This window comes from Paenibacillus sp. MER TA 81-3 (assembly GCF_023713585.1).
Taxonomy (GTDB): Bacteria; Bacillota; Bacilli; order Paenibacillales; family Paenibacillaceae; genus Paenibacillus_B; species Paenibacillus_B profundus.
On sequence record NZ_JAMAWB010000013.1, the window covers coordinates 1 to 57,671 of the forward strand.

Below are 57,671 nucleotides of genomic sequence, written 5' to 3' on the forward strand. Positions count from 1 at the left end.
CCTACACCCACGTTTCAGACGGCGACCGTGGATCGAGGCAAAGAGTTTGCTTGTCATCGAAACCTTGAGTCCTCGCACAAGATTAAGGTCTATTTCGCTGATCCCTATTCGTCATGGCAAAGAGGAAACAATGAGAATGCCAATGGGCTCCTCAGAGAGTTCTTTCCCAAGGGATATGACTTTGCTAGGGTCACAGAGGAAGAACTTTTACATGCAATAGAATTGATTAATAATCGACCAAGAAAATGTCTTGGGTGGAAAACGGCGTACGAATCATTCGTGAGTGAACTGTCGCACTTGGCTTGGCAATCCGTCTTTTGCATTTATGTTGCTGCCGGTAACATCTACGCATCAGTTTGGGCGTTGCAACTATGACAAGTATAAAATCTGGGACAAAATGATGGTGCTGGAATAATTAAATGAAAATCAGAGTGGTAACCACTACGTTACATTAGAATCCTTATTCTATAAGCCTTGTCTACTTTGATTAAATTTGTGATTATCTTAGGTACTGTAATTGTGGTGATACGATTATTTAAATTTTCAACCACTATATTGTCCAGTGAACTAATAATAGGTGCATTAAAAGTCTTGTTTTCAAGGCTTTCTTTGTTGTGCAACCAGTTTATGTTCACAAATTGATTGAACTTAAACTGGTTGCATAACTTACAGTTAATAGTATTTATATCCTTGATTATAGGAAGAATAGGGGTAACTCAATTTTGTTTATAGTATAATGGTTACTACTATCATTGCAACTGGCGGTATTTACTCCACAGCTGAAGATATCGTTAAATCCTCTCAGATTTTCACGGGAGAAGTCGATGGTATTCTTTCTAGTCAGTCGGTAACGGCCATGGAACAAGCAGAGTATAAAAAGGGTATGTGGTCACCGGATGCCGATACGTCTTTGTCATACGGGTTAGGTTGGGATAGTGTGAACTTGTTTCCATACAACCAATATGGCATCAAGGCACTTACTAAAGGTGGAGATACGATGGCCTATCATTCATCGTTAGTCGTGCTTCCGGAATACAACATGGCAGCGGCTGTTCTCTCATCAGGTGGCTCTAGCGCAACAGATCAATTGATAGCAAATGAACTGCTGCTTAGCGCACTGCAAGAGAAAGGTGTTATTAAAGAACGGAAGCCGGAGAAGTCGCATGGCGTGCCAATAAAGGCGGATATGCCGCAGGAATTATCCCAACATGCAGGTATTTATGGTGGTGGTTCAGGTAAGTTAATGAAGATAGAAATTAATACTGTGGGTGAATTGTCTATATCCGTGATTAACGCTCCGAACAATCCTGTCCAAAATATACGTATACGGCAGATGGTTCATTTGTAAACGAGGATGGCACGGAAAAGTACAAATTCGTTGTTGACTGGTTATTTGGTAAATAATAAGATCATTGATGCAAACAAAGTAGCCAACAAACTGCAAATCCCTACTATCGCTGGTCGAGATTCTATGGAAATCTACTTCTTTAAAAAGAATGGAGTAAAGTATTTTACGCTAGCAGGCGGCTTGTACGCTGTTGAGGAACTTGTAAAACCGCTCTATTCGGGTACACAATCTTCGACAACGATCCAAGCGGAGGGCCATGCCATATGGTATTCAGTGCCTGCGACTGCCAAAGGAAAGGTCATAACGGTTAAGATGCCTTCGAATGGCTCCTTTGCTGTATATGCTCAAGCAGGTATTTGTATGAACCACACCGTGGTCAGCGGTAAGAATCAGGCCTTATTACCGGAGAACGGTAGGATCGTATTTGCAGGCGATGTCGGTTCCAAGTTTGTCATTTCATTGAAAAAGTAAATACGAGCTAGTCTACGAGGCTGTCCTATAATGTCATTACTGACCGTATAGGACAGTATTTTTTTGTGCGGCCATAGAGGGGGCTTCAGAGCGAATGAGTGGTTTGAGACAATTTAAGGTGTCGGGTGACACTGTCGAACATCATATTACAATCCGTCTTGTAAAAAACAATAATGTTAAGTAAGATTTATAGGTAGGAGGATTAGTGAAATGAATAAGAGATTAAAGAAAATAAAAAACATTGCCGTTTGACATAGTTCCTAAATATTTTTATTGTCAATAAAAATTTATTTAGGAATGAGGTATATCACTCATGAAAAACAATCCATTTAAACATTGGACAGAGATTCATTTTCTAAAAGACCGAATCAACAACCCACTTATCGAAGTTGGAGAGTGTTCTTATTATTCTGGTTACTACGCAGGGGGAGAATTTGAAGACATCTGTGTTCGATATATTTGGGGAGATCAAGAATCTCAACACATGTACAATCCATTTGAAGATTATGGTTGGACTGTTGACAAAATAATAATTGGTAAATATTGTTGTTTTGCAAGTGGCGTGATATTCATGATGGGAGGGAATCATAATCATAACTCTGAATGGATTACAGTGTATCCGTTTAAAGAGAAGATTATTGAATCCTATAAATCGAAGGGTAATACAATTGTAGGTAATGATGTATGGATTGGCTCTGAAGCGATGATTATGCCTGGAATCAAAATAGGTGACGGTGCAATTATTGCATCAAGAGCAGTCGTTACAAAAGATGTCGAACCATATACAATGATAGGTGGAAATCCTGCTAAAGTTATAAAAAAACGATTCACTGATACGGATATTCAAATTTTATTAGAATTAAAATGGTGGGATTGGAAAGAACAAGATATTCAAAATGCTATAGAGTTATTATCTAGTTCTAACATTGACGGATTATATAAATTTTACAAACAAAAATATAAAAATTAACAACTTAAAAAAAAGAACTCAAATTATTTTGGGTTCTTTTTTTTATTCTCGAAAGTAAACTTTTAGTGCATCATAAATGAAGGTCGAAGGTAAAAAGAGTGGAAAAGCCGTTTACACGAAAAAGTTTGATTGGAAAGAGGTGGGAGACATCCGTCTTGAGTATACGAACGGGGAAGACACGCTGATCTTAAATCAGTACACGGCGGATGCAGAATTTGCCAAGCTGAAAGGCTTCAGTTACGAAACGCCGCCTACCGTTGAAAGATATGTGTTTTGGTATGTTCTGAAAAATGGTTGGTTCCATGAATTTTGCTGTAGAGGCAACGCCAAGTAAGCCTGTAAGCAGTACATTGAAAACGGAAGCTCAAAAAAAAGAAAGCGCTATACGAAAATAAACTTCTACAGGGGAAGATACCGGTTATTTACTTTTTCTATAAAACAATTTATCAAAGAGCAAGGAAGAAATATAGATTGTATCACAATGCATAGATGTAAGCGTGGATCTAATCAATTCGGCTTGTTTCCGACTATACTGTTTCACAAAACCCGTATTTTGTACATATGTATAAAAGTATATTCAAACCCTTGTCCCGCCTATCTTTCTATAAGTGTTAATTGACACAAAACTACCCCTAATAATGACACAAAAGTGCCCTCTTTAAGTTTAGTGACACAAAGTTACCCTTTTTATTAAGCCCACATTACATTAATGAGGGTACTTTTGTGTCATTTTGTGAGAGATCTTTTAATCTCATCAATGATAAGGACTCTCCTCCAAGCAAAATGGTACTTTTGTGTCACTATACTCCAATGAAAGCTACTTCTTCCAAGTAAAAGGGTGCTTTTGTGTCACTGTTGCTCCAATGAAAGCTACTTCTTCCAAGTAAAAGGGTGCTTTTGTGTCACTGTTGCTCCAATGAAAGCTACTTCTTCCAAGTAAAAGGGTGCTTTTGTGTCACTGTTGCTCCAATGAAGGCAACTTCCTCCAAGCAAAATGGTACTTTTGTGTCATTATTAATTAATTGTCCATTCTGTTTATTGCTTCTTTCATTTCATCGTTTGTCAGATGAGTATAAATCATTGTTGTTTGAATTGAAGAATGGCCCAATTGATTTCTTAGTTTGGGAACATCATTGTTCTCTTTATGATATCGAGTTGCAAAAGAATGTCTTAACGTATGCACTGATAAAGTTGGTTTTCCATATGATTTAGCATATTTCTCAACGATTTTTTCTATTGATCTTTGAGTAAATCTGCGGCTTTTTCCCTTCCGTCCTACATCAGCAGGTAAAAATAAAAATGTTTCAGATTTCCCTGGTTTGTACCTTGCTTCTCTAATTTTTATATACTCCATTATATCAATAAATGCCTGATCGCTAAAATAAACAAATTGTTCTTTATTCCCTTTTCTAGTGACTCGTATCAAGTTGTTTTTTAAATCTAGATCCTCTAGATTACAACCTGCGACTTCTGATAAACGGAGTCCTGATCCTAATATTAGTGAAATAATCGCAGTATCACGTTCCCGATTGTGTTGATGGAATCTGTGCATCCTTTTATTATCTTTATATTTTTGACCATAACCATGCGATACAAATTCACGAAAGGAATCAAAGTCATCATCTCTTAATAGGGTTCCGCCTATTCTGTTTGCAACTGTTTCTTGGCTTTCTTTAATTGAATTTAGTTCTACCTTAGCCATGACATTGCGCAGTAGATATGGCTTTAAATCGGTGGTTTCAGCTTTATTTTGTAAGTAATCAAACAGCGATTTGAGGGCTGAAATTTTTCGATTAATGGTGATTCTGCTGTTTCCTGTTTGATATTCAAGATAAGTGAGAAAGTTTTCAATGTCCCGGACTGTTAATTTTTCTAAAGCGTCAAGTGATACATTTTTTCGGTGGTCAGCTACAAAACAGTCCATTACCATCCAATCAAAAAAGATAATAAAATCATGGGTATAGTTAAGGAGAGTGGTGTGTGACAGTTTCCTCTTACGGCTATCTATGTATTCTGTAACATACCAAGGTAAGTCAGAAAGCTTCTCATCAATCCGTTTCATATAATGGAACTTTGTTTGCTTATCCATGTCATGTTACCTCCACAACCGGTTATCTTATAATAAATTTCGTCAAATTTGTATTTTACGTAAATATTAGTTGATACCTAGGTTTGTAGATATTCGTTAGATAAATGATGTTGTAAAGGGGAAACTAAGTGCCATTCCTCCCCTTACAACAAAAAATTCCCGCATGAATTACCGTCATTTTTGTTCTACTGTAAATTTTTCAACGAAGTCATCAAGAATAGCTCGATTGTTGTCTGATACTCGATAAATACATAAAGGAATATGTAGCATATTCGAAATTTCTTGCGCGAAAATTAATTCTTCTTGCTGTAGTTTCCTTATCATATCAATATCAATAAATGCAATCGAGTCTCTCTTAACTAGTCTGGAGTGGATATGTGCTTCGTCGTCAGTCAATAAAATGATGCCTCTTGGTAAGAGATCTGAGAACGTTTGAATGGGCAGTCTCACTATATTACTAAACTCATTTATTACACAAAAATGGCCATCTAATAATAAAGTGGTATCAAGCAGTTCAAGTTCATTAATGGCTTCGATTAAATAGTCTTGATTTTCAGTGATGTGACTTACTCTCTTACTATTATCAAAGTGTTTTTGTTTTTTAGATGCGATTAGTTGACTTGCAGTATGGTGAATTAGTTGATAATCATTAGTCAGTTCACGACAAAATTGTGTTTTCCCTACCCCATGTACACCAGAAATGAATATGATGTTCTTCATCTATAAATCACTCTACTTTTCAATTGATATAACAAAAAGATTGAGGTGCATGAAAAGACTTGTATTCTGATTTGGGATCAATTGGTTTATCGTAAAGCACAGGATCTGAAATTTTAATTGCGTAACCTTCTACTCTGTTTTCAAAGTACTTTTCAAAATATAGATTGCTTATGCCTGAAGCATCTTTCGTCTTTTCCCATAATATATCGGGACGGTTAGCGATTATGGCTTCTATTTTGAATTCACCTACTATTTTCCCTTCAGGCATCGTAGAGTACACTACAACTGTATCAATATTCTCTTTCTTGAAAATTGATTTTCGATACTCATATTTCTTTTCACCGCTAAATATTTTTTCAACGAATTCGGGTTTAATCGATAACAAGACTTTCATATACATCACCTTTTATTAAAATCTGTTCAAATTCTTGATCATTAAGAGTGAAGTATCCCCAATAGTTATCTTTAGATAGGCCTACTTCCTCCACCAATCTCTGTTGATTTAATCTTCTTCTTAACGCTATATTATAAGTCATTTTTAAAATGTATACGTTACCAGGTTTATTCCAATAATACTGTAAATCCTGAGTTGAAAATACAGAGTAATCTTTACAATACTTAAGAAACTCCTGTATATTTGCAAAATCTCTTCGATGCTTCATCTCCTCTACAACGCAGATAGAAGTTGCTACCGAGGTATACCATGCTTTTGTGTTTTCTGTTTTTGTTCTATATATTACAATCAAGTCACCTGGTTTTACAGTTGCAAGTCCAGGCATTGAAGCAATATAAACCTTATGAATACTGTTAGTATGAGATACATCTTTAATTATATCAAAGCTCTCATTACGAAGAATAGAATCCGGAAACAACTTCGTATGATATACGGGCTTTACTGCTAATAAGTGCTTTCGCTTCCCTTTTGAGCAGACTAAAGGATAATCTTGTAGAATATGACCTACAGTGCTCTCAAGCGTCTTAGTCAATACTAATTCTTGGCCTGCAGTTGATTGCTTAACTGAATTATTAATAAAACCGTACTTAAAAAAGAGACTGACAAGTGATTGGTGTTTTGGGAATACTGTAACATAGATATTCTCTATTCCACCTACAACTGCAAAGTCCAATATTTTTTTAATAAATCTTTCACCGAGACGTGTTCCGTGAGGATTTACCTTCATTGTTCCTACTTTTAACCACGTTCCTTCTTTTAGTGCTGGGTGAACATCCGTAACCGGCCCTATTTCCTTTTTCATATAAAGAAAGGCTTCCAATAATCCCGATTCATTATATAAAACTTGAGCCTTATCATCTTTTTTCTTATGAAACCAATCAACAAATCCAGGGTAGTCTTCCTTTAAACTATTAAAGAATTGATCATTTAAGTCTATTTCTTTAAATGTTTTTATTTCAATAATTCCATCCATAATAACACCTCTTATCATGTAATTATGAAATAATGATACCAAAAGGATCATGTCGAAATCTGTCTAAGTAGGTCGGTGGTGGTGGTTCTATTAAGTATTTTCACTCCAAACCAATTACCTATGTTTTTAGTAAACTTCAGATGTTGAAATGCTTCTGATCGACCACTCAAAGAAGAAGGAGTTGTTTGGCCGAGAAACCAGCAAATAACGAACAATAAAAAAACAAAGCAGCCCTGGACAATATGTCAGGGCTGCTTGACCGATGCTTTCGGATTTTGCTTACAGTATATTCGAAATCATGGGACGTCTTCTATACTTTCAGTACGGTTAGATTCCTTTTATTACAGCTGAAATGATTTAATCCTCCACCTTCAATCGAGGAACCCAATTTTTAGTAAAGGCCATGGATTCCCCCTTTAGGCTCGATGACCACATCCTTAGCATTAGCATTGTTTAGAATGTCGGATTAGTACGTGTGGTATCAGCTCGGCCGGTACCACCTATCAAGTTCTAATAGCAAGTATATGAAAACACTTAGACGCCAATTCAAGCTCTAAGGTCGAAAATGGATGCCGATCCTAATACAAATTTGCATTTTACAACAAATAAACTCAGGAACTTTTCTTTTTATTTCTGCTATAATAAGAAATAACCGATCCAGCTATAAGCAGATCGGCTATTCGTAATTAATCTTCCACTTCCCCAAACAGCAAGTCGAGAATTTTCTCATCCGCTTTACGGTTCTTCCCTTTGTATGGATAGCAGTGGATATGAATGGCTGGGTTAAAGTTGATCTCAATAATACTGTAATTGGAATCGGATGCCTCAGATGTAATATCATCAATCATCATATCCACCCCACAGAAAGTTGCACCTGCAGCTTTTGCTGATTCAATGGCTAATTTCTTATAGCTCTCAGGAATCTCATCGGTAAAGTCAAGACTGTCTCCACCTGTACTGATGTTGGAGTTTTCCCGTAAATAGACGATTTGATCTAAGGAAGGGATCTCACTCCATTGGTGGTTATTATTCTTTAAAAACATGGTTTCTGCTTCACCTAGCTGGATTTTCTCTAAAGGCGTCTTATAACCGCGACCCCGAAGCGGATCTTTATTCTTTTCATGGACGAGCTGCTCAATCGTGTGAATTCCATCCCCCACGACATTCGCTGGTACGCGATGCAGTACCCCTACAACCTCATCGCCCATAACCAGGAATCGATATTCTTTACCTGTCATGAATTCTTCAAGAAGAACAGTCTGATCGTGCCTAAACGCCATCTCAAATGCTTTTTGATAGTCCTCTTTCGGGAATTCACGATTAAAGATGGTGATACCTAACCCAAAGTTGGTGGACTTCGGTTTAATGACGATAGCTTTGTCATGGTACGTCTCATAGGCAGCCAATGCCTCTTCCTGACTACGGAAGGCATCCCCATTCGGTACTCGTATACCACGCTCTTTAAGAACTTCTTTCGTCACAATTTTATTCTCCATGATCAACACCGTACTGTAGGAATCAAGCGAAGTCTTCGTCGCCTGCTTTACATATTCCTTATGATCTCCTTTGGTAAGCATCACAAAGTTCTCATCTCGGTCAATCAGTTTGAACTTAATACCTCGTTTCACTGCTGCTTTAAGAAGCAATTGAGTCGATAATTCAAGGTCCTCATATCCGACAAAGCGATACCCACTTTTTACGCTCTCTTCGGCATACGCTTTGGCTTTAGCCAGATGATATTTCATGTAAGTGGATTTCTGAATATCCGACTTAATCCTGTAGGCAAAGCACAACTCGGGATAAAGGATTTTTTGCATCCCCCCATCAAGGATTTGGATCAACTCTTTCCCGTGAGGATCCAAGAGTTGCACCATTTCTTTCATCTCACGGATACAAGCAAGTGCCATCTCCTTCATCGTACCAAGGGAGCTCTTAGAATCATGTAGGATCCCTTCCATGCCTCCCGTGATCACCTGATCATGATTGAAGTCCGCCATCTTCTCGTCTTCCGTACCGAAAGGCTCATCTTCTTTGAGCAGCATAAAGAGAATGAATAGATGGATAAAATACATCGTATCTTTACTGATCCCAATCTTATGCAGTGGATTGAGATCAATCAAGCGCAGCTCTAAGTAAGCTACACCGTCTTCCACAAGTTCTTGCAAGGGATTCAACCCTTTGGCTGTTTTCAAGCGAACGGGGCTGTAGAATTCCTTTGCATTTAGCAATTCGCCCTGCTGAATTAACGAGTTCAAATGCTGTACGTAATCATGTGTTGAATCAAAGGATACATAGAACGGTTTTTCATTCCGATAGCCACATACACTATTCCGCAGTGAATTCATATTCGGGAAGTAGTAGCTCTTGTTATCATCTGAATGGCCTAATGACACACACTTGTCAATATAGGTCTTATCAAAGACTGGACTTGCCCCTGTTAAATAGATGAGCAACCAACGGTACCGAAGCAGGTTGCGTGCGATCTTAAAGTAAATTGCATCCTTGAAGTCCTTGTAGGCTTCACCTTGCCCTAGCGTTTCATGCAACTTTCGTAAGAACCGTTCATCAAACGAGAAATTATAATGGATTCCACTTAGCAGTTGTCTTTTGCGACCATACTTATCTGCTAATCCATGTCGGTACTCATTCGCAACAGGATCATTCATTTTAGCAATAGGAATCTCTTTTTCATCAGGTAAGATTGGCGGATTACTGCTTGGCCACAAGTACTCCCCATCAAGCTCTAATGACACAATATCCTGAAGGGCTTCCATGAACCGATATGTCTCTTCAATCGAGTCGAAGGATGGAGTAATCATCTCGATCTGACTCTCCGAAAAGTCGGTTTGGATATAGGGATTCTCCGTCTTACTCCCAAACGCCTTAGGATGTGGGGTCAGCGCCAATTTACCCTCATGATCTACCCTAACATTCTCTTTCTCTAAGCCAAATTGACCTCGAAACAAATCCTTATTTAACGAATTGTCGATTATGTGTTGTATGATTTCACGATTTAACAAGTTCACATGCTGGACCTTCCTTCTTACTTATGTTAAACCACGGTTTGTGGAACTTTCATTTGACGTAGCGTTCTCCTAAACCAGAAGACCAAAACGATTCCCTTGAACACACTGCTTAATGCAATAGACATCCACACCCCATTCAAGCCGAATGGTTCGGATAGAATCAGAGCTAGTGGTATTCGTAATGCTGTAAAGGTAATACTGAAAATCGGTGGGATATGGGTTTTCCCGATTCCGTTAAAGGCACCTACCGTCATGAGCTCCATGCACATAAACAGTTGGGAATAACCAATGATTCGCATATAATCCGTCCCTAACGCTAAACTCACCTCATCAGATAAAAATACAGAGAAGATCTGCTCGGGGAAGAGAATAAAGATAAGCGATATAAAGATACCGAATCCCGACGTCAGTAGCAAAGCTTGACGGTATCCCTCCTGGATACGATTTAATCGACGAGCTCCGTAATTTTGTCCAAAGAAAGCAGCGATAGCGCCTTGTAGCCCACCTATGGTCATGTAGGAGATTGATTCAATCTGAATACCGACTTTTTGAACCGCAATTGCATCCGAGCCAAAGCGCACAATGATCTTCGCTATGATGATCGAAATCAACGTGAAGGTCACCCGTTGAATGGTGATCGGTAGTCCCATGCGGATGACTTCTTTCATAAGGCTGCTATTCCATGCGGATGACTTGGTAATCAACTCGGAATGTCTTGTTTGAATGATAAATAATACCGTCACAAGAAGGTTTGCCATCAAAGTCGCAATAGCTGCCCCTACAACGCCCAACCCTTCAAATGGTCCTACGCCAAAAATCAGAAAAGGATCGAGAATGATATTAAGAATAAGACCAACCGTGAAGATATGAAACGGCTGCTTGCTGTTTCCCATCGCATTCAATATGGTCGCGAATAATATATTTACGACGGAAAAGACAGTACCCAAGATGGAGATCAATAAGAACTGCTTCGCCATCAACTCAACTTCACCACTACCTAAATCAAAGAACCCGATAAGCTGATCCTTTGTCAAAAAGACGAATGCCATATAAAGAAGACCTAGCAAGACAGACATGATGAATCCATTTTTGATATAGGTCTTAGCTTTATCACCCTCGCCTGCTCCCATACAATGGGACACCTTTATCCCCGTTCCGATCGTAATCATCGTGGCCAAAGCGATCGCTAGATTAATAAAGAAGCTCGCCGTCCCAATTGCTGCAACAGGACCACTTCCGAGCCGGCCAACCCACATCATATCGACAAGTCCATAAGTCGTGGAGATGAAGTTGGTTGCTACGATCGGAAGCGATAGTTTCATCAAAGTCGGCATAATCTTACCTTTGGTTAAATCAGTTGTGCCTTTCATGCTGTACTCCTTCATGCCCTAAGTAAAAACCGACCACAAGGGTCGGTTCAAAGCGTTGATTATTTTCCTTCTGCTAGAAAATACTCGATTCTAGCTCTTACTTATTTAGTGCAGACTCGAAATACTTCCGCTTGATCCAAAGCGATACATTTACAAGCCCAATCAATACGGGTACTTCAACGAGTGGTCCAATTACCGCGGCGAATGCAACTCCTGAATCCAGACCGAACACACCAATCGCTACGGCTATCGCTAGTTCAAAGTTATTGCTTGCTGCCGTGAAAGATAAGGATGAAGCCACTGGATAGGAGGTTCCCGACTTTTTCGATAAGAAGAATGATACCAGGAACATCACGACAAAGTAGATGATCATCGGAATCGCAATACGCACTACATCAAGCGGTAACTCGACAATCAATTCTGCTTTAAGTGTGAACATCAAAACGATCGTAAATAATAGTGCAATAAGGGCAAGTGGACTAATCTTCGGAATCAACACTTGCTCGTACCACTGTTGACCCTTCAGCCTGATCCCAATCACGCGTGTCAGTAACCCTGCTGCAAACGGAATTCCTAAATAGATCAGCACGCTCTCTGCAATCTGTCCCATAGAGACATCAACAACAGCGCCTTCAACACCAAACCAGCCTGGTAGCACCGTAATAAACACATACGTAAAAACGGAATAAAACAGGATCTGAAAGATCGAGTTAAATGCAACAAGACCTGCTGTGTATTCCGGATCTCCCTTAGCTAGATCGCTCCACACCAAGACCATCGCAATACATCTTGCAAGCCCAATCATGATTAGTCCGATCATATATTCAGGCATATCACTTAGAAACAAAATAGCTAACAAGAACATCAGAATCGGACCGATAATCCAGTTCTGCACTAAGGACAGAAGGAGTACCTTCCAATCCTTAAACACCCGTCCAAGCTTTTCATACTTCACTTTTGCAAGCGGCGGATACATCATCACAATCAGACCTATAGCAAGCGGTACCGAAGTCGTTCCAATTTGCATGCTAGAAAGTACTTCGGAGAAATTAGGCACCATATACCCTAACCCTAATCCAATGGCCATTGCCCCAAAGATCCAAAAGGTGAGATAGCGATCCAGAAAAGAGAGTCTCTTGGTGTTACTTTGACTCATGACACCCACACTCCTTATTCACACATCATCGCGTTGATTTTTCCCTGCTCTTCTTCCCCTACCTTCGGCAAATATTCAATTGCATCTTTTAAATGAGGTTTATCTTCAATTGAAAGAGAGTAATAAATCCACTGTCCTCTTCGTTCTTCTACCACTAAACCGGCGTCCTTTAATTTACGAAGATGCTGGCTAATATTCGGTTGAGTCGATTGCAGTAGCTCAACTAAATGACAAACGCACATTTGTTGTTGAGATAAAAGTGAAACAATTTTAAGTCGAGTTTTATCACCTAACAACTTAAACTGTTCCGCCATTTCCTCTATTGAGATCATCATGTGTCGGTACACCTCCTTGATTTCATGCTTATTATATAATCAGATGCTTATATAATCAACTGATTATTTATCGTGATGAAAACCGTTGAAAATATAAGTACATAATTATATAATTACTCAATGGAAGCAGAACGCCTTCAGAAGGATCTACAACGTGCAGAGATCGAGCCCGATTGGTGGGTTGTCAATCAAAGCTGGCAAGATATAAAGACTACAGAACCTGTCTTACAAAACCGTGCTCTTGCAGAAAATAAATGGATTCAAAAAGTCACGGTGTTATCCAAAGACACCGCTCTCGTCCCTTGGAAAGCAAACGAACCAACAGGATGGAGACAGCTAGAAATACTCACTCAACATTAAAGGAGCCTGAAATGAACGAAAAACCTTACCACGCGTTGATACCAAATCTCTATATGTGTGGAGCAAAAGATGTAAATCAACTGATCCAAGAGCAAGGCATTGATGTGGTTGTTGATCTACGAGCAGAGGTAGACCCTGCCGAGCTTACACCACTCAACATAACAAGAATTCATGCCCCATTAGAGGATCATGCGGAGGATACAGAAGAATCGCAAATGAAAGAAGCAATTCAGGCTGTTGTTACCCATCACCAAGCAGGCAAAAAGGTCGCTTTCCACTGCGGAGCTGGTCGAGGACGTACGGGAGCTGTTGCCGTTGGAACGCTAATGGAATTAAAATTGGCATCCGACATTGATGAAGCTTTATCTAAAGCTAGAGAAGCACGTTCCATTCTGAAGATGAATGAGGCTCAACGTGCAACTTTAATGCGTATTTACCCATAGGTTAAGTTGAAAAGAATAAGAGACACCCAAATAATTCGGGTGTCTCTTATTCATTAATTATCATGCTGAAACGATATAATCCTCCACCTTCGACCCAGGAACCCAATCTTTAATACACGCCCTGGATTCCTCTTTCGACTCGACCACCACATCTTGAAATCCGCTTTGCGTTAGCGTCGTTTTCAGTCGTCAACAGACGAGGCCTCGGATATGCACCCCGAATATAAAACATCCAAGTCGTTTTTGATTTCCGCCGGAAGCTCTGCCGTCATCACGACATCGGAAACAGCCAGACGACCACCGGGGCGCAGAACGCGGATTGCTTCATGAAACACTTGCTGTATATCTGGAGAAAGATTGATAACACAGTTAGAGATGATGACGTCTACTGTTTGATCCGGAACAGGCAAATGCTAGATTGCGGTTTGGGTTTCGGATTGCAGTTCGTAGCCCCTCCACATTCTGCATGTCCACTTGGGTCAATATATTTCAGCGGATTATTCTGCACATACGTATACCGATTCAAACTCAGCGGGTTCGTCAGTTCCCCTTCATACGTATCCTCCGATATAACCCGTTTTTCCTCCGGAGAGTAGAAATTAGAATGTTACGCTTGTTCTGCCCAGTTAGCCGGATATGTTACATAGATAAATCGTGCATATTCTGGCACAGAAAATTGAATCTTACTTCCTTTTGGAATCAGGATCACTTCTCCTGGACCAGCTGACACCTTTGTACCATCAATGATAACATCCAGATGTCCCTCAATCACATAATCAATTTCATCATAGTTAAGTGTCCAGTCAAAGGTTGTTTCTTTCATCTCCATGATACCGCAGCCAAGTCTTGGACTTTCCTTTAGCGAAAAAAGATCTTTACAATAAACGATATCATTAGGGTTGCCTGTATCGAGACGATCCTCTTCTGTTACTTTCATATTTGGCACTTTAACAGAAGTAATCCCTCCAGGACCTCTATGAACGTTCTGTTCAATAGCATCAGCCCCTACTTGTTCCATGATGATTTTACGAACCATCTCTTCAATCATCTTTTTATCGATACTCATGGGTACCCTCCTCTACTTCTTAGGTGCAGTTTTTTGGACATTTTCCTTGCAATGAGCATAGCAACCATTACAGCTGTGATACACTTTTGAACATCGATTCTTTCTCGGCTAAAAGAGGTGTGAAACAAATTTCACTACGCTATATGACTTCTTTCTCCGTAATCACAATACGCGGAACGGAAAACGAATACGCCATATTCTGGATATAAAGTTTGGATAGGACAAGTTGTGTTGTTGATGTTCCCATATCTATTCCTACACTTAACAATTCTTCTGCCATTTCCTCATCCCCCATACCAGAGAATAAACACAAAGAGGCCTAAAGTTATACCGTTTCCTATCAAGTAGGAATGCTATAACCTTAAGCCTCTTTGCTTTAGTAAGACTACGCCTTTGTAGTCCTCTATTACATTTTAAGCGTGAATGAAACTGTTGTTCCACACGCTGTAGATTCAAATTGCATGCTCCCTTTTAGTTTATCCTCTAAACTAGCTATTTACAATAGATAAACCTAAACTTTTTTGTGAACATTCTTCAACGTTGAATCCTTTGCCATCATCTATTACTCCAATCGTGCAAAAGCCGTTGCTGGAACTCATAGAAATAACGATGTGTCCATGCTCACAATCTTCCCTCGTTATCGTATTCAAAATATTGATTAATTACTACGAATAGCTCACAAGAATTGATTACAATAAAAGGGGATTACTCGACTTTATCTCCTATTGAACCTATGGGTAATAGAGTAAATAGAAGTTTTAGCGACAGTCAGGGAGGTCGCCGAGCCCTTCGAGATAAGCGCACCTGCGATCTCCCAGCACCTCAAAGTGCTGGAGCGAGCAGGGCTGATCGAACGCACAGTGGCGAACCCTGACGATGCGCACCGAGCCTCTCGATGAGGTGTCGGCCTGGGTCGAGAAGCACCGCCGCGAGTGGAACCAGCGCTTCGACGCTCTGGAAGAACACATCAATACCATGACCATAAAGGAGGAACAATGAACATGCCTGCATCCGTACCGGAGTTCACCATTACCCGCACCCTAAATGCCCGCCGCGAGCTCGTGTGGCGCGCCTGGACCGAGGAGAAAGAACTCGCCGCCTGGTTGCCTTCGACGCCCCTGGAGACCATCTCCTTCGACGTTCGCGAAGGCGGACGCTACCGTTACACAATGGTTAACATCGAGACCGGCGAGTAGTATCCCACCGGAGGTACGTTCCTCGACGTCGTACCTTTCGAACGGCTCGTCTTCACCTGGGGTTACCCCGATGCTCCCATCGAGAACTCCCCTGTCGTGACCCTAACCCTCACCGCACATGGCGACCGCACCGAGATGATCTTCCACCTGCGCGGATTCGCCGGTCACCCCGGCGATCAGTTCGTGTACGACGGCTGGACCAATACGCTCGACGATCTGATGACGCACCTGCACAACCAGAAGCAGTAGATGGCGATCAAGAACAGAGAAGGAGCCTTCATGATCCCCTCCTCGTCGCAAAGAACACGCTGAATATGGCGTGTTCTTTGCATTTGGTGACATAGGTGGCATCGAACCCATGTCCTCGTTGCTAGTCTCAAAGTCCATTTCCTACATTTTGAGCAATCTCCGAATTATTATTGGGATAACGCGCAAGTCGGGATATACGTGTAGGCTCATATTATTTATACTTGGGGAGGGCTTTGACATGGACAAGAATTCTGTGTATAAAACAAACAGCTTCTATTGGGATACAAAAGGAAGTGACTTCTTAGGAGCAACCGTACTTCCTTTTTATGGAGCATTTGTCTCAGAAGAAAAATGCCAGCTTTTTGGCGACGTATCAGGGGAAAAGATGCTGGAGATAGGCTGTGGATATATCAGAAAAACAAATCGAAAAGGCTAAGCAGCACTTGACGTCATGCGACTTTTCAGCAAAATTTATTTGATCGCCCATGAAAGAAGAATGTGGCATAACAATGGATTACTTCGACTTTTAAAAAATGTTATTTCGATGAATCTTGGTATTCGGTATCTCTTGATGAAGGTGCGCTAACATTATCGGATCGCTCAATCATTTGCTCAATTACAAATCCCGCTTTTGCCAACGCATTCACGTTGTTGCTATTGCTCCCGTTAGTGAATGACTCAAGGTCAACTTCTGATAGCTTCGTGGTGACCCCATTCCATGTATTCGGGTTATTTATGTCCTGAAAAATCATCTTGGATCTTTTTTAATCTTTCAAGGTGTGGTTTCAACTGCCGCAGCATCGCCGCTTTATTAAGCTCCGCTTGCTCTTAGAAAAACATGTGATGTGCTTCATCCTTAAACAACATAATCGTCTTGTTTAACTCATGGAGCTCCGTCGCAAGTGAGCGCAAGGTTTTTCTAGTCTTGGCGTCTAGTTTTAGGATTAGATTTCCAATACGAATAGCTTGTATCGTATAACGGCCACCATATCCTCGCCTCACGAGCAAGAATAAACATGTCCAGCTGCTCATCCGTTGTCATTGCAGTATTATTAACAAAATGCTTAGGAACAGCATTGTTTGTGTAGATATCACTAAATACAATGAATGTTAATAGTTGCTCATCGATTTCTTCCGCTTGTATCTTCGCCTTATCGATCAATTGCCGAATCTTAGCAGGTTCTTCATTTTCCTTCGACTCACTGATTGCCATCAAAGTGTCAGCAAGCGGAATCGTTTCAGAAGCGTTCTTTACTAAATAGGCAAATGCCGAGTCGTTCTTCATCTGATACAGTGAATAGAGGCTGTTGTATTTTTCAGATGATTGGTTTTCCAAATATCTGTATACCGCAGCGTTTATTAATATGAAAATGATAAGTATTAGTGCGTAGATCTTTACGTGCTTGGGCAAAATGTACTTCCTTTCTGAAAATTTAATTATTAGCTCTATTGAAATATGTCAGTTCATACTCCACGAAGTCTTTTTTCGCACTAATAAACGTTTTGTGTCAATCTCCAAGCAATAAGGGTAACTTTGTGTCGTTAAACAGTTAATTTCAATGTCAATGACATAAATAGAGGGTGCAGAGTTTCCTCTGCACCCTGATTTTCCTCACTAAAAATGAAGCTATTCCTGTTTATCCTGTTCAGTTCCGTTATTACTATCAACTTGATCGCCTGCCTTGTTGCCCAACGATGCGCCTACGATACCACCTACAACGGTTCCAACAGGCCCCAAAGCGGAACCAACTACAGCGCCTACGGCACCACCACTCACTGTTCCTACAGCCTCTCCAGTTCCCAAACCAGCCGTGTTGTTTTTAGAATCATCGTTTCGGTTACGGTCGTTGTTTTTAGCCATCTCTTTCACTCCTCATTTTGTGATGGGAAACGCTGCTTTTGCCTGCGTATCATTCCAAAACATAGCTTTCCCTGACCTTTCTAAATCGATTCACCGAGCGGGAGACGCACAACTTATAAACAAAAATATTAATGAATCAGAGGTTCTACCTCTTTCATCCGTAGCGTCAATATCAGCGCCATCCGCCAGAAGTTTCGCAATGGCTTCTTTGTTTCCCTAATATTTTGCTGTTCTCCGCTTGATAACAAAAGATGTACCCGCTTCTTGGCCTTTGTAAGGTATACGGCGGCATATTATTCAAGGTCAGTCCGCCGTTACATGCAGGTAGCGTAAAGTTCACATCATGGATTGAATACAATCTAAGTTACGATTACGGGGAATGCATAATACAGGGACAGAAAAACAATGATAACTGTGATTGAATACCATTTATGAAAAGGAGAGCGTTTACCATGCATTCAGATTTCGAAAACTCATTTACACGAATTCACCTGTTGTATCATGCGAATCAACATGCAATTACACCTGAGGAGATCCAACCTGAAATGATGAACTTCGAAGTGTTCAGCAGCATCTGGAGACATTATATCAAGAAGTCGCAAAGAATAAATGATAGGCAGCTTCTTCTATACACCAAATTCAATCTTCAATTCGGTTTGTAAAAATCACTAAGGATAGATGATCGATATTGCACAATAAACAAGCAGCAAGGCCATGATGATATTAAACGGCTTCCTGTGCTTTGATATAAAGGATTGAAAAAGGGAACCAAACAAGCTCCAGCTAAAGGTGCTCAGGAAACCAACAAAGCCTAAAGCCACGGCGAACATGAAATAGCTAAAATAAGTGCTGTAATAAGGAAGGATATACGTTGCCACTACTGCAATACTATACAAAATGCCTTTGGGATTAATAAATTGCATTAAGGCCCCAATCCAAAACAGGTTCTTGTGTACTGCCGCCTGATCGCGGCTCTGGCTATTACTAGTTAATATTTTGTAAGCTAAGTAGAGCATATAGGCTGCGCCGAATATCATTAGCGGTGTTTCAATAACAGGCAGAAGATTGGTGAGCAGCAGATTAAATACGGTACACAATAATGTAATAACGAAAAATCCTCCGCCTACCCCGGCACAAAAAATCAAAGAGCGTTTCAATGCTATTTGGTTAGCAAACGCCATCGCCATGATATTGTTCGGGCCAGGAGTAAAGCTGCTAACGACGACAAACAATAAGAATGATAGAAACGGCATTTTAGAACCTCCTCTAGGGTATGTTATAATGTTCAAAACGTACATTATAGTGAATATTCTATATATTGTACATAATGATCGTTATAACGTAAATAGCGTGAGGTGAACGGAATGGAAGACATTCAGTATATTCTTGCTAAAAATTTGAAGGCGACTCGCGAGAAAGAAAAGCTAAGCTTGGAAAAGGTAGCAGAGTTGAGTGGTGTAAGCAAAACGATGATCAGTCAAATTGAGAGAGGTGAATCTAGCCCTACCATAACTACCATTTGGAAGATTGCCAATGGGCTAAAGATTTCTTTCTCTTCGTTGATTAACGAACCTGATCAAGAAGCAAAAGTGGTGCTGCGTAATGAAATGAAAGTTCTAACGGAAGATAGCGGAAAATATCGAGTCTACCCCTCATTTCTCTATCAGGAGGATAGACGCTTTGAAATATACAGTGTAGAAATTGAAGCACATGGGGAACTGAGCTCAGATTCCCATAAAGATGGTACAGAGGAGTATATCACCGTGTTTGAAGGACAATTGATCATTCAAGTAAATGATCATGAACATCACCTAAATAGCGGAGACTCTATTCGTTTCAAAGCCGATCGGCCCCACCTGTATTCCAATCCTGGCGATACGTTGACCCGCTTAAGCATGACTATTTATTATCCTATGAAATAGGATGAAAAAAGAAAGCAGATCAGGCTTCATGCCATCTGCTTTCTTGTAAATAATATTTATCGAGATTCCGATCTCTACGAATGATTTCAGCAGTATTCATAAGGGTTTATAGCTTGCATGTAGACAAGTATTTATAGAGGCAAGATATGATATGAATGCTGAATAATACGGTATCTTATCTGCTTCGAGAATGACCCTTGTTTATCAGCATACCAACTCGCTGCCTACTTGTTTGCCTCTATACGGCCGCAGTGTCGGATTGTCGCGATTATCCACGCCTTAAGCACCATGAAAATATTTAAAAAATAGGAAAATAGTAATATTTATCTTCTATTTCTATTAATGGTAATATAAAGGCACTTGGAAGATAATTACACTCAACGGACTTAAGGTATTGAAAAAATTGAAAAGGAAGTGTGCCAAACAATGAAAAAAATGTTTGCAACCGTGCTTACAACCGCTCTCTTACTTACTTCCGCTGTTCCAGCTTTTGCCCAAGAGAGCACTCAAGCTTCTGCACCAACAGCCGCAAGTGTTGTCAATTCTGAGTCGATTTCTGCACAGTCTTATTTCTTCGCTAATATTTCTTGGAGAAATGTTTCTGGCGCATCTCACTATGAGTTTTTCGTGTATAAAAACGGAAATCTGCATGAGTGGGGAAGTCAGAGTTCCACAAACAGAGATGTCGGGATGGAGACGGGCAGCGCCTATAGAGTAGAAATTAGAGCGGTTGGTCCAAACGGCAATCAGCTTGCTTGGGGCGCAACGAATACCTTTTTGGCAGGTCCCACTTCCATTTACGTATCTCTGTAATCTAATGTAGTCTGTCGGAAAGACAAGCTGGTCGGAAGATCCATGTAAGAATCTCAAAGGATTATATGGATCAAAAACCTTAGCTGTATATTTATAGGAAATAATGATACCTCAAACATAACTCAAATAGGCTACTATTGGCAGCTTATTTGAGTTATTACAGATTTTTATAGAATTCACGACGTTCTATTTTCATCGTAGCTACTTATTCTTTTTTTTCAAAGATGATTTCAAAACATGGAGTAAACGCTCCATGATATGGTGGAATCACTTGAACTAAGCGCCAGCCTTCCTTAGCATGCTCGTGGATGATCTCTTGCACCTTAGTTTCTGCGTTCTTTTGCGATATCCCAATCTTAACTTTCTCAAAATGATACGTATACATGTATGTATCCTCCTCGTGAGTCTACTACTTTATATACTCAGTCTAACACTTTATTTTTCAGTCTAGTACTTTCATTTTTTACATCACTGCCGAAAAACCGCGGTGTACGCGGCTCCTACTATCATGATGTTCTAGTCAATCGGCCATCTCTATCAACAAGCCCATTTCGAAAAAGGTTCGTAACTAACGAGAATCCAGTCCATTCCTTACTTCCACCATTGGTCGAATGGTGTTACAGGCAGTTCCCGTTTGTGTTGTGTCACCGCGTAGCGGTTTTCAATAATCACCTTCGCTTCTGGAGCAACTTCGTTGCCGACAAGATATTCATCAAGCACGGCATATTCCAAACCAAGCTCAGCTTCATCAGCTTGTTGCGGCTTGTTGTCGAGAAGATCTGCTGTTGGCGTCTTCAGATATAGACGTTCTTGTGCATGCAGCTCTATTAAGAGTTCACACCCTTGACCTTTCGTCAGTCCAGCTAGCGGGAGAATATCGGCTCCGCCATCACCAAACTTGGTGTAGAAGCCAGTGATTGCTTCTGCGGCATGATCGGTTCCAACAACAAGGCACTGATGCTCGCCTGCCACAGCATACTGTGCAATCATACGCATTCTTGCCTTCACGTTCCCTTTGTGGTAATCCGTAAGAGCTTTTCCGTCAGCACCCTCATAAGCTTCTGCAAAAACATGTACAGGAGCCTCAATATTGAACGTAAGCGTATTGTCAGGGTTAATGAATTGCAAAGCAAGCTGGGCATCGTCCTCATCTTGTTGTGTCCCGTAAGGCAGACGGATCGCAATAAACTTGGCTTCATAGCCTTCTGTACGAAGCTCTTCAACCGCCAATTGGGATAATCGTCCTGCAAGTGTCGAATCCTGCCCCCCACTGATTCCCAAGACAAATCCTTTCGCTCGAGTTTTGCGGCAATATTCTTTAAGGAAATTCACCCGAATACGAAGTTCTTCCGCAGGTACAATCGTGCGTTTTACATGCAGTGCGTTGATGATTTCGGTTTGCTTATTCATATCCCGCATCCCCTTTCATTACTTGTATAGGTGATTGATTTGAATGTAGTCGTAAACCTGATCAGAAACCAAGTAGCGTGGCTCTCCGCCCATTTTGAATTCGTCTCTGATATAACTAGAGCTAATCTCCATTGCCAGCCCCTTGTCGATCAAATGAAACGTATGACCATCATCTGCATTCCGTAGAATTGGAGATTTGCTGATGGCAGACAGCATATTGATGCCGTCTCTTGCCATGACAATGAACTTATTTTCACGAATTAACTCTTCTGCACGTTTCCATTTCCCTTCCCCGATATCTACGAGCAGATCAGCACCCATGATGAAATACACTTCGTCATTCGGATATTTCGCTCGAAAATGCTTCATTGTTTGGTACGTGGCGATTTCCCAACCAGGTTGATTCATTTCAAAATCGTCAACTTCAAACTTGTCGTTGCCCTCAATCGCAATCCGAACCATGTTGATGCGATGTTCATCCGAAACATGCAACTGTTTATCTTGCCGCTTACTGGAACAAGGCAAGAAAATCACCTTGTCCAGCTTGCAACGATGTGCTACGGTGCTTGCTGTCCAAAGATGGACATTCGTGATCGGATCAAAGGATGATCCGTAAATCCCGATTTTCGCCATCGTATACAACCTCCTTCTAAGCTTCGAGAGCTGCTTGCACTTTATTTCGAACTTCTTCAATCAATTGCATCTTGTTATTCCAGCATGCTTGACTGAGGTTAACAGGGTATTCGGCTGGATTGAGGGTGCGTTTATATTCATCCCACAATACATCGAGATTTTCTGTTACAAACTCCCTAATTTCTTTAAGCGTAGGTAAATCGTATACCAAGTTCCCATTTTCAAAGATGGTATGATGAAGTTCTCTCGCTTCAAATCCCGTTATAAATTTTGCGATATACGTGTGAACGGGATGAAACATGTGTAACCGTTGTTCAACCTGCGGTTCTTCATGTTCCAGTGCAATGTAGTCGCCCTCCGATTTCCCATTCGCCTTGTTGACGATGCGGAATACACGTTTGCGTCCAGGGGTCGTAATCTTTTCAGGATTCGAGCTGATTTTGATCGTATCGACCATATCGCCGTTTTCGTCTTCAATTGAGATCAGCTTGTATACAGCACCCAAAGCAGGTTGATCATACGCTGTAATCAGCTTGGTGCCAATGCCCCACACGTCAATTTTAGCTCCCTGTGTTTTCAGGTTCATGATGGTTTGTTCATCGAGATCGTTGGATGCATAGATTTTGGCATTCGGGAAGCCTGCTTCATCAAGCATTTTACGAGCTTCTTTCGATAAGTACGCTAAGTCTCCGCTATCAAGTCGGATACCCTTAAAGTTGATACGATCACCGAACTCTTTCGCCACTTTGATTGCCGTTGGGACACCAGATCTCAGTGTGTCATAGGTATCAACAAGGAATACGCAGTCTTTGTACGTTTCAGCATAGGCTTTAAATGCCTTGTATTCATCACGATAGGCTTGAACCATTGCATGGGCGTGTGTGCCTGAGACTGGGATGCCAAATAACTTCCCTGCCCTTACATTCGACGTTGCTTCGAACCCTGCAAGGTATGCAGCTCTCGTACCCCAAATCGCGGCATCCATTTCTTGTGCTCTCCGAGTTCCGAACTCCATGCAATTATCCTCAACCGCAACTTGCTTAATACGAGATGCCTTTGTAGCAATAAGGGTTTGATAATTAACGATATTAAGTATCGCAGTTTCAATTAGCTGTGCTTCGGCCTTGGAAGCTTGCGGAAGTACACTTCAAAAACTGCCTTTCGGTTATGCATGCCATTTTGCCAGTAGACTTGCGCCATATTAATTTGATATTTATCGGTATGCAGCGCGAAACTGTCATCACAATGATTGAATACCGGAAGCTCAATCTTATTCATCTTCGTTTTCCTCCTTTTTGACTACTGCAGCTCCAAGCGAACCTTTGAAATGTCTTAGTGCCCATACATGACCTTCGGCATCAAAGCTTGCAACGGCATCCTCGTGAACGACAAGTTCGAAGCCTTTATTGTAAGCATCTACTGCGGTGTGGAGTATGCAAATGTCCGTACAAACGCCTACATGATGAAGTTCATTTATTCCTCTTGCTCGAAGTTGAAGTTCTAAGTCCGTTCCTGCAAATGCACTGTATCTTGTTTTGTCCATCCAATAGACATTATTTGCGTCTTTATTTGCTTGATACAGATCCTCCAATTGGCCGAAAAGCTTCCGACCATCTGTTCCCTCAATGTTGTGCGGCGGGAACAGCTTCGTTTCCGGATGGAATGCATCATTCTCCTTATGAATGTCGATTGCGAATACAACGAAATCCCCGCTTTGAATAAACTCTTTCGTAATTTCAGTAATTCGTCCGTCAATCGCTTGTCCTGGTGCTCCACAAGTCAATGCCCCATCCGCAGCAACGAAGTCCTTTGTATAATCAATATTAATAAGCGCTTTTTTCTTTTTCATTTGGCACTCCTCCTTTAATTTAACTATTGCATAATTGTTAATTGTTAATTGTAAAAAGAGTAGTGACAATAAAGTTAGAATAGCACTTCAACCATCTCACATCGACTTCGGAGTGCTATTTACTTTAGTCACCATCTTATTTTAAGCATCTATCATCAATCACATTCTGGTATGGTAAATGGATTTGTTTAGTTCCATATCGATGAATCGGTACAACTGTGTCGGTCGTTTAGATGTTCGGGTTGTCTTCTTCCCTACAACCTCTTGGATAAATGGCAAAGATTTGACCTTTCTTGCAAATGCCGATTCCAATGCAATTGCGGAATCATCAGTGACCGTAAGGAGAACGGCTTGCAGCTCCGAGTAAGTGAATTCTTCAGGTAGGAACTCCTTTGCGACAGTCGTTTCGAGAAGTTTCTGGCGAATCACATGAATCGCATCTGCAATGATTTGTGCATGATCAAAAGCAAGCTCAAGATTCATGACCTCTTTTACCGAGAACAGTTGAACATCTGCGGCATCATCGTTTGCCTGTCTTTGGGACAACTTGTGTTCTGGAACAATCGCAAAGTGTGCATTTGTAATCATCCAGCCCCGCGGATCACGTCCTGGTCTATCATATACACCGTAATGTTCAAGATGAATGTTCTCTACACCTGTTTCTTCTTGTAGCTCACGTTTTGCACTTTCATATGCAGTCTCATTTGGATTTACGAAGCCACCAGGCAATGCCCACTTCCCTGCTTCGATATTTGGCGTTCCTTCGCTGTTAAGCTTACTCCGCTGAATGAGCATAATCTTGAGATCCATCTCGGGCGGTTTGAATTCTTTGATTGTAACAGGCAATATCGTAAATACAGCAATATCTGATGTATAGCCATCTGGCGTTCGATATTTTTTTACATCATATTGTGCTAAGGCATCTTTGTTTGACATTTATAAGCACAACCCTTTCTCTCTTTTAACAATTACCAATGTGTTAATTGTATATTAAGGGTAACTCAACCTTTTGTCAACCTATATCTTCACTCTGTGAGAGGAATGACTGCCTCATTCGAATTGTCAAATATAAGGCAGTATTTGATGTTCACTCCCTCGGGACAATATGCATGAAAAGCGAGTTAACCATGTCCATGAGGACTACATACAATATAGTATTATAAAATTTTGAGGGGGGAATCAAATATGGAGGCTTGCTTAGAAGATCGCATCCCTGGCGTCCACTGTCCACTGTCATCATATTGCCGCTGCTCTTGATTCGGAAGCTATTGTATAACCGTCTAGGCCCCCGAATTTTTCATGCTGTGGATTCTTGTGTTGATCAAGCTGCTTGTTCCGATAGCTCCACAAAGTCCTGTCAGCTCTTTTTAATTTCGTACCGCACGACATAAATTGGCCTAAATAGTCTGCAGAGCAGCCTATATCTTCAGAAAACAAAATGGAACCGTCGCTGACAATAAAGAATAGCGAAACAACAACAAATGTAAATCCTGCGCCTATACTAATGCAGACGGAAGGGCCAAGTTCAATCGTGAATCCGCCCCTTCAAACTTATACATATAAAGAACAGGATAACCGCCAAAAGATGCTCACGATCGGTTCGATTGTATGGATTGTAGGAATTCTATCCTTGAGTACGTATTATCTGTTTGTTGTCCTAAGATTCAAAAAAAAGAGTTGGAGTTTCATGCAAATTAGAGAATTACGAGGTGCTCTCTATTCTGGAGGCGTGCAAGAAGAAACTGGGCATCACGAAAACGATTCCTATCTATGAGACCACTCGCCTCCACAGCCCATGCATCTATGGATTGACGAAGCCGAGAATTTATTTGCCGGCGGATATCGTAACGATTGCCGATTCCCGTCAGCTTATGCACATTATTTTGCACGAACTGACCCATTATAAACGAACTGACTTATGGTTCAATTTCTTGTGGACACTGACTGCTGTGCTCCACTGGTTCAATCCATTTGTATGGCTTTCCTTGAAAAAAATAAAAGCCGACCGGGAAGTCGCATGCGACGCGGGTGTACTTGAGATGCTGGATGAGCATGAATCCTCATCGTACGGAATGACACTCCTTATGCTGTCACGGTTATTTACCCGAACCTCTTCCCCTCAGGTCAATCTTTCGAATTTCTTTGAAAACAATAGGGAAATGAAACGGAGAATTACGATGATATCTAAATTTAGAAAAGGTACGTATAAACTGTCCGCTGCCACTATTATTTTGCTTCTCGGTTTAGGCGCCGTTATGCTCACGAATTCTTCGGAGCACGCGAATAGCGCAGAATCAGGTTCTAAACAGGAGAGCACACCTTCCACATTTAAGCTTAATAGCCAGGGTGATGGGTTTAAATGGTTCAGCAATTTGGAAAGAGCAAATGATTTTGTCGGTTTCTCATATAAAGTCCCTGATTATCTACCCGAGGGGTATCAATTGAGTAGTATCAATCTAAGCGAAAAATATGTAAATCAGAAGGATAATGAGGTCACCATAAACTTTAGTTCAAATTACGGCAAAGTTAATGATACACAATTCGAAGTGATCGCCTCTACGGGAAATATAATGAATGGGACACTCTCTCAATTATTGGAGGGAGGGAAAACGACAAAAGTCCCGGGACCATCATGGGGTAAAGCTCTACCCCAAACCTATATACAAGAAGAAGTTACATATGCCGATATCAGCGGTATTCTAGTAACGACCGTACAAAAATACGAACATCATGAGCCGGAAATCGAAAAAACCTTCTTTTGGCGTGATGAAGGAATATACTATGCCATTCAATTCTATAGCGAAGATCATACCGTGAAAGAAGGCATTTCTCGGAATCGGAGAACGATTTCGCAAGACGAACTGGAGAAAATCTTGAAATCTTTTACATACCCGCAACATATTCAACATGTCAGTTACGACGGAGAGGGAAATTCGTTCCCGATCTATGATGAGAAGGATTTGCAGGTGGCGGAAAAACTTCTGGGCTTTAAAGTGAAATTCCCGCTTACTCTCTTGAATAACAAACTGAAGCTTACAAGCTCGTTCATGTTCCAGGCAGGAGATCAAAACACCGGCTACTCCTTCAGACCTACCGTGGATACAGTATGGAATTTTTACCGTGCAGACGATTCCCAAGAAAGTTATCTCGCGGTTTATCAAAGCAAGTTACCATTAATGAATGATTCACAGTTGTCTTTTGTTAGGGAACTGGACATGGACGGCATTGGTATTTCCGCCTACAAGGACGACAATAATGTCTATGGTGGCCCTTACTACAACAACGGGAATATAATCTCCAGAACCTATTACTTATGGAAGCAGCATGACATTTATTATACTGCCTACTTAGACGATAATGAATTAACGAAAGAACGCCAGGAAGAACTGCTCAAAGCTTTCATACTCGCGCCTCGATGAGGCTGGGAGATAAAGTACACCCCCAAAAATCAATGGGGGGTGTTTTATTCAGCCATTACAATATTTCGATATAACCTTCTGTTCCATGCACGCGAATTCGTTGTCCATCTTTGATCCGGGTGGTGGCACTCTCCACTCCGACAACTGCAGGCAGGCCATATTCACGTGCGATAACTGCTCCGTGGGTCATCAGTCCGCCAACTTCGGTGACAAGGCCTTTTATAGATACAAACAATGGTGTCCAGCTCGGATTCGTAAAGGCGGTGACTAATATATCTCCATCTTCTAGATCAGCATCTTCCATGTTCAAGATGACACGTGCGCGTCCCTCTATAACTCCGGAAGACACGGGCAGACCTACTAATGCTTCAGACGGGAGATTTTCTCGTTTGTACTCCCCTGCAATGATTTCACCATCAGACGTGATAACACGTGGTGGGGTTAGTTTCTCATAATAGTTGTACTCGTCTTTTCGTTTGCTGATAATCTGGGAATCTAGTTTATTAGTGCGTACAATCTCGTGAAGTTCCTCCAAAGTAAGATAAAAGATATCTTCTTTTTCATGAATGATGCCCGCTTGTACGAGTTGTTCGGCTTCTTTCAGTAATGCCTGTTTATAAATGAAGTAGCGATGAACCATGCCGTATTTCGGATATTCTCGATATCCGCTGTAATTCCGGATGAAGTCGATCGCTTGTTTAGTTTCTTTCGCTTTTTGTTCACCATCAGGCAATTGCTTTAGTCGTTCTAACAACTCTTGTTCTTTTTTCAAAGCTTCTTGCTGCCCTTGCTCAAATTTCCGCTGGCTAGCATTAGGCTCAAAGTTTTTGATGTTACCAAGGATTAACGGGACAAGTGTAATTGGTTTTTCGCTCCAGCGCGTTCTCGTCATATCGATTTCTCCGGCACATCGCATTCCGTATTTGTCAAGATAAGCATCGATCGCGTCTCGGGTTTCCTGCCCGCCATCCAACGTAAGCAGTTCATCCAAAAAGTGTTCATCTGTGACATATTGCAAATACTCAATGATCTCCGGATAAGGACGGATCACATCTGCGACATCCAATAGCGCCAGTCCCATTTCCGAAGTAATATTGCCCGGTACAGATTGAGAAAGTGTATCTGCTGCGTGTTTTTCACCTAACCACTCGTTCATGGTTTCATTGATCCATGTGGCAGCATCCATTACAGCCAGAATCACACTTAAACTTTGCGGATCAAATACAAACTGCTTTAATTGCTGGAGATCTTCAAGAATAAAATCAAACAAATCCGATCCTGATTTCGTTTGGATATTTTGTTTCAACTCTTCGATCGATGCTTGATTACGCTTAATCAAATCAGGAACGATTGACGGATTGTTTTCAAGTTCACGCATCGTATCAGCATAGCTCTTGATCGGACTTGGTGCTGTGTTATCATCTGGTAACGTTTTTATAAAATCTCGCTCCATTATGGTCATCAATGCGTCTTTGATAAGCGGATCGTTTCGTCCCAGGTAATGTAATGTATTGTCTCTGCTAGCCAGCATTGGTGTCACATCAACAAACAACCTACCACCGGCTTTACGCATGGGTGCTGGATTTGTAAACTGGAAAAAAGACAATCCCAGCGGTTTCATGGGATCGGTCATCATTTGTTGGTGACCGACAGATACATAAACGCGATTTTCCTGATCATTCGCTTCAGGAATCGGGTATAACGTCGTGATTGGCCGACTCTGGACAATATAAAAGGTATCATTAACCAGACACCATTCGATATCTTGCGGGCAACCAAAATAGGCTTCGATATGCCTTCCGATGCGTGCTAGTTGTAAAATTTGTTGCTCAGTAAGGGTTTGAGTCTTTTGCTGCTCAGGATCGACCTGTTGTATCTCTGTTCCCCCTTCTTGTCGTCCATAGACCGCCAATTTTTTGGCCGCGATCCTCTTATCGACGATCTCCCCTTCCTGTACTTTATAACAATCGGCAGATACGAGGCCAGAGACCAGTGCTTCTCCAAGTCCAAAACTGGCATCGATTGATATCACCTTTCGGTTAGAAGTAATCGGATCAGCGGTAAATAAAATCCCCGAAGTTTGTGGGAACACCATCCTTTGAACGATAACAGCTAAAAAAACTTGACTGTGGTCGAATCCATTTTGCATACGGTAAATTACTGCGCGATCCGTAAATAGGGAGGCCCAACATTTGCTGATATGCTGCAGGATGGCTTCTTTGCCGATAATATTTAAATAGGTGTCTTGTTGACCAGCAAAAGAGGCATATGGCAAATCTTCAGCAGTCGCACTAGAACGCACGGCATAAGCATGTTCCTCGCCAAACTGGGAGAGATATTGAGTTACTGCTTTCACAACATCTGTAGGAATTTCTACTTCCAAAATGATTTGTCGAATCTTCCTGCTGATTTCACCAATTTGATCTCGATCTTCTACGTTTAGCATAGTTAGTCGATTGAGCAAAGCATGGTACGTTTCGTTTTGCTCGATTACTTTTTGATATCCCACTGTTGTAACACAAAATCCTTCTGGTACTTGTATTCCTTCAATTTTTGATAACTCCCCTAAATTCAGCCCTTTTCCGCCAACGTACAATAGCTGTGTATTTTTCATTTCCCGAAAATCGAGAACCAAAGAACTCATTCCATATCTCTCCTAACCATTAATTTTAGAACCAGCTCGGTATAACTGACCACATGCCGCATTAATGTCCGATCCGAATTGAGTTCGAACCGTAACGTTCACACCATTTATTTTTAACGTCTGAACGAACGTTTTGATTATTTCGGGGTCAGGTGGCAAGTAGCTTTGAGGTGTCACTTCTGTCGAATTGTAGGGAATTAGGTTCACGTGGTAGAGATGTTCCCAAGATCCCCTTCCCCTTAACAGAGCGGCAACCGCTCTCGCATGCTCCGTCGAGTCGTTGAACCCTCGAAGAAGAATATACGCGATATACACCTTTCTCCCCGTATGTCGGATATGGTGATCCAATGCATTCAGCACGTCGCGGAGCGGAAACCGCTTATTGATCGGCATCAGTTCGCTCCGTTGATCGTCGAACGGCGAATGCATCGAGAAGGTGAGATTGACCTGTGGAAACTCCCGCGTCAACCTATCGATTCCTGGCAACAGGCCGATGGTGGAAATCGTAATTCTTCGATGTCCTAAACCGAAGAGATGCGGGTTGGTCAAAATCGCCAGCGCATCGAAAAGGTGCGGGTTGGCGAGCGCCTCCCCCATGCCCATGAAGGACACGCTGTCCAAGGCGTGGCCGTTCAAGTGGAAGTGAAGCAATTGGTCGGTAATTTCGTCAGCGGTCAGATTACGTTTCAGGCCCATGGTACCCGTGGCACAAAAGCGGCACCCGAACCCGCAGCCGCACTGCGTGGAAATACAATACGATTTCCAACCCCGATCATAAGTAAGTCGTACGGCCTCTATTCGTTCGCCACCCTCGATGGCAAACAGCACCTTGCTGACCTGCTGCGATGTAATTTCCTTTACTGGAATTACGCTTGAGACGTGCGAACCAAGCTTCTGGGCCAACGATTCTCGCAAAACTTTAGGAAGTATCGTGATCCGTTCGTATTCAGCAATTTTTTGATTGAAAATCGCGTCCATCAATTGCCCATACCGATACGCAGGCTGCTTGAAGTCGGACAAGATTTGTCTAATGGTTTCATATTTAGAGGTTGGTTTCATGTGTTCTCCTTACCGCCGGAGAAAATGCAAAGAAAAGCAACCGTCATCCGGTGCTTTCATGCGTCATTAGCCAACTACGCAGGAAAAACACGACGCGTTTGCGGACATCATCGCTACGTGCATCTGTCGATAGATTGGTAAACCTCCGGCAACAGATTTATCTTTTTGTGAACCGAGTCAGCCGGTTGGAACCGGTTCACATAATCATCTACAACCTCAACCTCAATGATCATCGTCTTCATCCTCCTAGAGTGTGTTAAACTTTCAGTTCCACAATTTTAGTTGCGATATGTTTGCAAAATTCGCTGTCGTGCTCCACGAAAAGGATCGTCGGCGAATGCTCCAGCAGCAGTTCTTCGATTTGCATCCTGGAAATGACGTCGATAAAATTAAGCGGTTCGTCCCAAACATGCAAATGAGCGCGTTCGCAGAGGCTTTTAGCGATCAGAACCTTCTTCTTCTGACCGCCGCTAAAAGAAGCGATGTCCTTTTCGAATTGCAAGCGCGAAAAATCGAGTTTTCTCAAAATCGCTTTGAATAAGCTTTCGTCAACCTCGCTGGATCTGGCGAATTCCGACAAATTGCCCCGCAACTGCGAGGTATCTTGTGAAACGTAGGAAATTTTCAACTGGCTCCCTTTTCGAAACACGCCAGAATAAGGAATCTCCTCGCCGTAAATCAGTTTGAGTAAACTGGATTTGCCGGAGCCGTTCGGACCGGAGAGCACGATGCGATCCCCTTGCTCGATAGTAAAGCTGATGTCGCGGCAAACGTTCTTCTCTCCATAATGAATCGAAATGCGGTCAAGCTCGACCAATTGGTGTTTATGATAAGTCATCTGCGCTATTTTCAGGCTTTCCGAGCTATCGACGTTTCTCAGAAGCTGGGATCTTTCCTCGATCGCGGAGTGCTGTCTTTGCTCGATCGATTTGGATCGCTTCATCATTTTGGCGGCCTTGTGTCCGATGTATCCTTTGTCGACCTTGGAGCCGGAGTTGCGGGTGCCGTTTTTCGTTTTTTCTACTTCGTGCGACCAGTTGCTCGTTCGCTTGGCCGCTTCGGACAGCCTCTTAATGTCCTTCCTCAGCTTCTCGTTCTCGGCCAGTTCGAAATTGTCCTGTCTTTGTTTGTTCTCCCACCAGTCTGAAAAGTTTCCGTTCTGGATTTCGATATTGGTCTTATTGATCGAAATAATGTGATCCACACAATTGTCGAGGAACGCCCGATCGTGTGACACCAACATAAAACCGCTCTTGCCGTTCAAATAATCACTCACCAGCTTCCGAGCATGCAGATCCAGATGATTGGTCGGCTCGTCGATAAGCAAAAAGCTGTTCTCCTTCAAAAACAGAACCGCCAGCATTACCTTCGTCTGTTCTCCGTTGGACAACGAGTCGAACGGTCGGTATAACACATCCTCTGATAACTTCAGCAGCGAAAACTCACGCATGAGCTGCCAGTGCTCGTAGTCCGGATAGATGTCGGCTACCACATCGAATGTATAGTTTTCCTTGTGTTCAACGTGGAACGGGAAATACTCGAAACTGACATTAGAGGAAATCGTTCCGCTGTATTCATACTTGCCGAGCAGCAGATTGAGAAACGTAGTCTTGCCCCGGCCGTTCCTCCCCGTAAAGCCCAATTTCCAGTTGGTATCGATCTGTAAACTTACATGCTCAAAGATGTTGTCGTAGCTGCCGTCATATGCAAACGTCAGGTTCGTTACCTTGATCAATGACATTCCAAAAACCTCCTTAATTCACAAATAAAAAAGAGCTGCAAGAAAGTTGACCTTTCTCACAGCTCAAAAAAATAAAGCAAATCCAACCCTAGGCAGAGTCAGATAAGGATCTATTTATTGAGTGAAAAGAATAAGGTAACTTTCTTGCCAATAAAGAATAAGACAGCACAAATAGAACTTGTTTTATTCTTTAATCGTAAGCAAGAAATTTTACATTACCCTCTTCACTCCTATCGTTAGTGTTAGCGCAATAGTAACATACCAGATATTTCATTGCAATATCCTGAAGTTGCGTCGGGTGCTTATTGAGCAAACTTGCCCGTTTGTTCAGCGAAAAAACAGCCGGCCCCAAAGAGCCGGCTGTTCGCCATTTGCAATCCACAATCAAAGCCTAAATATTCCGTCCCTCATACTCAAAGGGTTCTTCACAAGAGTAAATGTCATGGAAAAAGCCCTTATACGGGATATCTTCTTCCAAACATTTTATGAGATACGACAGTACCTCGTCACACTCCGGTTCCTCACCTGCGTTCTGCATCACCTCGAAGTAGTCGACGATATTTTCCATGGCACACACCTGAATAAATAAAGGCACCTGGTTCAACATCGAATCTTCGATCTTGGTCTCCGATCTGTATCCCTCGAGGACTATTTCAAAATAATCATCCATAAACTTTTTACGTTTAGCGGCATCTGGTTCAAATTGTACCCAGCCCACTCCGCTTATCCAGAGACTTGCCAGATCAAACATATACCAACCGAAACATGAATTATCGAAATCATATACGGTTATTTGCCCGGTATCAAAATCTATCGAATAATTCCCATCGTTATAATCAAAATGGATCATACCGAAAGTCTCGTGGCTTCTGTCCAATTCTTCTAAGGTATTAAGGAGCTCTACCAGCTTCTTCTTAACCAGAGAGAGGGAGTCGGGTATCAGTTTATTAATATATCCGGCATTGTATTTATCAAAAAAACTATACCGGCGTTGGACAGGATTATATCCTTTCGATATGTGGTGCAGTTTCCCCAGGACTTTACCGCAGTTATAAAAATATTCGGAAAGAGGAACTCCTTCCCGGTACCGATAACGATTTTCCACAAGCAATTTTCCCTTGGCCTTTTCGAATAGGCAGATATAAAAGGTATGATTATTATGCGTGATCTCTTCCAGCAGATTCCCCTTTTGGGAGCTGACTACATTCGAGACACTTCCGCCATGATCAAATAAATACCTGATATACTCCACTTCGGCCAGGAAATCTTCCCGCTTCCTGTCAGGTAAGAAGGCGATTCTAAGTATTTTAGCATCGGCTCCCTCTTTCTCACAGGTATATACGACATTCCGCCCTCCGTCATGTGCCGGAATAGGATGAAATTGATAGCCTTCTAATCCGAACAACTCCGTTATTTCTGGTAGTAAATGGGTATCCCAGATTGAAACAACATCGTTATGAGTCATGATATTTTCTTTAGTTTGCAATCTCTTAATGCACCTTCCTTCAAAAATTCATCATTAATCTACAACTGAACCTAATTGATAACCACCTTGTTTAGCATTGATAAGTCACTCCTTCCAACATTTTCTACTCTTTATTCTATCTAAAAATCCCATCCGAAGTCCAGATGGCAAATCTAATTGAAAACTGTCCTCATTTGAGGAAAACAAAAAAAGAGTGCATAATGCGGAGGCTGAAAAACAATCATAACTGTGATTAGAACCCATTTATGAAAAGGAGATCCTTCGCCATGCATTCAGATTTCGAAAACTCATTCACACGGATTCACCTGTTATATCACGCAAATCAAAATGCAATTACACCTGAGCAGATCCAACCCGAAATTAACAGCCACGGCTATCAATTTAGTCCAGAGCATGTTAAACAAGAGCTGGATCATTTGACAAGCGAAGGTTACCTAACTAGTGATGGTTCCCTATACGACATTACATTAAGTGGTAAAGATGAACTTCGAAGTGTCCAGCTATATTTGGAGACACTATATCAAGAAGTCGGGCATTCCGATGTGTGATTTGGGCAATTCTTAGTATAACTTTACGACCGACAAAAAAGCTTTTTATAACCACCCTTTCGGGCGATTATAAAAAGCTCTGCTTTGCAGCGTCTGTGCTCACTTAAAATTTTTCAGGAAACTGTTTGACAATGCCTTCTGTTAGGATGTCTACTAAATGAATCATAACACTTTGAATATAACAGCAATTTGTGTTGATTAGCTTGTAACTCTGGATAGATGACCAGTATATAATATTACATCTGTTAGCGGGAGGTTTATTAAAAATGCATAATGGATTGAGCAGATATCATCGTCAGAATTCTCATATCCATCCGTATTTAGATCGAATTTTAGCGAATTGGCCTGAGGAACAAAAAATACGGTTTATTTGTTAATCAATAAATATGGTTTACCAAATGATGCATGCATGACAAAAATTACGTGGTATAACAATGCTCCTTGGAAGCGAACGATTGTTCATCTTCGTACAGTGCCTCATAACACTCCGACTCCCCATCTTGATTATTTAGCACAAACCATTGATTATAGAGTCCCTGTTCAATCTTTTGGTTCCATAGCACAGTTTGATGGCAGCTTGTATCCAGATCGTACGGCTGGTGAAGCTACAGCTAAATGCGATCAAGAAGCGGCGAATTTTATGGCTTTAAACTTGATGAACGACATCGTTACTGGCAAGCAAACCGCAGAAGATGCACGTCGTGCTGCAGTTGAGATTGAAAAAGCTTTTCGATTGCATGGTCAATATTCACCTTACACCACAGGATTCCTATTTCCAAAACAATCGAATACAGCTGATCCCGATGTAACTGTTTTCTAAGTGATATATCTTGTCCAAATTGAAATCCGTCAGGCCCACACGCTTCTCCTCTGATAATTTTCATGATCTTCGATAGCAAGTTATTATCAAGCTTACCGCGGTAAAGGGTACGTAATTCGTGCTACTTACTGGCTCAAAATAAAAATAGCGGCAGTCTTGGACTGGAAAATAAAGTCCTTTACTGCCGCTGGTTTATTATTGAACAAGTGGTGATGCCATCAGCCACGTATCATTTTCATATTTAATGCTTATGGTCAATTTTTCAGACGGGTAGTCTAGTGTTATCTTATCTAACTCAATTTCCGCAACATTATCTTTTTGTTCCTTTAGTTTGGCGGTATCAATTAGAAATTTCTCTGCCCATCCATGCCCTCCATTTTGTGTGTCTACTCACGGTAGACAACGTAAAAAAGACATCTGGTAAGATGGACTTAAACGTTGGAGAACGGAGGGGATTTTTTATGGGGAAAACGGGTCGTACGAATAACAGTTATACCGAGGAATTAAAAATAGAGGCTGTACGGTTGGTAACTGAGGAGAACATGTCATACCGTGAGGAGGCTAAGCAACTCGGTATTCGGAATAAGACACAAGTAGTTGTATGGGTAAACCGACACAAGACAGGCCAGCCATTTAAACAAGAAACTATCCGTAAAGGTCGGCCAAAGTCGAAATTCACAAGTGTAGAAATCAGGTTGCAAGAGCAGTTACTAGAAGAACACATAATGGCCATTTACCGACTACATCCGTACTTTGGCTATCTGCGTATGACGGTTGCTTTGAAACTCGAAGGGATTCATGCCAACCATAAGCTTGTTTATCGGCTTATGAAGGAACTTGGTATTCGCTCTGTCATTCGGAAGAAACGTCGTTATTTTGGCAAGCAGGTACCTGTTGTTCATCCGAATCGACTTGAACGAAAGTTTCATGCAGAAACCCCTTTGCGTAAATTGGTAACCGACATTACCTATATTCGGGTAATATGTTTCCTTCTACAACCACGAACACTTTCAGAAGAAATTAAACGACCGTTCTCCGGTAGAATATCGGAAAACGGTCGCAGCATAAAGGTGTCTTTTTATTTTGCGTTTACTTGACAGGGTTATGACCAAATGCGCGGTTTTTACGAAAAGGATGTTCTTGTTGATCCTCTTGTCCATTGATCATTTTCAACGTGTTTCTTAATCATTTAATCCTTTTCCGTCGAGAATGTGCTGCATATATTTTTCTATCCTTGACTCTCGAGTTTTGGATTGTTTCGCATCTGAAAAATAATGAATGTATGCTCTTTGCCGTCCTGGCGTTAATGCTTCAAAGGCTGTTTTCAAGTCAGGAATTTCATCGAGTTTATGTTGAAATTCATCAGGAATCTTGTATTCTGACGTCTCCTTAAAATTCACTTCCAAACCGGCCTTTTCTACTTCAATGGCTTCATGAATGTAAGCTTTCAGCATGGGTTCCATTTTAGCGATTTCTTGAGCATTGGTGAATCGAATTTGACGCGCTGCCTGTACATTCTCTGTTTGTTGGATGAGGATCCCATGTGGATCTTTTAACAACGCACCTTTATGAAACAGAAGCGCACAATAATCTTTAAATCCATGGATAAGTACGATGTTTTTGTCCCCATACGTGTAGCAAGGATGCATCCACTTAAATTCTTCGGTCAACTCACAATCAAGCACGATATTTCTCAACTGCACATATTCTTCTTTCCACTTTTTCGCTTTACTCAAAAATTCATCAACCTTCGGATTTGTTCGACGATTCGTCATCCAGAAACACCCCTCATCAATGATTCATTCACCTGGCAGCAGGTCAACCGTAGTATCTTTTCTACTTATTGTCTTACTGTCAGGTTAACTGATTTCATGATTTGATATACATCAAAATTTACCTGGATAAGATTTTGAATGCTTCCGAAGATCCTCGGTCGAACGTTAAGCTCTTCCCTCCCCGTTACCTTAACGAGAGATTGGGGTATATGCCTATCGCTGCTCCCAATTATTGCGTGTGCCATGCTTTATATGTTTTTATCCCCCGACAAGTGGGTTCCGTTCGAGTGATATCGAAGTTCTGTTGCTATGCGAATTGTTTTGCAATCTCCCAGGCATGTCCTGCCGGATCGAGAAAGGAAGCTGTTCGCACTCCCCATGGTCGATCGATCGGGCCGTTTAGTAAAGCCACCCCGCGTGTTTTCAATTCATCACAGATCGTATCCACGTCATCGACCCAAATGGTGAGCAGGAAACGGTATCCGGCTTCACGTGTTGCGACTGTTCCCGGTTTCATCAATTCATGTGACTCGGAAATATCCAGTAGGTTCACGCTCATATTCCCGAAGTTAAACACTGAAGAGACCTCGTCTTCATACACGGCTTGAAATCCGAATACTTCCTCATAGAAGATTTTCGTCTTCTGAAAGTCTTCAACAAACAGTGTAATGACATCCACATTCATAGATCCCAAGCGCTTCATACATACACCCTCTCTACTAGGAATGATATTTTTCTCCAGAAGTTGTTCGAGCTCTGCTTTCTGCTGCAGGTGATGGCGAAAATGCATTTCGGCCAATTCAAACCACTCATGGGTATTCCAGGTCCTTTTATTTTAATTGGATGGAATGAACGGGATTGAAACAACTTATTACCGCCTTAAGTCTTTGCCTACTTCAATCTGAACCCGGCCTTAGGCCAGGTCGTGTAAGAATGTTCTTAGTTTTGTGTCCACTTTTTAGGCAAATATTTATTGATCGTACGAATTCCCTCATCGTTGATCGCATAGTACATACATAATTCCCCGTTAGCATCCAGCTCGTAATGGACCTCGTCAATCAGTCCGTTTGCCTGCAACGACAGCATATGATCCAGAAAGTTTGCTCTTGTAAATTGACGTTCTCCACCGTATTCGCTTTTCAAAGCTTCCATCGCATCATCAATATTTGCCTGCTGCACAGTAGACATGAAAAGCAGCACCCGGGAGCGAATCGGCAACAATGGCATTTGCTTACGCCTCCTTCTTTTTGAACAGATCCATTGGATTCATCGAAACTAAAAGCGCTCCAAGTGTAATGATAATTGCACCGGCAATTATCGTAGGAGTCAACGCATTACCGAGGAAGATAGCTGCAAAGACAACCCCCCACAGCACATAGGTAATGTTGAGCGACATTCCGACAGCTACGCCAACCATATTGTTGGCCATATACCAAGTCAGGAAAGAGATTGCCGTAAACAGGGCCGCAGCCGCGATAATGAGCATAGGCGATACGGAGCCAAGCGCGGAAGCAAAGAGATCCGTCGCGCCGAAGATAGGGATCAGCACGGCAATGTAAACGATTCCGGAAACGCCCTCACGAATGGTAATGGCGATATTGGAATCAAGCATGGACATCCCGAAAGTGGCAAATACGCCTTCCAGTCCCCAGCCAAGTGCGGCCACCAGAGCAAAAATAATGCCTAGTGTGAAATTATCCACTCCACCTTCAGGCTTGACATAGGAAATGAGCGCCGCCCCGATAACACAGATGAACATGCCGAGGGCCACCCGTTTATCAATCTTCTGCTTCAGGAACATTCGAGCGAAAATAGCCCCAAACATCGGACACAGCGCCGATATGGGAATAGCCGCCGCTCCGGCCATATCAATCCCAACCAGATAGGCCCCGTTGGCGATCGGGCCGCCAAACACCGCGGCAATTGCGACCATCAACCCCGGTATTGTTACCAGACTGCGGCCGATTTCTTTGACCTTCCCATTCTTTATGTTCCAGATCAGAAGCCAGATCGCCGCCAAAGCATCATTAATCGCAGATGCCACTATGGGCGCCGCAAACGCTCCTACGACCCCCAGAAAGGGATCCTTCATCATGGCGAGGGCAACAACAGTACTGTAAAGGCCGAACGTTAACCCGGAAATCAGTCCGTAAGCGATTCCATTTCTTCGGAAACGATTATTCATCTTTTGTTTCAGCATGCCGGCCGAAGCCACTGCTTCCTTCATCATCCATACACCTCTGTTAAGTAGATTTGTCTTCGTAGATGTATCTTCATTGTATAGCAAAGCGGCCATTGCGCCTGTCACTAACCGTACCTCTTGTTGGACTTCTTGAATCACTTTTTTCTCCAATCTGGTACTTTTCGTACTTTTAGGACGACATCGTAAAATAAAAAAACTCCCACCCGACACTTAGTCGGGGGAAGTTTCCTTGATTCTATCTATAGAGCGTTTTCTTTAAACTCGAACTAGAACGCTTTTTTTGTATTCCTTCGGCGTCATATTCATTTGCTTGTAGAATACCCGGTTGAAATAAGACGGATCGGTAAAGCCGCATTCTGTGGAGATGCGATAGGCGGGATACCCGGTAGTCTCAAGAAGCTTGCAGGCATGTGCAATCTTGAGCTTGTTCACATAATCCGTATAAGTAACGCCGAGCTCCCTTTTGAATATGCGGCTAAAATATTGGGCATTCATGTACACATGACTCGCCACCATTTGCAGGGTCAGCTTATCTTTGTAATTCTGCTGAATATAATCGACGGCTTCTTGAATAAAGCGCTGACATTCTTGAGCTGATTCTATCTGATACGTTTCTGTTGCACCACTTTCTTCTGATTGAGCGGCCTTCTCCAGCCCCTTGCGAATCATTTGCCGCAATTTTTCCGGCTTGACCGGCTTAAGCAGATATTCGTGTACCTGCAGACTGATTGCCGCCTGTGCATAGGAGAAATCCGAGCTGGCCGACAAAATCGTCACGCAGGCGTTAGGGAGAAAGCGGCGAATTTCCTGCAACGAGGATATTCCATCCATTTCAGGCAGCATAATATCCATAAAAATAATATCCGGCCGATATTGCTTGGCGAGCTTAATCGCTTGCATACCGGTATCGCAAATAAGAAGCTTATCTTCAGCACCCAGAATTTCCTGCGCGATGGATTGAAGAAATTCCTGTTCTATCGGTTCATCTTCAACAAACATTACTACGCTCATTGCATCACCTCGCAATTGGTTGGGTGGGGATGCGGATGTTAATAGTGCTCCCGCTGTAATCAGATTTCACGATCGATAACCCATACTCTTCTCCGAAATAACGCTTCAAACGGCTATCGGTACTCCGGAAGCCCACGCCGATCTTGCTGTCCGGCTGATGAATGAGCTTTAGTACCTCCGGCGAGAACCCGTTACCGTTGTCTATAACAGAAATGGTGATATCATTTCTGTACTTTTCGGCAATCAGACGAACGGTTCCTCCATCCCGCTTAGGAGTAATTCCATGAATTACTGCATTTTCCACAATAGGCTGAATCACCATATTCGGAATGCGATAAGCCTTTAATTCATTAGGAACAATGATTTCATACTGCAGACGGTTCTTAAAACGCGCCTTTTGTATATACAAATACTTCTCAATGTTATCCATTTCGGATGCGATGGTATGAAGCTGATCATCCTGCTTCACGTTGTATCGCAGCAGGTCGGACAGGCAATAGATCAATTCCTCCGTCGTATGGGAGTGTTCGAAATAGGCGATGCGGGCAATCGAATTCAAAGTATTGAACAGAAAATGTGGATTGATGACGAGAGACATATTTTTTGCTTCTAAGTCAATCACTTTCTTCTCCAGTATTTCCTTTTCCGCAGACAGACGATTGATAATCCCTGTGTTGTCCTGCGCGCTTTCGGCGATGTCGAGCGCAATATTCCTTGCGATATGATGGCAAAGCTGCTCATGAATATCTGCTTTATCCTTGTCAATGGTCGGAAAAGCCGATATCGCCTTCGCGACAACCTCCAAATCCAGCCCCTTTATTTCGGCCAATTCCGCCGTATTAATCAGATACTTATGAAATTCCCTCTCCTGGGAATACGCTTGCATCCCCGATATGAAGCCAACAACCTCATCTTTGATCATAATGGGCAGCAAAATATTTTCCAAGCCGTAACAGCAAACAAATCGCCCCTGTTCGCCGGTATTAAAGCGCTTCAAATAATCCGCGCAAGGCCGCGTAGGATTCTCCCAACAAATATGCCTGCAGAAATCAGGGGACGGATTGAACTCCAGCAACACGTCTCCATTGTTATCGTGCAGCAGCAGCGAGAACTTGGAAAGGGACAGGATGCCGCTGTATCGTGCGTATACTTTGCTTGCGATCGGACTATCGGTTTTCAGCATAATCTCGTTGCACCCTTTCACCGAAAATGAACGGGAAAATAGATGTTACATGCTAAATTTTTCACAATATATCATCTCTATTATAGCAATTTTCAACCTGTTTGAAAATAGTACATCCCCTTCCTCAAAGCCTTAATTATAGAAATACACCACTTCGACAAGCTTTCGACATGCAGATTTTTTCAGACAAAAATAAAAGGCCAAAACCCGGTTTACCGAGTTTTGGCCTTTTGCAGAACATGATATAAATTATTGCTTCGCAGCGGGAAGAATGGTTTCCACTTCACTGTGAGGACGAGGAATCACATGTACGGATATCAGTTCCCCTACACGCTGTGCGGCTGCGGCACCAGCGTCCGTTGCCGCTTTCACTGCTCCTACATCGCCTCGTACCATTACCGTAACAAGTCCTCCGCCTACCATCTCTTTACCGATCAAGGTGACATTTGCCGCTTTGACCATAGCGTCCGCTGCTTCGATAGAGCCTACCAGACCTTTTGTTTCAATTAACCCCAATGCTTCCGATTTCATGTTATATTCCTCCTAAAAGTTTTGTGAGAATAAAGCGCTAGCTCACCGAACAAAACTTGCTTCGGAAGCATAAGCTTGTTTTAATAATTTTTTGAATTATGCCTTAGTAGACGGAAGGATGTTCTCCACTTCACTGTGGGGACGAGGAATTACATGCACTGACACGAGTTCCCCTACATTCTTCGCGGCCGCGGCGCCAGCATCTGTTGCTGCCTTCACAGCACCTACATCGCCCCGTACCATTACGGTAACAAGGCCTCCACCTACCATCTCTTTGCCAATCAGGGTGACATTTGCTGCTTTGACCATAGCGTCCGCTGCTTCGATAGAACCTACCAAACCTTTTGTTTCAACCAAACCAAGAGCTTCTGATCTCATGTTCATTTCCTCCTAGCGATTTTTTATGATTTTGACAACAGACGACGATGTCAGATCCATCGCGTTGGCTTCTTCGACGTCGATATGACAGTCGAGAGCGGCGTCACTGCTAACTCTGATTGCGACCTGATTGTACCCTCCACCCCGGAGACCATCAAATTGAAGGCTGACCATTTCTCCGTCGGTTACGCCAAAGAAAAGGGCATCATCAGGCGTCATATGAATGTGGCGCTGAGCAACCATCAAGCCGCAAGTAATATATACGCTTCCCTTGGGCCCGACCAAGGTAACGCCCGGTGTGCCTTCAAGCTCCCCGGACAAGCGCACTGGAGCTTTCGCACCCAACTTAAAACAGTCTCCACGCATAATTTCTACCTGGGTCTGTTTCCGCACTGGGCCGAGAACTCGCACTTTTTCGATGGCCCCTTTGGGACCGCAGACCGTAACGGTCTCATTACATGCATACTGTCCGGGTTGAGACAAATCACGCATTTTGGATAGCGTATATCCGGCTCCGAAGAGCGTCTCCACATCAGTCTGGGAAAGATGCACATGGCGGTTTGAAATCCCTAAAGGGATGGAGCGCGGCTCCTTTTCCGCCTTGCCAGCACTGGATACAACCTCCATTAACAAGGAAAGTACTTGGTCATAGTTCCCCATTAGCTGTCACCGCTTTTCTGCAAAATAGACATCAGCTCATCGACCAGATTCAACAGCATTGCATCCTCCTGTTGCTTCGGCTGTTGCGGAGAGGGAGCAGAATAAGGGCTTTGTGCTGTACAGTCCTTAATGCCATAAGCCACGCGCTTGATATTAATCAAGTGCTGTGGTCCCACATTATCTGAAGTGGCGCTGCCGCCCCAGGTTCCACATCCCAAAGTGAAGGCTGGAGCAAGCCCGGTGCTTGCACCTACGCCGCCCTGAGTGGATCCTGTATTTACCAAAATGCGGAATACAGGTTTTTGCGCAAATTCCATGACCATATCGTGATTCTGTGTATGGATGGAGAAGCTATGGCCTATTCCTCCATTACGCAGCAGCTGGACACTTAGATCACAAGCCTCACGCCAGTCCTGTACGGTGTAAAACGCCAATACGGTAGTAAGCTTTTCATAGGACAGCGGGAATTTCTCTCCCACGCTCTGCTGTTCGCCTAACAGCACCTTGACCCCTGCTGGAATTTGAATACCGGCCGCTTCTGCGATAATCTGAGGTGAACGTCCCACCAGTCTTGAATTCATGGCATGGCCTTTTACAAACAGCTTGGACGCGACTTTGGCAGTCTCCTCCTGATTCATAAAGTAACCGCCCTGACGCTCAAACTCTGCGATCACCTGAGGACGGATGCACTCCTCCACGATAATAGCCTGTTCGGATGCGCAGATTGTACCGTAATCGAAGGTTTTGCTGGCAATGATATTAGCTACCGCCTTTGAAATATCAGCGGTGCGCTCAATATAGGCCGGTACATTACCCGGTCCCACCCCCAGCGCCGGCTTACCCGCGCTATAGGCGGATTTCACCATCGCCGAGCCGCCTGTGGCGATAATCATGGCGATTTCATCGCACTTCATCAGTTCCTGCGTCGCCGGCATAGAAGGCTTGGTAACGCAGCCAATGATTCCTTCGGGAGCCCCTGCCTCGACAGCGGCGGCGTGCATCAATTCCGCGGCCCGCATGATAGATTTCTTTGCCGAAGGATGTGGCGAAAAGATGATTCCATTACGAGCCTTTATCGCAATGATAGATTTGAAAATCGTTGTGGATGTCGGATTGGTTGATGGAATAATACCCATGAGCAGTCCGACAGGCTCGGCAATCTCTATTAATTGATTCGCCTTGTCCTCGCGGATCACCCCAATCGTTTTCGTATCCCGAATGGATTCATACAGCTCCGTGGAAGCCAGACGGTTTTTGAAGATTTTATCCTCAATCTTGCCAAATCCGGTTTCTTCCACTGCCAGCGCAGCCAGTTCGGCGGCGTTGACTTCCGCTGTTCGCACCATGTTTTGTACAATTCTGTCAATCTGTTCAGCATCGTACCCGGCAAGGATATCAGTGGCCGCTTTGCCTGCACGGGCCAAGTCCCGGGTTTCCTGAATCGATTGCAAGTCATAATCATAGTTTTCCAAGTGAAATATCCTCCTCTCGAATACTGCTTACTGTTGATAATAATGGCGGAACCGCTTGAGCAGTTTCACCTTGTTTGCCCTGGAAATGGTCGTCATGCTCATCCCATACGCAGGACCGCACTCTTTGGCCAGTCGGCGCAGCTTCACAGCTGTCATCGTTTCCAGTTGCTCCATTGCTTTGTCAAGCCCTGCTTCCTTTACCAGCACGTCAATCTGGTATTTGAATGGACTGTCCAGCACGGCCTGCTCTCCATCAGCCGGATCTTCCTTGTCCGTTTCCGGACTGGCGTCTTTAGACGCAAGATCCTGAGCGGGATCGGCCGCCAATACAGGGAAGTCTTCTTCATCACCGCTATTGATTGAGACATCGGGCGTCGCTTCCAGTGAAACTTTAGGAGTTTCGTCCAGTGGAACATCGGGTGCCGCGTCCAGTAGAGCATCAGACACTGCATCCGGTTCCGGAGTCTGCTCCGGCGTTTGCTCGGGCTGCTGCTCTGGACACTGTTCCGCTGCCTGAGTATGCTGCACCGGCAGCGCCTGCTCGTCCTTCTCCTTGGCAATGTTCGAAACGTTACGCCGGCCGATGATGCTCGCAATGTCGTTGTGAGGTCTTGGAATGACATGTCGGCTGACCAGCACATCACTGCCCAATTGTTGCGCGGCGGAGGCACCTGCTTCCACGGATGCTTGAACAGCGCCGACATCGCCGGTTATTGCGATCGTCACTAGCCCCCCGCCCACATTGCACTTTTCTATCAGTTCTACCTGAGCTGATTTGAGCATGATGTCCAGACATTCAATCGCTGGAAGAAGTCCCCGCGTTTCAATTAATCCAAGCGCCTGCATGCTATCACCTCCTGTTACTGCAGCTTCCGATCAGGCTCGCCCGCCGGATAAGTCATATAAAACATCCTCGCGCAGTCCGACGATCCCTTGGTCGCTTTCACCCCTTTGGGGATGAAGAGTACATCTCCCTCATGGGCGGTGAAGGTTCTCTCGTTCAAAGTGACATCGAGCTTGCCTTCCAATACGATGTAAGTTTCTTCGTGGGCCGTCTCTTGCGCGAAGCTATCGTGATCGACAGTCAGAAACCCTGCGCTCATGGAACAATCCGGCTTCCCGATTACCTCATGACGATATACCTTGGCACCAGATGTTCCCGTTTCGTAAGCTTCCATTTTTACCGTCCGGCCCCGCACAAGTTTCAAGCCAGTCGGATCCGTCTCCGCCTGATAAGGTGGCTCAAGAGTCGTCCCCAACAGCTTTTCAACCATTCCTTTTTCCGATAGAATCTTGAAAAATTTGAAAATGGCATTCATGTCGAGATCATCCTGAGTTTCGCAGCCTGCGGCCTCGGAATTCAAAGTCCCACATGGCTTATCGGTAAACTCCAGCCCCAGCTCCCTTGCCTTATCATGGGCTGCTGGTGTCACAATCGTGTTTCGGTCAATGCAGCACCGCTTCTGTCCGGAAGCCACCCATTCTTCCACATCCGCAGCGCATATCAGTTTTTTCACAGTTCTCGCCCCTTCTCGCTGCATTCGATTTCTGTGCGAATATTTATTCGAACATGCAGTCCGCGTCGATGATGCCGACGACGACGGCATCCACAGGAACATTGTCTGTATGCAGCATTTTACGAGCCGAAGAGCCGGTGCAGACAATCACTCGATCGCCTATGCCAGCGCCGATTGTATCGACTACAATCAAGCGGCGCCCGTCGTCGCTTCCACCAATCACCTCGGCCAGCATCAGTTTCATTCCCACAAGGGAATCGGCTTTACGGGTAGACCAGATATTGTGAATCAATTCAGCCGCAATCATTGCATTCCTTCCTCCCCGCTTTTCCGCTCCTCTGCTTAATCTCGGCGATGGCGTCCTCTACGGAAGCCGTGTCACCAAAAATAGCGAGAAGAATCATGTTCTGCGGGCAGCTGCCGCGAATATCCTCCACTGTCACGCCCACCACTTTTTCAGCTACATCAGCGGCCCATACCATGTCAATCAGCCTTCCCTGCACCAGACCGACCGCGTCGCATGGGGGAACTTCCCGACTACTGGGCGCTCCTCTGCGACGAAGCAAAATGTCCAGCGTCCCTTTGGAAGGAGATTTGATAATCCGAAATTCCACTCACATCGCCTCCCGCGTACAATTCAGAGCAATGCCCAGCGGCGTGACAAACAGAGGGTTGCTAGGCTTATAGGTAGCAATGCCGGTCTTCTGCTCAATAATCGTCTCCATACCGGATAAGCAGCAGGTTCCGCCTACCAAGTACAATTCATTGACCTCATGGCCCACCACATGGCGGTTGATGATAGAGGAAACCTTATCAATAACCGGCCGGAGCAGCGGCAGCAATACTTGGTGATGGGCAGGGTCGCGCTTGAAGCAGTCTGCTTCGGAAAAGCTCATCTGGTAAGCACCGGCAATCACCAAAGAAAAGTGGGTGCCTCCCGTTGCTTCATCGGCGACATAGACAACCTTGCCATCCTTCAGAATCGAAATGCCTGTCGTTCCGCCGCCAATGTCTACAATGGCTCCGTCGGATATTTGCAGCACGGCATTAGCCGCCGTAGGTTCATCCAGTAAAGCCGTAACTTCAAAACCCGCACCCTGGATTACATGCTTGATGGCGCCAGCATCCAGTAAATCGGTTCCCGGAGGAATCGCCGAAGCCGCATATTCAAGTTCTGCACCCAATTGCTGCTCCAACTGTGCTTTAAGCTCCCTCACGATCTGAATCGCTCCTAGGTAGTCCACCACCATTCCGTCACGGACCACATCGGCGTAGCGGTAAGCTCCCGCCACCGGCTTCCGAGAATCATCCAACACGGTAAGCACCACACAGGCCGTTCCCAGATCCACACCGGTATAGTAGAACGAAGACCGTCCTGGAATCGGTTTCTGGATGACCGCTTCAAATTGCTTTACGAGTTGATCGCAGTATGCAAAGGGTTTTGTCTCTGGCATGTTCCACCTCCTGTAGTTCTGCAAATAAACGAGCTCAATGCGTTAATCATATAGTTGATTCCAGGAATAACAGATTCCTCCGACCTTTCTTGGGGACTACCTTCTGCGGCTTCCAACACCGCAAACCCAAGCTCCCGCAAAGCGCTGCGCAGACGGTGGAGCAACGCAATTTCTCTGCCTTTTTCCAATTGAATGTGAAACTCGGTTACCTCAAAGCAATCTCCCGCATCCTCAAAAAGAACATCGGCAGTTATGCCGGTGCAACCCTGAAAAGATAAGTCGGCAGTGGATGTGCCGCCTCTTTCCCCTTTCTGGAGGGCCGAAAACAGCCTTGACAGCTCTAGCACCTTCTGGGCCAGCAGCACATCCCACTCCAGCAGCTCCTGCCCGGTTAACAAGAACAGGGCTGAGACGGATTGCATCTGACAGCGCAGCTTCCCACGCTGCCAATCCTGCTTTTTCGCCTGTTGCTCCGGATTCGGGAGTGGCGCTTGCTTTTGTTCTTGATTTTGCTCTTGCGTACCATAGGACACGGTGATCTGGCGATCCGTCAAAAACTGGCGCGCCTCCGGCGTCAATCGGCTTCCATGCTCCACCATGTATGATGTAAAAGGCTCTATCCTGTACACATTGCGCAATTCCATTTCGGTAATAAATTTCATGGTATCAACTCCACTCTTATTACCCGAACAAATAACGTTTCAATTCCCCGATTCCCCTTCCCACGGGAAGACTAATGCGGAAAAAGGGTTCGGTTATTCCGGTACGTTTTAAAACTTGTACACAGTAATTCTCATTTTCCAGCGCAGGATCGGTTTTCGTTATTACCCCGATAACCGGTTTTGTGAAAGAAGACGCAAAGCCTGGCGAGTAGATTTCCAGATGCCGGGACTGATCCACCAATATCAAAATATGGCTTGCGTTCTGCGCCGTTGCAATCAAATGGCTGTACATCCAGGTATTCTCGACATACGCGCCCGGTGTATCGATCGTCTGCGGCCCGTAGATAACATCCTGCGTCCGCCGCAACGGGCGATCCGTACCGTCAAGCGCATGGGCCAGCGTCGTTTTTCCGCAGCCTGTAGGGCCGATCAGCAATATACGTTTTTTCATGTCCGTGTTATTTCCGCCGTCGCAAAACCCAGACTATCGCCCAACGTCTCAATGATGGCCCGCAGCGCCGTTTCCACACTGGCTATATCTCCGGTGAGAAGCACCGAACCAGCAAAGCGATCCAGAAAGCCGATTTCCACATCTGCCACCTTGGTCGCGATATCGGCGGCAATAATGGAAGTTTCGCTGGGCGACAGTGTTAATATGCCAATAGCCCCCGCTTCATCGATGCCCAGTCTTTCATACATGTCAGGCATGGGTGAAGCAATGATATGGGCCAGCGTCACTTGTTTGCCCGGCACCGACTCCTGAATAATCCGCCCGAGATCCGGCCCAGCAGGCTGCTGCATAAACGTCCTCCTCCTAAAAGTTTGCGAGTTTGTAAAGCGCTGGCTTTACCGAACAAAACTGGCTTCGAAAGCATGCTCTTAATGTTTGATAACCCGTACCGGGAAATCGTATTGGCTGATCTGACGCTCAATACGCTCCAAATCCGCTTCATTAAGGCTTAAATCACGTTCAACGGTGTAAACCATATCCAATTGCCTGTATTTGTTAATCCCCAGCTTGTGATAAGGGAGCAAATCGATGCCTTGAAAATTCCGGTAATCCTTATAGGGAAGCAGAAACTCCACCGTTTTTCGGATGGTGTCCGCATCATCATTGAGTCCATTCATTAGCGGCATCCGCACCTCTACGTTATGTTTGCGGGTAATCAGTTCCCGCAAATTTTCGAGAATGCGCTCGTTGCGTACACCCGTCAGTTGATAATGGCGATCCGAATCCATATGTTTCAGATCGTACAATATCAGATCGGTATATTCGGCCATGGCCAAAATCGCTTCCGGTTTGGTATGCCCAGAGGTTTCAATGGCCGTATGGATTCCGGCGCGCTTGCATTCCTTGAGCAAATTGACCGCAAATTCAGACTGCGCACATACTTCGCCGCCGCCCAACGTGACGCCGCCGCCGGACGTCGTGTAGAACAGCATATCCTGCTCTACAATTTCCACAATTTCCGATACTGTCATATTCATCCCGCCGATTGAGAGCGCCCGCGCGGGACAAACCTTCTCACATTCCCGGCAGCCCATGCAATCAATCTTCCGATCAACCACATGCTGCGGCTTGGACGGCTCCTGCGAGCCGGAAGTGTCCACACGGTGGATTCCCCGGGGACACGCCGCAACACATGCGCCGCAATCGTTGCACAAATCCCGTTGGTACATCACCTGATATTTCTTTTCCAGACCCTCCGGGTTCGCACACCACTGACAGCGCAGGGGACATCCCTTGAAGAAAACAAGCGTCCGGATACCGGGGCCGTCGTATATGGAATATTTTTGAATGTTGAAAATACGTGCCTGCCTTTCCGGCATACCTGAATCCATAGCTGTGGCTCCTCCCTTTCCGCATATCTAAATGCCAGAATGTCTCTTCCCCGACGTACAGCGCCGGAGAAGAGGCACGGGGCTATTTTAGAAATGCTCAATCATCGTTCTGCTGATGATCTCATCCTGCACTTCTTTACACAATTCCACAAAGTATGCGCTATAGCCAGCGACCCTAATGATCAAATCACGGTATTGATCAGGATTTTGCTGCGCTTTAATCAGCGTTTCATTATCCACATAACTGAACTGCATTTGGCCGTTTCCGAGAATGGAGGCCGTCCGCAACAGGTTAATCAGTCCGTTCTCTCCTTCAGGTGTTTCCAGCAAACCGCGCAAAAGCTTGAAGTTATGCACCATACCAATATTCATGGCCTCGACATCTATCTTGCTCACCGATTTGATGATAGCCGTCGGCCCCTTCTTGTCATGGCCCTGGGTAGGGCTGATACCGTCGGACAGCGGCAGCCAAGCTTTGCGCCCATTGGCGGTAGCACCGGTCATCTCGCCGAAAGGCGTATTGTTCGAAATCGAAAGCGTGCCATGGCTGAAGGTAGAGTACAGCGTTTTAAATTTGCGGTGATAGTTCTCAGTCCATCCCGTGATATCGGACGCGATGCGATCGGCATAATCGTCGTCGTTTCCGAATTTTGGCGCGTCCAGACAATCCCTGTGAATCTGCTCATAACCATCGAAATCGGCGAGCAACGCGTCACGGATTTGCTCGAGCGAATATTTTTTGTCATCGTAAACCAGCTTCTTGATAGCAGCCATCGAATCGGCGTAAGTTGCCAGACCGGACCAGATCAAGCCAGGTCCCCAGTTATACATGGCGCCACCGGCAGCAACGTCGCGACCACTCTCCATCGTGCCTTCATACATGATGGACATAAGCGGCTTCGGTGCATAATCGCGGTGAACACGCTGGCTGATTACCGTACCCACTGCGGAAAGCTCGGTGATGTATTTTACCTGCTTCTTAACCGCCGCTTCAAATTCCTCATAGGTCTTGAAGTTGCTCAAATCGCCCATGTCCAATCCTGGATTGCTTCCGTGCCAGAGCATTTTGCCACGGTTAAGGACGAACTCAATGGCAATCGGCCACTGGGTGTATCCGGTGGAGGTCCACTGATACAAGCGTCCGGATTTTTGCGGCTCTACACAGCCCATCAGACAGTAATCGCGGGCATCTTCGATACTGCAGCCCTTCATCAGCATCATCTTGATGTGGGAATCGTCGAAATGGCAGGCCGGGAAGCCCAATCCCGCACGGACGACATCCACAATCTTCTTCAAGTATTTCTGAGGAGAACTATTGTGGATACGGCAAGCGAGCGAAGGCTGATAAACGCCGACATGACGTACTGCATCCATGAGCAGATAAGTCAAGTCGTTGGTGGCGTCGCCGCCCTCTCGTTTTTGCCCGCCGACACACATATTGACGAACGGCTGGTAGCCGGCAAAGAACTTGGAGCCGCCCGCGCTGGAAACCCACATCATTTCCGAGCATTTGATTAGGAAACAGCCTGCAATCTCGAATGCTTCAAACTCTGTCAGACGGCCGGCTTTTCTGTCCGCCTCATAGAAAGGATACATATATTGATCCACACGGCCGACAGACATGCCTGTCTGATTTTCTTCCACCACGAGCAGAGATTCTACGGTCCAGACCGATTGCATTGCCTCATGGAATGTAGTCGGCGCATGAGCCGGTACGCGAGCGTTGACCTCGCCGATTTTTTGCAACTCCGCCTTGCGCTTCGGATTTGTTTCTTTAGCAGCCAGCTGGTATGCGTATTCAGACATCCGTTTGGCATACGCCATTACGCCTTCGGTCGTGTCCAGCACGGATTTATAGTAATAAATTTTGTCGATGTCTTCCGGGTTTTGCATGGACAGCTTCGCAAGATGCTCCTTGGCTTCCCGCTGGATATCCAGCATCCCTTTCTTCATTAGAATGACATCGTAGCCTGGGTTGGAGTCTCCACCGCCGTTGATCTGATGATAGGAAAGATCGCTGACGAATGCTTCGCCGGAAAACTCCCAAAGACCAGCATCCCGGTATTGCTGTTCACATATTTCATCCACCGATTTGCCTTCCCAGAACGGGAACAGTTCCTCTTGCATGATCCGTTTGTCTTCCTCGGAGATGTAGAACGGATCCTGAGGACGGTTGTGAATGGTGTCGAGCTCATCCCGGGTCCAGCGCCAAGCAATGTCAGGCGAGAAAGCGCCTGCGCGCGGAGCACCGCAAGGATGACCAACGATCAACTCGTTGTCCTGGATGAGCAGCGGAGCCTCTTCACACGCTCTACGGAAAGCCTTGGCACGCAGCATAATCGCTGGCAGACCTGGATTTTCCTTGTACACCTGGGTAAAGGCTCTGGCACGATAAGTCGTAATGCTAGGCGTAGCAGTTAAATAATGTTCTTTCAAAGCGCGCAAACGCTCAGTCATTCCTTCCGGGTATGCGCATTCTTCCTTACGAAGCTGGCCGAGGCTTTGTTCGACCTGCGGCTGAGCTCCCTTATCCGAAAGCTCTTTTGAAATTCCCTGGAACAGCTTCATGATGGCTTCTCGTTCTTGGGGAGCCATGGCCTTCGTTGCTTTGGCAAATTTGCTTGAAAACTCATGAATATCCAACATTTTTCCCTCGCAATCTTGTAGGATTAATATATTTAAAAGCTTTTACGGTAAATGCGCTCCAACTCTTCTTCCGTTGGCTGACGAGGATTGGTTGGCGTACAGCGGTCAGCCATCGCGGTCCGCGCCATGCGTGACAACGCCTCATCAAAAACGTCCTGGTCAACGCCAAGCTCACGGATTCCGTTTTCGATACCGATGGATCGTTTCAACTTTCCAATTGCCTGGATCAAACTTGCGGTTCCTTCACGGGCGGTTCGGGCCGGCAAGTGCAGCAGTGAAGCAAGCCTAGCATAGCGTTCACAAACCCTGTCTATGGCTTTTCCGCCCAAGTTGGCGTTATACTCCATTGCCGCTTCTAGAAGCACTGAATTTACACGTCCGTGAGCAATGTGAAACGTTCCGCCAAAGGCGTGGGACATACTGTGAATGATACCAAGACCAGCGTTAGTAAATGCCATTCCCGCCATACAGGACGCATTCTGCACCCGATCCCGCGCCTCTTCATCTGCCGGATCATGGTAAAGCGTTTCCAGATGAGCAAATACCAATTGGACGGCTTTTTCGGCTAACGCATCGGTAAAGTCGGTCGCTTTGGTAGAGACATAAGCCTCCAGCGCATGGGTAAGAACGTCCATTCCGGTGTCCACCACTATTTTGTTTGGCAATTGCTTGGTAAGGGTGGAGTCGAGAATCGCTATGTCTGGTGCGATAAAATCGTCCACGATAACCATTTTGTCTCCGTCCACCGTAATCACCGAAAAGTCGGTCACTTCCGATCCGGTGCCGCTAGTGGATGGAATGGCGACAAACGATGGTTTGATAAAAGGCTCGTCTTTCTCCTGAGCATATTGCCGGGCGAAGTACAGAACGCCCTTCGCTGTATCAATGACGGAGCCGCCGCCCAGCGCCAGTAACACATCAGCGCCGCTCTCCCAATACACTTGAAGCGCTTCTGCCACAATACTCACACTCGGATCGGGCTTCACACCGGTATACACTGCAGTGGAGATTCCACCGCTTTGTAGCAGATCAACCACCTGGCCGAGATATCCCAGCTTCTCCATCATCTGATCGGATACGATGCAGGCTTTCGTGCCTTGAATTTTCGCCAGTTTCTTCAGTGACTGTTCGCCTGAATATACCTTCGATTTCATAACAAAGATGTCGTTTATCACGGGCACCTCCCTTGAATTTCTGTCGATAACCTGCCCCTAAGAAGGAAGGGCATAGCGGGCAATGATCTTTTCAATGTCTGGGTGTGGGTTAGGAATAACGTTTGAACTGTACACCTCAGTCCCCATCGCCTGTACAGCGGCGACGCCAGCATCTACTGCAGCCCTTACAGCCCCTACATCTCCGCGAACAAGGACAGATATATAACCGGATGCCACGTTTTCGTAACCGATCAAATCTACATCGGCCGCTTTGCACATGGCATCCGCCGCTTCCATGATGAATACAATCCCAAAGGTTTCAATGAAACCCAGTGCATCATGCTTGCTCATGAACCTCTCTCCCTCCCCGGCAATTATGCGTGAATTGCATGCGCTTTCACGATTCCTGCAATAGAACGGAGTGGACGCGGCATCACATTATAGGCAGTGACTTTGCCAATCTTCGCTGCCGCTTCAGCGCCAGCCTCTACTGCCGAACGAACCGCCGCGACATCACCTTTTACCATGATTGTTACGAGCGTGGAACCAACATTCTCGTAGGATACCAGAACAACATCTGCTGCTTTTAGCATAGCGTCCGCCGCTTGGATGGCAGGAACCATGCCCAATGTTTCCACAAGCCCGAGAGCTTCTTCTCCCCGGTATTCCATTCGAACCTCACCTCACCTGGGTAATTTTTATTTGTGAATCCGCTGTAATATTAGATATTTAACTCTTACTAGCAGGTTAACATAGGTTCGCCCCGTTATTATGGAGGATTCGGTAGCTGATTTTAGGATTCTAATGCCCCCTTCACCAACAATCTGGTACAAAAACGTCTTTCTTGCACCACAAGTACCAGAACGTCCTCAAGCTCGTTCATTTCATTGAATTTTTCCTCCTATCTTGTTATAATTGTGGCAAAATCTGTGCGGCAAATGTGTGCCATGTTAACGCATGCATATGGAATGCCGAGAAAAGGCCATCATGAAACCTCTAACCGACTTTTTATCCAAACAAATGAATATGGAAGACCTGGTGCAGCAAAAACTACGTCTTTTTTTTGAAGATGATCGTATTGTTTTTGACAAATCTCGTTTTGCGGGCGGGTTGACCAATTATAACTACATTATGAATATCCACGGAACGGAGTATGTGATTCGCAAGCCCGGTAACCTGACGGATCAAATGATCGACCGCAGGATAGAGCGTGTGAACAACGGCATCGCCTCGGAGTTTGGCGTGAATTCGGAATGTATATATTTCGATGAGGAAAGCGGCATTAAGATCAGCAAGTATATACCCGATAGCAAAACGCTAGCCGCTGCAGGCCCCTTGGCTTTGCAAAGCTTGCAGTCTGTTTCTTCTTTACTGAAGAAGATTCACGGTAGTCCCAAGCACTTCCCTAACATGTTTGATTGGCTCAGTGAGCTTGCCAAATATGAAACGATTGTCACGCAGCTCAACGGAGAATTGTTTTTTGACTACGCCTCCTTGAAAGAACAATTGCTTCGTTTCATGCAAGACCATGTCAAACATGTCATTTCCGTACCTTGCCATAATGATACGGTTCCGGAGAATTTCCTCGTAGATGGGAATGGCAGCGTCTATTTGATAGATTGGGAATATTCCGGAATGAACGATCCGGCCTTTGATATTGCCGCGTATATCATCGAATCGCATTTGACAGCAGAGGCGATTGACCAACTGTTTGAAGCCTATTACGGCAATACGTTTACGCAGGATGATCTGATGAAGGTCAAATGTTATATGATGGCCCAGGATTTGTTATGGACGGTATGGGCTCTGCCGCGCCATTATACGGGAGATGATTACCTGGATTACTTCTCGCTGCGCTATAACCGCCTGCGTCGAAATATTCAAGTATTAAGCACGCAGCCGGATTATCCTATTGCCGACATGGTGATGCGCTAGCACTAGCCGTCGTTTGCGCTGGAATGAGAAACTTTCGGAGGTTTATCCAGTTCCTTTAAAAACGATTGACCGGTTAGATAATATACAAAAACCTGTACTTTCTTATCTACATGGATAAAAAAGTACAGGTTTTTGTAATTTGAGCAATGTGATTCTTGTTGTATTAGAAATGAAAATGATATTGCTTGAAGTTCCGACGAATCAGTCTATTTCTATTTTCTTTAGCCCCCTTTCCATGTAGTGTCCATGTCCATGAACTCTACGCATATCAAGCAATCTTGGGATTTGATATAATACATCACAAAATACCGAAATGACTTGTAGAGGGTGATGTTGTGAAGATTGACAGGTTGATAAGCATTATTGGAGTACTCACGAATAAAGAACGCGTTACGATTCAAGAGCTGGCGGATAAATTTGAAGTAACGAAACGCACGATATTCCGAGATTTAGATACATTAAACATGGCCGGTATCCCGATTGTTTCGTTTCCTGGTGTCGGAGGCGGAATATCCGTTGCAGAGGGGTATAAGGTCAATCGAAGTATTTTGTCAGAAGCGGATATGAAGAACCTGTATGTCGGGTTGCATGGACTGAGAAGCATTGAAAGTGAAGGTTCAATTCAGTATTTAATCAACAAACTATTGCCTAAAGATGAAAGTTTAATTCTTGCTGAAAGTGATATCATCATTGATCTATCCTCATGGTTTGAAGAAAGTGAAATGCAAAAAAAGGTCAAACAATTACATACCGCAATCGCAAATAGACAATGTGTTGAAATGGACTATATAACGAAGCGTGCTCAATCCAAGAGAGT

General features: G+C 44.0%; 57 protein-coding genes and 9 pseudogenes (1 of these 66 running past the window's edge). 18 read left to right on the plus strand and 48 right to left on the minus strand.

Features of this window, described 5'->3' with window-relative positions; all coding sequences use genetic code 11:
* The 4 genes and pseudogenes from M3650_RS18820 to M3650_RS18835 all read left to right on the plus strand — a co-directional run.
* Positions 1-300, plus strand: a pseudogene (locus tag M3650_RS18820) (IS30 family transposase); the annotation flags it as partial.
* Positions 301-748: 448 nt separating this feature from the next.
* Positions 749-1,819, plus strand: a pseudogene (locus M3650_RS18825) (serine hydrolase); the annotation flags it as partial.
* A 313-nt stretch (positions 1,820-2,132) separates the two neighbouring features.
* On the plus strand, positions 2,133-2,789 hold the full coding sequence (locus tag M3650_RS18830) for a CatB-related O-acetyltransferase (protein ID WP_251576918.1): 657 nt from the start codon (positions 2,133-2,135) through the stop codon (positions 2,787-2,789).
* 76 nt (positions 2,790-2,865) lie between these two features.
* Positions 2,866-3,123, plus strand: a complete 258-nt coding sequence (locus tag M3650_RS18835; RefSeq protein ID WP_251576919.1) for a hypothetical protein — start codon at positions 2,866-2,868, stop codon at positions 3,121-3,123.
* A 684-nt stretch (positions 3,124-3,807) separates the two neighbouring features.
* Here the strand turns inward: M3650_RS18835 and xerS are convergent.
* The 8 genes from xerS to M3650_RS18875 form a co-directional block, all read right to left on the minus strand.
* On the minus strand, positions 3,808-4,878 hold the full coding sequence (gene xerS, locus M3650_RS18840) for a tyrosine recombinase XerS (RefSeq protein WP_251576920.1): 1,071 nt from the start codon (positions 4,876-4,878) through the stop codon (positions 3,808-3,810).
* Between the two features lie 174 nt (positions 4,879-5,052).
* The gene (locus M3650_RS18845; RefSeq protein ID WP_251576921.1) at positions 5,053-5,598 is read right to left on the minus strand and encodes an AAA family ATPase; all 546 of its coding nucleotides are present in this window, start codon (positions 5,596-5,598) and stop codon (positions 5,053-5,055) included.
* Positions 5,599-5,617: 19 nt separating this feature from the next.
* Complete coding sequence (locus M3650_RS18850; protein ID WP_251576922.1) at positions 5,618-5,992, minus strand: ASCH domain-containing protein; 375 nt, start codon at positions 5,990-5,992, stop codon at positions 5,618-5,620.
* Positions 5,970-7,025 (minus strand): N-acetyltransferase, encoded by a 1,056-nt coding sequence (locus tag M3650_RS18855; protein ID WP_251576923.1) that lies wholly within the window; start codon positions 7,023-7,025, stop codon positions 5,970-5,972. Before M3650_RS18855 ends, M3650_RS18850 begins: the two co-directional genes overlap by 23 nt.
* Positions 7,026-7,711: 686 nt before the next feature.
* Positions 7,712-10,051: a bifunctional glutamate--cysteine ligase GshA/glutathione synthetase GshB gene (gene gshAB / locus M3650_RS18860; RefSeq protein ID WP_251576924.1), complete on the minus strand. Its 2,340-nt coding sequence runs from the start codon at positions 10,049-10,051 to the stop codon at positions 7,712-7,714.
* 26 nt (positions 10,052-10,077) lie between these two features.
* The gene (locus M3650_RS18865) at positions 10,078-11,421 is read right to left on the minus strand and encodes an MATE family efflux transporter (protein ID WP_251576925.1); all 1,344 of its coding nucleotides are present in this window, start codon (positions 11,419-11,421) and stop codon (positions 10,078-10,080) included.
* A gap of 97 nt (positions 11,422-11,518) precedes the next feature.
* Positions 11,519-12,577 (minus strand): ACR3 family arsenite efflux transporter, encoded by a 1,059-nt coding sequence (gene arsB, locus M3650_RS18870; RefSeq protein ID WP_251576926.1) that lies wholly within the window; start codon positions 12,575-12,577, stop codon positions 11,519-11,521.
* A 14-nt stretch (positions 12,578-12,591) separates the two neighbouring features.
* Positions 12,592-12,912: an ArsR/SmtB family transcription factor gene (locus tag M3650_RS18875; RefSeq protein WP_251576927.1), complete on the minus strand. Its 321-nt coding sequence runs from the start codon at positions 12,910-12,912 to the stop codon at positions 12,592-12,594.
* A 120-nt stretch (positions 12,913-13,032) separates the two neighbouring features.
* Here M3650_RS18875 and M3650_RS18880 point away from each other — a divergent pair, with 120 nt between their 5' ends.
* Entirely contained in the window at positions 13,033-13,272 is a 240-nt protein-coding gene (locus M3650_RS18880) for a hypothetical protein (RefSeq protein ID WP_251576928.1), read from the plus strand.
* A gap of 11 nt (positions 13,273-13,283) precedes the next feature.
* Positions 13,284-13,715 carry a protein-tyrosine phosphatase family protein gene (locus tag M3650_RS18885; protein ID WP_251576929.1) on the plus strand — a complete coding sequence of 144 codons (432 nt, stop codon included), beginning with the start codon at positions 13,284-13,286 and terminating at the stop codon, positions 13,713-13,715.
* A gap of 60 nt (positions 13,716-13,775) precedes the next feature.
* Here M3650_RS18885 and M3650_RS32005 read toward each other — a convergent pair.
* The 4 genes and pseudogenes from M3650_RS32005 to M3650_RS18900 form a co-directional block, all read right to left on the minus strand.
* A pseudogene (locus M3650_RS32005) lies at positions 13,776-14,128 on the minus strand (methyltransferase domain-containing protein); the annotation flags it as partial.
* Positions 14,129-14,181: 53 nt separating this feature from the next.
* Positions 14,182-14,304, minus strand: a pseudogene (locus M3650_RS32665) (RHS repeat-associated core domain-containing protein); the annotation flags it as partial.
* Positions 14,305-14,322: 18 nt separating this feature from the next.
* Positions 14,323-14,781 carry a cupin domain-containing protein gene (locus tag M3650_RS18895; protein WP_019419520.1) on the minus strand — a complete coding sequence of 153 codons (459 nt, stop codon included), beginning with the start codon at positions 14,779-14,781 and terminating at the stop codon, positions 14,323-14,325.
* Positions 14,782-14,923: 142 nt separating this feature from the next.
* Positions 14,924-15,061 (minus strand): annotated as a pseudogene (locus M3650_RS18900) (ethanolamine ammonia-lyase reactivating factor EutA); the annotation flags it as partial.
* 469 nt (positions 15,062-15,530) lie between these two features.
* Between M3650_RS18900 and M3650_RS32670 the strand changes: the two are divergent.
* From M3650_RS32670 to M3650_RS33170, 4 genes and pseudogenes are all read left to right on the plus strand, one after another.
* A complete protein-coding gene (locus M3650_RS32670; protein ID WP_202803268.1) occupies positions 15,531-15,680 on the plus strand; it encodes an ArsR family transcriptional regulator in 150 nt (49 codons plus the stop codon).
* On the plus strand, positions 15,658-15,780 hold the full coding sequence (locus M3650_RS32010; protein WP_019419521.1) for a hypothetical protein: 123 nt from the start codon (positions 15,658-15,660) through the stop codon (positions 15,778-15,780). Before M3650_RS32670 ends, M3650_RS32010 begins: the two co-directional genes overlap by 23 nt.
* A 2-nt stretch (positions 15,781-15,782) precedes the next feature.
* A pseudogene (locus M3650_RS18905) lies at positions 15,783-16,226 on the plus strand (SRPBCC family protein).
* 238 nt (positions 16,227-16,464) lie between these two features.
* A complete protein-coding gene (locus M3650_RS33170; protein ID WP_483311763.1) occupies positions 16,465-16,662 on the plus strand; it encodes a hypothetical protein in 198 nt (65 codons plus the stop codon).
* 483 nt (positions 16,663-17,145) lie between these two features.
* Here M3650_RS33170 and M3650_RS18915 read toward each other — a convergent pair whose 3' ends face one another.
* From M3650_RS18915 to M3650_RS18925, 3 genes are all read right to left on the minus strand, one after another.
* Complete coding sequence (locus tag M3650_RS18915; RefSeq protein ID WP_251576930.1) at positions 17,146-17,562, minus strand: hypothetical protein; 417 nt, start codon at positions 17,560-17,562, stop codon at positions 17,146-17,148.
* A 291-nt stretch (positions 17,563-17,853) separates the two neighbouring features.
* The gene (locus tag M3650_RS18920; protein WP_251576931.1) at positions 17,854-18,087 is read right to left on the minus strand and encodes a glycine zipper domain-containing protein; all 234 of its coding nucleotides are present in this window, start codon (positions 18,085-18,087) and stop codon (positions 17,854-17,856) included.
* A 668-nt stretch (positions 18,088-18,755) separates the two neighbouring features.
* Entirely contained in the window at positions 18,756-19,340 is a 585-nt protein-coding gene (locus tag M3650_RS18925) for a LysE family transporter (protein WP_019419527.1), read from the minus strand.
* Positions 19,341-19,451: 111 nt separating this feature from the next.
* Between M3650_RS18925 and M3650_RS18930 the strand changes: the two genes are divergently transcribed.
* Positions 19,452-20,009, plus strand: a complete 558-nt coding sequence (locus M3650_RS18930) for a helix-turn-helix domain-containing protein (protein ID WP_251576932.1) — start codon at positions 19,452-19,454, stop codon at positions 20,007-20,009.
* A 426-nt stretch (positions 20,010-20,435) separates the two neighbouring features.
* Positions 20,436-20,822, plus strand: a complete 387-nt coding sequence (locus M3650_RS18935) for a hypothetical protein (protein WP_019419529.1) — start codon at positions 20,436-20,438, stop codon at positions 20,820-20,822.
* A gap of 205 nt (positions 20,823-21,027) precedes the next feature.
* Here M3650_RS18935 and M3650_RS18940 read toward each other — a convergent pair whose 3' ends face one another.
* The 6 genes and pseudogenes from M3650_RS18940 to M3650_RS18965 all read right to left on the minus strand — a co-directional run bounded on the left by M3650_RS18940 (position 21,028) and on the right by M3650_RS18965 (position 25,650).
* The gene (locus M3650_RS18940; RefSeq protein WP_019419530.1) at positions 21,028-21,207 is read right to left on the minus strand and encodes a DUF4177 domain-containing protein; all 180 of its coding nucleotides are present in this window, start codon (positions 21,205-21,207) and stop codon (positions 21,028-21,030) included.
* Positions 21,208-21,413: 206 nt separating this feature from the next.
* Positions 21,414-22,232, minus strand: coding sequence for an ammonia-dependent NAD(+) synthetase (gene nadE, locus M3650_RS18945; RefSeq protein WP_251576933.1), 819 nt, complete (start codon positions 22,230-22,232; stop codon positions 21,414-21,416).
* 18 nt (positions 22,233-22,250) lie between these two features.
* Positions 22,251-22,865 carry a nicotinate (nicotinamide) nucleotide adenylyltransferase gene (gene nadD / locus M3650_RS18950; RefSeq protein ID WP_251576934.1) on the minus strand — a complete coding sequence of 205 codons (615 nt, stop codon included), beginning with the start codon at positions 22,863-22,865 and terminating at the stop codon, positions 22,251-22,253.
* 16 nt (positions 22,866-22,881) lie between these two features.
* Positions 22,882-24,143, minus strand: a pseudogene (locus tag M3650_RS18955) (nicotinate phosphoribosyltransferase).
* The gene (locus M3650_RS18960) at positions 24,136-24,714 is read right to left on the minus strand and encodes a cysteine hydrolase family protein (RefSeq protein WP_251576935.1); all 579 of its coding nucleotides are present in this window, start codon (positions 24,712-24,714) and stop codon (positions 24,136-24,138) included. The pseudogene M3650_RS18955 and the gene M3650_RS18960 overlap by 8 nt, the downstream one beginning before the upstream one ends.
* A 159-nt stretch (positions 24,715-24,873) precedes the next feature.
* Positions 24,874-25,650 (minus strand): NUDIX hydrolase, encoded by a 777-nt coding sequence (locus M3650_RS18965; RefSeq protein ID WP_251576936.1) that lies wholly within the window; start codon positions 25,648-25,650, stop codon positions 24,874-24,876.
* A gap of 764 nt (positions 25,651-26,414) precedes the next feature.
* On the opposite strand from M3650_RS18965, the pseudogene M3650_RS18970 reads away from it, so the two are divergent.
* Positions 26,415-28,133, plus strand: a pseudogene (locus M3650_RS18970) (M56 family metallopeptidase); the annotation flags it as partial.
* A 55-nt stretch (positions 28,134-28,188) separates the two neighbouring features.
* Here the strand turns inward: M3650_RS18970 and ppsA are convergent.
* The 4 genes from ppsA to M3650_RS18990 form a co-directional block, all read right to left on the minus strand.
* Positions 28,189-30,777: a phosphoenolpyruvate synthase gene (gene ppsA, locus M3650_RS18975; protein ID WP_251576938.1), complete on the minus strand. Its 2,589-nt coding sequence runs from the start codon at positions 30,775-30,777 to the stop codon at positions 28,189-28,191.
* Positions 30,778-30,789: 12 nt separating this feature from the next.
* Positions 30,790-31,836, minus strand: coding sequence for a Cfr family 23S rRNA (adenine(2503)-C(8))-methyltransferase (locus tag M3650_RS18980; protein ID WP_251576939.1), 1,047 nt, complete (start codon positions 31,834-31,836; stop codon positions 30,790-30,792).
* 256 nt (positions 31,837-32,092) lie between these two features.
* Positions 32,093-33,577 carry an Lsa family ABC-F type ribosomal protection protein gene (locus M3650_RS18985; protein ID WP_251576940.1) on the minus strand — a complete coding sequence of 495 codons (1,485 nt, stop codon included), beginning with the start codon at positions 33,575-33,577 and terminating at the stop codon, positions 32,093-32,095.
* Between the two features lie 391 nt (positions 33,578-33,968).
* The gene (locus M3650_RS18990) at positions 33,969-35,042 is read right to left on the minus strand and encodes a phosphotransferase enzyme family protein (RefSeq protein WP_311295108.1); all 1,074 of its coding nucleotides are present in this window, start codon (positions 35,040-35,042) and stop codon (positions 33,969-33,971) included.
* A 287-nt stretch (positions 35,043-35,329) separates the two neighbouring features.
* Between M3650_RS18990 and M3650_RS18995 the strand changes: the two genes are divergently transcribed.
* The 3 genes and pseudogenes from M3650_RS18995 to M3650_RS33175 all read left to right on the plus strand — a co-directional run.
* A complete protein-coding gene (locus M3650_RS18995; protein ID WP_251576942.1) occupies positions 35,330-35,611 on the plus strand; it encodes a hypothetical protein in 282 nt (93 codons plus the stop codon).
* A gap of 409 nt (positions 35,612-36,020) precedes the next feature.
* A complete protein-coding gene (locus M3650_RS19000) occupies positions 36,021-36,431 on the plus strand; it encodes a hypothetical protein (protein ID WP_251576943.1) in 411 nt (136 codons plus the stop codon).
* A 650-nt stretch (positions 36,432-37,081) separates the two neighbouring features.
* A pseudogene (locus M3650_RS33175) lies at positions 37,082-37,411 on the plus strand (IS3 family transposase); the annotation flags it as partial.
* 201 nt (positions 37,412-37,612) lie between these two features.
* On the opposite strand, the gene M3650_RS19010 reads toward M3650_RS33175, so the two are convergent.
* The 23 genes from M3650_RS19010 to M3650_RS19120 all read right to left on the minus strand — a co-directional run bounded on the left by M3650_RS19010 (position 37,613) and on the right by M3650_RS19120 (position 55,590).
* Positions 37,613-38,206 carry a YdeI/OmpD-associated family protein gene (locus tag M3650_RS19010; protein ID WP_251576945.1) on the minus strand — a complete coding sequence of 198 codons (594 nt, stop codon included), beginning with the start codon at positions 38,204-38,206 and terminating at the stop codon, positions 37,613-37,615.
* 307 nt (positions 38,207-38,513) lie between these two features.
* Positions 38,514-38,909: a VOC family protein gene (locus tag M3650_RS19015; protein ID WP_251576946.1), complete on the minus strand. Its 396-nt coding sequence runs from the start codon at positions 38,907-38,909 to the stop codon at positions 38,514-38,516.
* A 236-nt stretch (positions 38,910-39,145) separates the two neighbouring features.
* Positions 39,146-39,433 carry a hypothetical protein gene (locus M3650_RS19020; RefSeq protein ID WP_251576947.1) on the minus strand — a complete coding sequence of 96 codons (288 nt, stop codon included), beginning with the start codon at positions 39,431-39,433 and terminating at the stop codon, positions 39,146-39,148.
* A 4-nt stretch (positions 39,434-39,437) separates the two neighbouring features.
* Entirely contained in the window at positions 39,438-40,547 is a 1,110-nt protein-coding gene (locus tag M3650_RS19025; RefSeq protein WP_251576948.1) for a DMT family transporter, read from the minus strand.
* A gap of 117 nt (positions 40,548-40,664) precedes the next feature.
* Complete coding sequence (locus tag M3650_RS19030; RefSeq protein ID WP_251576949.1) at positions 40,665-41,420, minus strand: response regulator transcription factor; 756 nt, start codon at positions 41,418-41,420, stop codon at positions 40,665-40,667.
* 4 nt (positions 41,421-41,424) lie between these two features.
* A complete protein-coding gene (locus tag M3650_RS19035) occupies positions 41,425-42,603 on the minus strand; it encodes a histidine kinase (RefSeq protein WP_251576950.1) in 1,179 nt (392 codons plus the stop codon).
* 249 nt (positions 42,604-42,852) lie between these two features.
* Positions 42,853-43,134 carry an ethanolamine utilization microcompartment protein EutM gene (gene eutM, locus M3650_RS19040; protein ID WP_233699388.1) on the minus strand — a complete coding sequence of 94 codons (282 nt, stop codon included), beginning with the start codon at positions 43,132-43,134 and terminating at the stop codon, positions 42,853-42,855.
* A 96-nt stretch (positions 43,135-43,230) separates the two neighbouring features.
* Positions 43,231-43,512: a BMC domain-containing protein gene (locus tag M3650_RS19045; RefSeq protein ID WP_251576951.1), complete on the minus strand. Its 282-nt coding sequence runs from the start codon at positions 43,510-43,512 to the stop codon at positions 43,231-43,233.
* 12 nt (positions 43,513-43,524) lie between these two features.
* Positions 43,525-44,172, minus strand: coding sequence for a phosphate propanoyltransferase (locus tag M3650_RS19050; protein WP_251576952.1), 648 nt, complete (start codon positions 44,170-44,172; stop codon positions 43,525-43,527).
* A complete protein-coding gene (locus M3650_RS19055; RefSeq protein ID WP_251576953.1) occupies positions 44,172-45,644 on the minus strand; it encodes an acetaldehyde dehydrogenase (acetylating) in 1,473 nt (490 codons plus the stop codon). The genes M3650_RS19050 and M3650_RS19055 overlap by 1 nt, the downstream gene beginning before the upstream one ends.
* Positions 45,645-45,671: 27 nt before the next feature.
* Positions 45,672-46,490 (minus strand): BMC domain-containing protein, encoded by an 819-nt coding sequence (locus tag M3650_RS32015; protein WP_285848547.1) that lies wholly within the window; start codon positions 46,488-46,490, stop codon positions 45,672-45,674.
* Between the two features lie 14 nt (positions 46,491-46,504).
* Positions 46,505-47,161 (minus strand): cupin domain-containing protein, encoded by a 657-nt coding sequence (locus M3650_RS19065; protein WP_251576954.1) that lies wholly within the window; start codon positions 47,159-47,161, stop codon positions 46,505-46,507.
* Between the two features lie 43 nt (positions 47,162-47,204).
* Entirely contained in the window at positions 47,205-47,453 is a 249-nt protein-coding gene (locus tag M3650_RS19070; RefSeq protein WP_251576955.1) for a EutN/CcmL family microcompartment protein, read from the minus strand.
* Position 47,454: 1 nt separating this feature from the next.
* Positions 47,455-47,775: a BMC domain protein gene (locus tag M3650_RS19075; RefSeq protein WP_251576956.1), complete on the minus strand. Its 321-nt coding sequence runs from the start codon at positions 47,773-47,775 to the stop codon at positions 47,455-47,457.
* Positions 47,776-48,615, minus strand: coding sequence for an ethanolamine utilization protein EutJ (gene eutJ, locus M3650_RS19080; RefSeq protein WP_251576957.1), 840 nt, complete (start codon positions 48,613-48,615; stop codon positions 47,776-47,778).
* Positions 48,573-49,277, minus strand: a complete 705-nt coding sequence (locus M3650_RS19085; protein WP_251576958.1) for a cobalamin adenosyltransferase — start codon at positions 49,275-49,277, stop codon at positions 48,573-48,575. Before M3650_RS19085 ends, eutJ begins: the two co-directional genes overlap by 43 nt.
* A 19-nt stretch (positions 49,278-49,296) precedes the next feature.
* Positions 49,297-49,728 carry a EutP/PduV family microcompartment system protein gene (locus M3650_RS19090; protein ID WP_251576959.1) on the minus strand — a complete coding sequence of 144 codons (432 nt, stop codon included), beginning with the start codon at positions 49,726-49,728 and terminating at the stop codon, positions 49,297-49,299.
* A complete protein-coding gene (locus tag M3650_RS19095; protein ID WP_251576960.1) occupies positions 49,725-50,078 on the minus strand; it encodes a BMC domain-containing protein in 354 nt (117 codons plus the stop codon). The genes M3650_RS19090 and M3650_RS19095 overlap by 4 nt, the downstream gene beginning before the upstream one ends.
* A 78-nt stretch (positions 50,079-50,156) precedes the next feature.
* On the minus strand, positions 50,157-51,119 hold the full coding sequence (cutD, locus tag M3650_RS19100) for a choline TMA-lyase-activating enzyme (RefSeq protein WP_251576961.1): 963 nt from the start codon (positions 51,117-51,119) through the stop codon (positions 50,157-50,159).
* A gap of 87 nt (positions 51,120-51,206) precedes the next feature.
* The gene (cutC, locus tag M3650_RS19105; protein WP_251576962.1) at positions 51,207-53,762 is read right to left on the minus strand and encodes a choline trimethylamine-lyase; all 2,556 of its coding nucleotides are present in this window, start codon (positions 53,760-53,762) and stop codon (positions 51,207-51,209) included.
* Positions 53,763-53,797: 35 nt separating this feature from the next.
* Positions 53,798-54,919: a 1-propanol dehydrogenase PduQ gene (locus tag M3650_RS19110; RefSeq protein WP_251576963.1), complete on the minus strand. Its 1,122-nt coding sequence runs from the start codon at positions 54,917-54,919 to the stop codon at positions 53,798-53,800.
* 57 nt (positions 54,920-54,976) lie between these two features.
* The gene (locus M3650_RS19115; protein WP_251576964.1) at positions 54,977-55,270 is read right to left on the minus strand and encodes a BMC domain-containing protein; all 294 of its coding nucleotides are present in this window, start codon (positions 55,268-55,270) and stop codon (positions 54,977-54,979) included.
* Positions 55,271-55,293: 23 nt separating this feature from the next.
* Complete coding sequence (locus tag M3650_RS19120) at positions 55,294-55,590, minus strand: BMC domain-containing protein (protein WP_251576965.1); 297 nt, start codon at positions 55,588-55,590, stop codon at positions 55,294-55,296.
* 316 nt (positions 55,591-55,906) lie between these two features.
* Between M3650_RS19120 and M3650_RS19125 the strand changes: the two genes are divergently transcribed.
* Positions 55,907-56,854, plus strand: coding sequence for a choline kinase family protein (locus tag M3650_RS19125; RefSeq protein ID WP_251576966.1), 948 nt, complete (start codon positions 55,907-55,909; stop codon positions 56,852-56,854).
* Positions 56,855-57,189: 335 nt separating this feature from the next.
* Positions 57,190-57,671: the 5' portion of a helix-turn-helix transcriptional regulator gene (locus M3650_RS19130; protein ID WP_251576967.1), read on the plus strand. The gene runs 469 nt beyond the window's last position; 482 of the gene's 951 nt are visible here — the first part of the coding sequence; its start codon is at positions 57,190-57,192; its stop codon lies off the right edge, out of view.

Bases quoted from the DNA above. Each gene is read 5' to 3' on its own strand.
- arsB (WP_251576926.1), bottom strand. From the start codon at position 12,577: ATGAGTCAAAGTAACACCAAGAGACTCTCTTTTCTGGATCGCTATCTC.
- M3650_RS18850 (WP_251576922.1), bottom strand. From the start codon at position 5,992: ATGAAAGTCTTGTTATCGATTAAACCCGAATTCGTTGAAAAAATATTT.
- M3650_RS19115 (WP_251576964.1), bottom strand. From the start codon at position 55,270: ATGAGCAAGCATGATGCACTGGGTTTCATTGAAACCTTTGGGATTGTA.
- M3650_RS18985 (WP_251576940.1), bottom strand. From the start codon at position 33,577: ATGTCATTGATCAAGGTAACGAACCTGACGTTTGCATATGACGGCAGC.
- M3650_RS32015 (WP_285848547.1), bottom strand. From the start codon at position 46,490: ATGCAGGCGCTTGGATTAATTGAAACGCGGGGACTTCTTCCAGCGATT.
- M3650_RS19120 (WP_251576965.1), bottom strand. From the start codon at position 55,590: ATGGAATACCGGGGAGAAGAAGCTCTCGGGCTTGTGGAAACATTGGGC.
- M3650_RS18925 (WP_019419527.1), bottom strand. From the start codon at position 19,340: ATGCCGTTTCTATCATTCTTATTGTTTGTCGTCGTTAGCAGCTTTACT.
- M3650_RS19110 (WP_251576963.1), bottom strand. From the start codon at position 54,919: ATGAAATCGAAGGTATATTCAGGCGAACAGTCACTGAAGAAACTGGCG.
- M3650_RS18880 (WP_251576928.1), top strand. From the start codon at position 13,033: ATGGAAGCAGAACGCCTTCAGAAGGATCTACAACGTGCAGAGATCGAG.
- M3650_RS18835 (WP_251576919.1), top strand. From the start codon at position 2,866: ATGAAGGTCGAAGGTAAAAAGAGTGGAAAAGCCGTTTACACGAAAAAG.
- M3650_RS19095 (WP_251576960.1), bottom strand. From the start codon at position 50,078: ATGCAGCAGCCTGCTGGGCCGGATCTCGGGCGGATTATTCAGGAGTCG.
- M3650_RS19000 (WP_251576943.1), top strand. From the start codon at position 36,021: ATGACAAAAATTACGTGGTATAACAATGCTCCTTGGAAGCGAACGATT.
- M3650_RS18980 (WP_251576939.1), bottom strand. From the start codon at position 31,836: ATGAAACCAACCTCTAAATATGAAACCATTAGACAAATCTTGTCCGAC.
- M3650_RS19030 (WP_251576949.1), bottom strand. From the start codon at position 41,420: ATGAGCGTAGTAATGTTTGTTGAAGATGAACCGATAGAACAGGAATTT.
- M3650_RS32010 (WP_019419521.1), top strand. From the start codon at position 15,658: ATGCGCACCGAGCCTCTCGATGAGGTGTCGGCCTGGGTCGAGAAGCAC.
- nadD (WP_251576934.1), bottom strand. From the start codon at position 22,865: ATGGCGAAAATCGGGATTTACGGATCATCCTTTGATCCGATCACGAAT.
- M3650_RS18965 (WP_251576936.1), bottom strand. From the start codon at position 25,650: ATGTCAAACAAAGATGCCTTAGCACAATATGATGTAAAAAAATATCGA.
- xerS (WP_251576920.1), bottom strand. From the start codon at position 4,878: ATGGATAAGCAAACAAAGTTCCATTATATGAAACGGATTGATGAGAAG.
- M3650_RS18885 (WP_251576929.1), top strand. From the start codon at position 13,284: ATGAACGAAAAACCTTACCACGCGTTGATACCAAATCTCTATATGTGT.
- M3650_RS19125 (WP_251576966.1), top strand. From the start codon at position 55,907: ATGAAACCTCTAACCGACTTTTTATCCAAACAAATGAATATGGAAGAC.
- M3650_RS18935 (WP_019419529.1), top strand. From the start codon at position 20,436: ATGAAAAAAATGTTTGCAACCGTGCTTACAACCGCTCTCTTACTTACT.
- nadE (WP_251576933.1), bottom strand. From the start codon at position 22,232: ATGAATAAGCAAACCGAAATCATCAACGCACTGCATGTAAAACGCACG.
- M3650_RS33170 (WP_483311763.1), top strand. From the start codon at position 16,465: ATGGACAAGAATTCTGTGTATAAAACAAACAGCTTCTATTGGGATACA.
- M3650_RS18960 (WP_251576935.1), bottom strand. From the start codon at position 24,714: ATGAAAAAGAAAAAAGCGCTTATTAATATTGATTATACAAAGGACTTC.
- M3650_RS18995 (WP_251576942.1), top strand. From the start codon at position 35,330: ATGCATTCAGATTTCGAAAACTCATTCACACGGATTCACCTGTTATAT.
- M3650_RS19090 (WP_251576959.1), bottom strand. From the start codon at position 49,728: ATGAAAAAACGTATATTGCTGATCGGCCCTACAGGCTGCGGAAAAACG.
- M3650_RS19050 (WP_251576952.1), bottom strand. From the start codon at position 44,172: ATGGGGAACTATGACCAAGTACTTTCCTTGTTAATGGAGGTTGTATCC.
- M3650_RS18875 (WP_251576927.1), bottom strand. From the start codon at position 12,912: ATGATGATCTCAATAGAGGAAATGGCGGAACAGTTTAAGTTGTTAGGT.
- M3650_RS18990 (WP_311295108.1), bottom strand. From the start codon at position 35,042: ATGACTCATAACGATGTTGTTTCAATCTGGGATACCCATTTACTACCA.
- M3650_RS18865 (WP_251576925.1), bottom strand. From the start codon at position 11,421: ATGAAAGGCACAACTGATTTAACCAAAGGTAAGATTATGCCGACTTTG.
- eutM (WP_233699388.1), bottom strand. From the start codon at position 43,134: ATGAAATCGGAAGCATTGGGGTTAATTGAAACAAAAGGTCTGGTAGGC.
- M3650_RS19085 (WP_251576958.1), bottom strand. From the start codon at position 49,277: ATGAAATTTATTACCGAAATGGAATTGCGCAATGTGTACAGGATAGAG.
- ppsA (WP_251576938.1), bottom strand. From the start codon at position 30,777: ATGAGTTCTTTGGTTCTCGATTTTCGGGAAATGAAAAATACACAGCTA.
- M3650_RS18930 (WP_251576932.1), top strand. From the start codon at position 19,452: ATGGAAGACATTCAGTATATTCTTGCTAAAAATTTGAAGGCGACTCGC.
- M3650_RS19020 (WP_251576947.1), bottom strand. From the start codon at position 39,433: ATGCCATTGTTGCCGATTCGCTCCCGGGTGCTGCTTTTCATGTCTACT.
- M3650_RS18920 (WP_251576931.1), bottom strand. From the start codon at position 18,087: ATGGCTAAAAACAACGACCGTAACCGAAACGATGATTCTAAAAACAAC.
- M3650_RS18855 (WP_251576923.1), bottom strand. From the start codon at position 7,025: ATGGATGGAATTATTGAAATAAAAACATTTAAAGAAATAGACTTAAAT.
- M3650_RS19035 (WP_251576950.1), bottom strand. From the start codon at position 42,603: ATGCTGAAAACCGATAGTCCGATCGCAAGCAAAGTATACGCACGATAC.
- M3650_RS18895 (WP_019419520.1), bottom strand. From the start codon at position 14,781: ATGAGTATCGATAAAAAGATGATTGAAGAGATGGTTCGTAAAATCATC.
- cutD (WP_251576961.1), bottom strand. From the start codon at position 51,119: ATGGATTCAGGTATGCCGGAAAGGCAGGCACGTATTTTCAACATTCAA.
- M3650_RS18830 (WP_251576918.1), top strand. From the start codon at position 2,133: ATGAAAAACAATCCATTTAAACATTGGACAGAGATTCATTTTCTAAAA.
- M3650_RS18845 (WP_251576921.1), bottom strand. From the start codon at position 5,598: ATGAAGAACATCATATTCATTTCTGGTGTACATGGGGTAGGGAAAACA.
- M3650_RS18940 (WP_019419530.1), bottom strand. From the start codon at position 21,207: ATGTATACGTATCATTTTGAGAAAGTTAAGATTGGGATATCGCAAAAG.
- eutJ (WP_251576957.1), bottom strand. From the start codon at position 48,615: ATGCCAGAGACAAAACCCTTTGCATACTGCGATCAACTCGTAAAGCAA.
- M3650_RS19010 (WP_251576945.1), bottom strand. From the start codon at position 38,206: ATGACGAATCGTCGAACAAATCCGAAGGTTGATGAATTTTTGAGTAAA.
- M3650_RS19045 (WP_251576951.1), bottom strand. From the start codon at position 43,512: ATGAGATCAGAAGCTCTTGGTTTGGTTGAAACAAAAGGTTTGGTAGGT.
- M3650_RS19015 (WP_251576946.1), bottom strand. From the start codon at position 38,909: ATGAAGCGCTTGGGATCTATGAATGTGGATGTCATTACACTGTTTGTT.